A 52,897-nucleotide genomic window follows, 5' to 3' on the forward strand; every position below is an offset into this window, starting at 1 on the left:
CGTGGTGCGCCTCGTCGAGTACGTCACCCCCGACGGCGTCGCGAGATATCCGGGCATCGCGGCGATCCGCGAACGCTACTTCCCCGGCGCGCCCGCCCTCACCTCCGTGGTCTGCTCGGCCCTGCTGCGCCCGGAGTTCCTGATCGAGGTCGTCCCCACGGCGGTGTTCCCGTGAGCGACGAGGTCAGCTACACCGCCCCGGAGGAGCTCGGCCGGGCCGCCATCCGCTACTTCGCCCAGGCGGTCGGCGACGACAACCCGCTCTACACCGACGAGGACTACGCCCGCGAGCACGGCTACGCCGGCGTGATCGCCCCGCCCACCCTCATCTGCGAGACCAACCAGTACACCGGCCTGCCCAGGGACGAGGACGGCTCCACCGCCCACCGCTGGCCGCTGGACCTGCCCGGCCGCCGCCAGGTCAGGGGCGGCAACAGCTACGAGTTCCACCAGCCGGTCCGGCCCGGCGACGTGATCACCGCGACCTGGCGGATCGAGCGGGTCGAGGAGAAGGCGGGCAAGGTCTTCGTCACCTCCCGCGCCACCTACACCAACCAGCACGGCGAGCTGCTGGCCGTCAACGAGGAGGTGCTGGTGTGGATCTGATCCCGCCGCTGGAGCGCCGCATCGAGCTCCCCGACATGATCGCCTACGCCGGGGCGACCTGGGACTGGCACCGGCTGCACTACGCCCCCGAAGGCCTCGACCGCCCGGTGGTGGACGGCCAGCTCTTCGGCGCCCTGCTGGCCGAACAGCTCCAGGACTGGCTCGGCCCCGGCCACCGCCTCACCCGCCTGCACTTCCGCTTCCGCAGCATGGTCTTCGCCGGGGAGACGGTCCGCTGCACCGGCCGGGTGCTCAGCCGCGCCGGCGGGGTGATCACCGTCGAGCAGCAGGTCGTGGTGGTCGGCGCCGGAGGCGAGCCGGGCCGCGTCGCGGTCGCCCCCGCCGGAGCCACGGTGGTGCCCGCATGACGGTCGCCATCGCCGGGGCCGCCGAGTCCGACCTGGGCGTGACCGGCCGCTCCATCATGGAGCTGCAGACCCAGGCGGTCACCGGCGCCCTGGCCGACGCCGGGCTCGGCCTCGCCGACGTGGACGGCCTGGCCACCGCCGGCGTCTCCCGCTTCTCGGCCACCCAGGTGGCCGACTACCTCGGCATCCGGCCCTCCTGGAGCGACTCCACCTTCGCCGGAGGCTCGGCGTTCGAGATGTACGTGGCCAGGGCCGCGCAGGCGATCGAGGCCGGGCAGTGCACGACCGTCCTGATCTCCTATGGCTCCGACCAGCGCAGCGCGCGCTCCCGCTCGCTGGCGGGGGTGCTGGAGCCGCACACGCCGGAGGCGGAGTTCGAGGCCCCGTACGGCCCGCTCTACCCGATCTCGTACTACGCGATGGCCGCCCAGCGCTACCTGCACGTCCACGGCGCGGGGCGGGAGGACCTGGCCGAGGTCGCCGTCGCCGCCCGCGAGTGGGCGCTGCTCAACCCCAGGGCCTACCGCCACGGCGCCGGGCCGCTGACCGTCGGGGACGTGCTCGGCTCGCCCATGGTCTCCTCGCCGCTGACGGTCGCCGACTGCTGCCTGGTCACCGACGGCGGCGGCGCGATCGTGCTGACCAGCCTCGAGCGCGCGCGCGACCTGCGCCGCCCGCCCGTCGTGGTGCTCGGGTACGGCGAGGCCACCACCCACACCGGCATGGCCACCGCCGACGACCTGCTGCGCCCCGGTTCGATCGAGTCGGGCCGCCGCGCCTTCGCCATGGCGGGGCTGCGGCCCCGCGACGTGGACGTGGCGCAGCTCTACGACTCCTTCACCATCACCGTCCTGCTCACCCTGGAGGCGCTGGGCTTCTGCGGCCCGGGGGAGGCGGGTGACCTCGTGCGCAGCCGGGCCCTGCCGTACAACACCAACGGAGGCGGGCTGTCCTACTGCCACCCCGGCATGTACGGCCTGCTGCTGCTGGTCGAAGCGGTCCGCCAGCTCCGCGGCGAGTGCGGCCCGCGCCAGGTCGCCGGGGCGGAGATCGCGCTGGCCCACGGCACGGGCGGCATCTTCTCCACCCACGCCACCGTCCTGCTGGGAGCCGACCGATGACCCCCTGGTGGGCGGCCGCCGGGGAGGGCCGGCTGCTCCTTCAGCGCTGCCGGGCCTGCGGCCACCTGCAGCACTACCCCCGCGCGCTCTGCACGGCCTGCGGCGGCACGGACCTCGGCTGGCAGGAGTCGGCCGGGCGCGGCGTGGTGGACTCCTTCACCGTCGTCCACCGCGCCCCCTCGCCCGGCCACCGGCCGCCGTACGTCGTGGCCCGCGTCCGCCTGGACGAGGGGCCGATCCTGCTGACCAACCTGGTCGGCGACGCCGGCTGGCACTGCGACCAGCGGGTCCGGCTGGCCTGGCGCGCCCTGGACGACGGCCGCCGCCTGCCCGTCTTCGAGAAGGAGTGAGATGGACTTCGAGCTGGACGACGATCAGCGCGCCTTCCGCGAGACGTTGCGCGCGTTCGTCGACAAGGAGATCGTCCCGGTCGCGGGCGAGTGGGAGCGCACCGGCCGCTACCCCACCGAGATCGTCGACAAGATGAAGCTGATGGGCCTGTTCGGGCTGACCGTGCCGGAGGAGTACGGCGGGCTGGGCGCGGACCTGGTCTCCTTCGCCCTGGTCTTCGAGGAGATCGCGCGCGGCTGGATGGGCGTGGCCGGCGTGCTCGGCTCGCACACGCTGTCGTGCCGGATGATCGCCCGGTACGGCACGCCCGAGCAGAAGGCGGCCTACCTGCCCGACCTGGCCACCGGCGCGCGCCGCAGCGGCATCGCCCTCACCGAGCCCGGCGCGGGCACCGACCTGCAGGGCATCACCACCACCGCCCGCCGCGACGGCGACCACTACGTCGTGCGCGGCACCAAGACGTGGATCACCAACGCGCGCCACGCCAGCCCCCTGCCCGTCCTGGTCAAGACCTCGGTCACCGAGCCCGCCCACCGGGGCATGTCCGTCCTGCTCGTCGAGGACGGCTTCACCGTCAGCCGGGACCTGCCCAAACTCGGCTACAAGGGCACCGAGACGTGCGAGGTCGTGCTGGACGACGTGCGCGTCCCGGTCGCGAACCTGCTCGGCGGCGTCGAAGGCCGGGGGCTGCAGCAGGTGCTGTCCGGGCTGGAGAGCGGCCGGATCAACGTCGCCGCACGCGCGGTCGGCATCGCCCAGGCCGCCTACGACGCGGCGCTTGCCTACTCGCGTGAGCGCACCGCCTTCGGCCGGCCGATCGCCGGCTTCCAGGCCATCCAGCTCAAGCTCGCCGACCTGGCCACCGAGATCCAGGCGGCCCGCCTGCTCACCTACTGGGCCGCCGCCCGCGCCGACGCCGGCGGCCGGGCCGACATGGAGGCGGGGATGGCCAAGTACTTCGCCTCCGAGACCGCGATCAGGGCGTCGCTGGAGGCGATGCGCATCCACGGCGGGTACGGCTACTCGCAGGAGTACGTCGTCGAGCGGCTCTACCGCGACGCGCCGCTCATGGCCATCGGCGAGGGCACCAACGACGTGCTGCGCACGGTCATCGCCCGCTCGCTGCTGTCGGGCAAGGGCAAGGTGGGCTGGTGAGGTCGGCCCTGTACGTCCCGGGGGACCAGCCGGCCAAGCTGGCCAAAGCGCTGGAACGCGGCGCCGACGCGCTGATCGTCGACCTGGAGGACGCGGTCGCGCCCGCGGCCAAGGCCCGGGCCCGCGCGGAGGTCGCGGACTGGCTGCGCGCGTTGCCCGCCGATCCCGGCTGCGAGATCTGGGTGCGGATCAACCCCGGCGAACCCGGGCACGCCGACCTGCGGGCCGTGGCATTGCCGACGGTCACGGGCGTGTGCGTGGCCAAGACCGAATCGGCCGCCGAGCTGGTCGCGCTCGCCGCGCTGCTGGACGACGCCCCCTGGATCGGGCTCTGCCCGCTCCTGGAGAGCGGGGCCGCCGTCCTGGCCGCCGCGGAGATCGCCCGGGCGCCCCGGGTGCGCAGGCTCCAGCTCGGCGAGGCCGACCTGCGGGCCGACCTGGGCATCGAGCCGGGACCGGACGAGCGCGAGCTGCTGTGGGCGCGCTCGCAGGTGGTCGCGGCCGGCGCCGCCGCCCGGATCGGCCCGCCGCTCGGGCCGGTCAGCCCCGACTTCCGCGACCTGGATCGCCTGCGGGCCTCGACCGAGGCGCTGCGGCGCCTGGGCTTCCGCGGCCGGGCCTGCATCCATCCGGCGCAGGTCGCGGTGGTCAACGAGGTCTTCACCCCGGCCGCCGAGGAGGTCGACCGGGCCCGCGCGCTGATCGCCCGCTTCGAGGCGGCGGAAGCGGGTGTGGTGCTGGACGAGGCGGGGCGGATGGTCGACGAGGCGGTCGTCCGCCAGGCTCGGCGGCTGTTGTCGTGATCGGTCTCGACGATGGCCTGCTCGACCGGGAGTACGTCCTGCCGGGCTCCACCGTCCCGGTCCGGCTGGCCCGGTTGCGCCTGGACGGCGACGGCGGGTCGGTGTCGCTGGTGCGTTTTCCGCCCGGCTGGACCAGGCCCGGGCGCGGGCACTACCTGGCCGGGGAGGAGTTCGTGGTGTTCGAGGGCGAGCTGCGGGTCTCCGGGGTCGGCTACCTGCCCGGCGACTGGGGCTGGCTGCCCGCCGGAGCGCCCAGGTTCGAGTCCGCCACCCCCCTCAGGGGCGTTGGCGCTGGCGTGCTTCGACGGGCCGCCCAGGTGGGTGGCGGGTGACGGCCCGTCGCCTGTGCCGCCGAGGCGGGTCCGGCTGGGGTCGGTCGCGGTTCCGCCCGGCGGGCTCGAACTGCTGGCGGGCACCGTCCTGCACGAGCGTCCGCCTGCCGTACCTGACGCTGACGTCGAGGTGCTCGCGCTGACGGAACGCCGGTGGGGGCTGCTGGAGGCCGGGCGGGAGCCGCCGTCCGGGCGGCTCCTGCTCCGGCGGCGCTGAGCCCGGTCGTCGTCCTCAGCGCGGGACGACGGTGAGGCGGGCCAGGCTCGCCACGCCGTCGCGGTCCGGCAGCCGCCCGGCGGCCTCGATCAGCGCCTCGACCTGATCCGGCGCCAGCGCGCGTCCGGCGTTGGCGCGGAACTTCAGGGCCTGCTCCGCCCGCGACAGCGGGTGCTCGGGGCCGCCTCGCGAGGAGTCCACCCGGTGCTCCAGCACCGAGCCGTCGGCCAGCCGTACCCGGAGCACGGCGGCGAACGAGCGCGGGAACAGCTCGGAGGCCCGCTCGTCGGCCACGCACCGCACCCGGGCCGCCAGCGCCAGCCGGGCCGGATCGAGCTCCACGAAGTCGTCGAGCGCGAGCCCGAGCCCGCCCCCGCCGAGCAGCGCGGCGGCGACGGTGTAGGGCCCGGAGAACTTGGCGTGGTACGGCGTGCGCGGCCGGATCTTCTCCTCGTACGGCTCGGCGATGGTGCGCAGCACCGGAGCGGCCACCCCCAGCTCGACCTCCTCGATCCCGGCCGGATCGAGCCCCCGCGCGCGCAGGGCCAGCGCGCAGTCGACGCCCGGATGGGTGAAGTGGTTGGACGGGTAGGGCTTGTAGACGGTGCGCAGCAGCTCCCACCGCTCACCCAGGCCCGACAGCAGCGCGCCGGCGTCGAAGCGCCCGTCGATCCAGGCCTGGAAGAAGCCGAAGCGGCCCTCCAGGACGGTCGGCGGCCCGGTCAGCCCTTCGGCGGCCAGGACGGCGGCCGACACCCCGGCGTGGGCGGCCCAGCCGCAGTGCGCCCGCTTGACGCTGCCGCCGGTGCGGTTGGCCTCGAGCAGGCCGGAGCCCATGCTCGCGGCGATGCCGGCGGCGTGGGCGAGGCCGCCGGCGTCCAGGCCGGAGACCAGCCCGGCGGCGACGGCCGCGCCGATCGTGCCGCAGATGGAGGTGGCGTGCTGCCCCTTGTCGAAGAAGAGCGAGTTGCGGGCCTCGGGCAGGTAGGAGGCCATGCCGAGGCGGTTGCACACCTCGATGCCCGCGGCGACGGCGGCGATCAGCGTGCTCCCGCTCGCGCCTGCGGCCTCGGCGGCGGCCAGGGCGGCGGGCACCACGGGGGCGCTGGGGTGCAGGACGGAGGGCAGGTGGGTGTCGTCGAAGTCGAGGGCGTGGGCGAGGGTGCCGTTGACCAGGGCGGCCGAGGGGGCGGGCAGCCGGTCGCCGCTGCCGATCGCGGTCGCCTCCGGGCTGCCGCCCCACCGCCGGACGGCGCGCAGGACCGCCGGGGCGGCCCCCTGGCCGGGCCCGCCGGATTCGGCGTCGGGTGCGGCGTCGGGTTCGGCGTAGGCGGCCAGGCAGTTGCCCAGGACGTCGAGGATCCGGCCGATCACGTCGTCGTGCACCTCGGCGGGCACGCCGGCGTCCCGGCAGCCGGCGGCGAAGGCGGCCAGGCGCTGCACGTGCGTCGTCATGCCGGGCTCACGAAGGCGAGCGGGCGGGCGGGCGCGCCGGTGGCGCCGACGATCGGGAGCGGGGCCAGGACGAGCAGGAACTCGCGGGCGCCGCTGTCGAGCAGCTCGGCCAGGCGCATCGTCTCGACGATGTGGACGCCGGACTCCACCAGCAGGATCCGGTGCACGGGGAGGGTGGCGTGGCCGCGGCCGGGCGCGATGTGCTCGAAGGCGATGCTCTCGCCGCCGACCAGGCGCGGCGCGCGCTCGGCCAGCCAGCGGCCCGCCCGCTCGCCCGGTCCTGGCACGCCGTCCCGGTGCCCGACGAAGGCCGGCCCGTCCGCCCACAGCCGGGACCAGCCGGTGCCGATCAGGACGGCGTCGCCGGCGCGGATCTCCAGCCCGGCGGCGGCCCGTTCCAGGTCATCGGGGGTGATCTCGTAGCCGGCGGGCAGGACCGCCACCCCGTGCGCCGCGGCCACGTCCAGGAGCACGCAGCGCCCGGCGTAGGGCTCGAACTCGTCGATGCCGAGCGAGCCGAACCCCTCGTGCGAGGTGAGCTCGGCGGCCGGCCGCCCGCCGTGCAGCAGCCCGTCCTGGCTGACGTGGGCCGGCGCGTCCACGTGGGTGCCGACGTGGCCGCCGGTGACGATCACCTCGTTGGCCGCCGAGCCGCCGTCGGGGCGGACCAGGTCGCCGTGCCGCCGTTCGAGCGCCATGCGGAAGGGCGGATGGTTCGGCGACTGCGGCATGCCCTTGCGCATGGGCTGTGCCAGATCGAACATCCTGGCCGCCGCCACGGCCCTCCACAGGGTCATCGGAGCGTTCCGTTCTGCACCGCACAACTCCCAGAGCCAGTGTTCCAATTTACGGAATGGTGTTCCAAACTGTACCCATGGTGGGCGAGCCGGTCCATCAGAAGGAAACAATGTCACCGGATGGGAAACCTCGATGCTCTATCTGGTCTACCGGATGCGACTGTCGCCGCGGGCGCGCAGGGACATGAAGGCGTTCTGGGCCTGGCTGGAGGAGCGCGAACGCTGGTTCTACCGCGACCTGCCCATGGTCAGGGAGGTGCGCTGGTACTACAGCGTGGTCGGCGAGGTCTACACGCTGGAGAACTGGGCCGCCTTCGAGGACGAGGCGGCGTGGGGCGCCTACCGGGCCGCCCTGGCCACGCTGAAGGCCGACACCTCGTGGGAGTCCGAGCGCGTCACGCAGGAGGAGTGGTGGGATTTCCTCGACACGAGGATCATGACCGACCCGCCGGTCGCCGCCGGATTCCGGCGCGAGTGACGGGACCCACGAGCCTGAGGAGCCACCACCATGCCTGCCAGAGTGCCCGCCAGAGGGCCCACCGGCGTGCCCGCCGGCGCGTCTGAACGCGCCGCCACCGAGGTCGGCAGCCAGACCGTCGCCACCGTCGAGCGAGCCGCCGACGTCCTCGTCCTGTTCGCCGAGTCCGGCGCCCTCACCCTCGGCGTGACGGAGATCGCCGAGAGCCTGGGCATGTCCAAGGCGGCCGTCCACCGGGTCCTGGCCTCGCTGCGCACCAGGGGACTGGTCGAACTCGACGAGGAGAGCAGGCGCTACTCGCTGGGGCTGACCGCGATGCGGCTGGGCCTGGCCTACCTCGACCGGATCGACGTGCGGCGCCTGGCCGCCCCCGAGCTCGTCGAGCTGAGCCGGCGCACCCAGGAGACGGCGACGCTGTCCATCCGCACGGGCGGCAGCAGCCGGGTCTACCTCGACCAGGTGACACCGGAGCGCGAGGTGATCATGTCGGTCTCGCTCGGCGTGCCGTACCCCCTGCACGCCGGCGGGTCGTCCAAGGCGTTCCTGGCGTTCCTGACCGACGCCGAGATCGCCGACTACCTGGAGCAGCCGCTCACCCGGCTGACCCCCTCGACCGTCACCGACCCCGACCGGCTGCGCACCGAACTGGCGCTCATCCGGCGCCGCGGTTACGCCATGTCCATCTCGGAACGGCAGAGCGGAGCCGCCTCCGTCGCCGCCCCGATCCTCGACCACCACGGCCGGCCCGCCGCGGTCGTCAGCGTCTGCGGCCCGGCGGAACGCTTCGTCGGCGAGGCCGACGCCTGCGCCGCCGCGCTCCTCGAAGCCGCCGACCGGCTCTCCGCCCAGCTCGGCCATCGAAAGGAATCCCCTGATGCACCGCTACGACCTGCTCGTCAAGGGCGGGCTGATCGTCCTTCCCTTTCACGGTGAGATCCGCGCGGACCTGGCCGTCTCCGGCGGCCGGGTCGCCGCCCTCGCCTCGGAGATCGGCACGGCCGAGGCCGCCGAGGTCATCGACGCCACGGGCAAGATCGTGCTGCCGGGCGCCGTCGACGCGCACTTCCACATCGGCATCTACCGGGACATGGCGCTGGACGCCTTCGAGGAGACCCGCTCCTCCCTCGTCGGCGGGGCGACGACCGTCCTGTCCTACTTCCGCACCGGGCAGCACTACCTCGACCGGACCGGGCCCTACAAGCAGATCTTCCCCGAGGTGCTGGAGGCGGTGGCCGGGCGGTGCTTCACCGACTACGGCTTCCACCTGGCGCCGATGACGGTCGAGCAGATCGGCGAGATCCCGCAGCTCGTCGAGGAGCACGGGATCACCTCCTACAAGTACTACATGTTCTACAAGGGCTTCGACCTGGCCGCCAACAGCCGGGACGCCCAGGCGTTCACGATGGGCGACGAGTACGACCTCGGCCACCTCTTCCTGATCATGGAGCAGCTCGCCGCGGTGCAGGCCGCCCGTCCGGACGTCCGCCTGTCGCTCTCCCTGCACTGCGAGCAGTCGGAGCTGATGCGGGTCTTCATCGACCGGGTCCGGCGCAGCGGCGCCCCGCAGAACCTGCGGGCCTACAGCGAGGCCCGGCCGCCGCTGACCGAGCGCGTCGCGATCGCCGAGGCGACCACGCTGGCCGGCCACACCGGCACGAACCTCAACCTGCTGCACCTGTCGAGCGCCGACGCCCTGGCGGCCGCGGCCACCGCCCGGGACCTCCACCGGCACGTGGACATGCGCTTCGAGACCACCCTGCACCACCTGTGCCTGGACCACGACGAGCTCGACGCCCGCGGCGGGCTCGGCGGCAAGGTCAACCCGCCCATCCGCACCCGCGAGCACAACGAGGCGCTCTGGCGGGGCGTGCGGGACGGCGTGGTGAGCTGGGTGGCCTCCGACCACGCCTGCTGCATGGAGGAGCACAAGGGCGACCTGCTCTGGCCGGCCCGGCCCGGCTTCGGCGGCACCGCCCTGCTCTATCCCGTGCTGGTCTCCGAGGGACATCTCAAGCGCGGCATCCCGTTGACCAGGATCGCCGAGATCGCCTCGGCCAACCCGGCCAAGGCCTACAACCTGTGGGGCCGCAAGGGCAGCCTCGCGGTCGGCTTCGACGCCGACCTCACCGTGGTCGACCCGGAGCTGACCCGGACGGTCACGACCGATCTGCTGCTGTCGGCGCAGGACCACTGCCCCTTCGAGGGCGCCGTCGTGACCGGCTGGCCGGTGGCCACCGTGGTCGGCGGCCGGGTCGCCTACCGGGACGGCGAGGTGGTCGGCTCGCCGGGCGGCGCCTATCTTCCGCGCTCGTGACACGTCCGGCCCGTTGACCCGCGCCCCGGCCGCCTTCGGGTGAGATGCGTGCCGCCGGGGCGCCGGGCATTCCGCCGGTGGGCTACATGCCGTCGCCGTCCCACCGGCCGCGCGAACGGCTCCGGACCGGGATGCTGGAGACGACCGGCGCGGGGATCGGGTCCCCGGGCTTCCACGCCCTGCCCTGCCCCCAGTTGTGCGCGTTGGCGTCGGTGCGCTCGTCGGGGTGCTCCAAGGTGCTCGGGTCGGCACCCCAGTCGTGCCCGTGCCCGTGCCCGTGCCCGTGCTCATGGTCATGGTCGTGCCCGTGCTCGTGGTCGTGGTCGCGGCCGCCTTGGAGGCGGGCGGCGTCCATGGCCTTGGCGATGGCGAGGAGGCTCTTGTCCGTGCCCAGGCCGTGCTGCACGTACTCGGCGTCCGGCCGGCCCTGCTCGTGCTGGAAGCGCCAGGCGGCGGCCAGGTCGGCCAGATCGCGCTCGCTGCGCCGGGTCGGCCGGGCGGCCAGGTCGTGCGAGGACTGCGACCAGCGCATCCGCCCGCCCCGCGGCCCGTAGTTGACCGCTTCGCCGCCCCAGCGGACCCACTCGTTCTGCGTGTACCAGTTGTGCAGCTCGCCGTCGGAGCGCAGCAGCCAGGTGGCGCCGCCCTCCATGGTGGTGAAGTGGCCGTGCTTGACCCGGGCCGGGCGGAAGAAGTAGGTGCCCAGGTCGAGCGTGCCGAAGTTGTACTCCATGTGCCCCTGGACCGTGTAGGCCTCCTCGTAGCAGGGGTGGTGGGCCAGGCGGTGGTCGGCCCAGCCCTCCTGGGCGTGCACGAGGCGGGTGTAGAAGCCGGTCACCGGGTCCACGTGCAGGTATTTGATGAACAGGCCCGGCATGGGTCCGGGGTTGGGCACGGCGTCCCACCGCATGGCCTCGCTGTCGATGACGATGACCTCGTCGCGGGCGCTGTCCCAGCGCGTGGCCCCGAGGTCGAACCCGGCGTCGCCGTACTCGCGGTAGTGCAGGATCCGGGTGCCCTCGGCGAAGGTGACGGCCTCGGTGGGCACCCCCTTCGGCGCGTGCACGTAGCCGCCCTTGCCGAGGCGGCGACCGCCGTAGGTCATCGAGCCTTCGAGCACGTAGTACTCGGTGTCGGCGTGGTGCACGCCGGGCCCGCGGCCCCAGCCGGTGTGGAAGTCGATCCGCAGCGAGGAGGAGCCGTCCTCCTCGTCCACCGACAACCGGCGCTCGCTGGCGCGGCCCTCGCCGCCGACGAGCTCGGCGCCGTGCCAGACGTAGTCGTCTTCCTGGATCAGCTCAACGTGGGGGCGCATAGCTCTCCTTCAGGGTGCGCTTGAGGATCTTGCCCGCGGCGTTGCGGGGGAGCGCGCTGACGAACTCCACGCGCCGGGGCAGCTTGGGGCCGGAAAGGCTGGTACGGCAGTGCGCGTCGAGGGCGCCGGGCGGCACGGAGGCGCCGGGGAGGGTGACGACGAAGGCGGCCACCGTCTCGCCCCACCGCTCGTCCGGCAGGCCGACGACGGCCACCTCGGCGACGCCGGGGAAGGCGGCGATGACGTCCTCCACCTCGCGCGGCGCGATGTTCACCCCGCCCGAGATGATCATGTCCTTCTTGCGGTCGACGACGGAGATGTAGCCCTCCTCGTCCCGCACGACGATGTCGCCGCTGGTGAGGTAGCCGTCGCCGGTGACGCAGGCGGCGGTGGCCGCCGGGTCGTCCAGGTAGCCGTTCATCAGGTACGGCGAGCGGCTGAACAGCTCGCCGCGCTCGCCCGGCCCGACGGCGTGGCCGTCGTCGTCCACGACGCGCACCTCGGTCATGAACCACGGCCGGCCCACCGAACCGATCTTGCGGCGGGCGTCGGCCGGCCGGCAGTTGGCGACGATCCCCGCCTCGGTCGAGCCGTACAGCTCGTGCACGCCGACGCCGGGGAAGGCGTCCAGCACCCACTCCTTGAGCGGGCCGGGCAGCGCGGCGGCGTTGAAGTAGAGCGTGTCCAGCGAGGACAGGTCGTGCTTGCGCAGCGCCGCCTCGCCGAGCGCCCGGATCGCGTGGGCGTGCGTGGGGACCAGGAAGACCGACTGGGCGCGTTCGCGCTCGATCATGGCGAGCAGCCGCTCGGGGTCCCAGGAGCGGAGCATCGCCACCGTCCCGCCGGTGAAGACGGGCGCGTAGCCGAAGGCGAAGCCGGCGCCGTGGTACATCGGCGCGACCGCGATGGTGCGCCGCCCGAGGCCCAGGCCCCACTCCAGGGCCGCGGCGTAGAAGGTCAGCGCCCTGGAGCGGTGGCTGATCACCACGCCCTTGGGGCTGCCGGTGGTGCCGGAGGTGTAGGCGACGCAGAACGGGTCGCGCTCGTCGACGGGGATCCGGGGGCCGGTGCCGGAGACGGTGGAGAGCATCGCGTCGTAGGAGGGGCCGAGCCCCGTCCCGCCGATCGACAGCACGGTCCCGGGCGCGCAGGACGCGGCGACCGAGCTCAGCGCGTGATCCAGGATCAGCGCCCGGCTGCCCGAGTGCCCCATGACGTAGGCCGCCTCGGCGGCGGTGAGGCGGGGCGCGATCGGTACCATGACCAGCCCCGCCTCGGCGATGCCGCAGGCGATCTCGGGGTACTCCATGCGGTTGCCGAGCAGGACCGCGACCCGCTCACCCGGCCGCAGGCCGGCGCGGAGCAGGACGTTGGCCAGCCGTCCGGAGCGGTCGCGCAGCCCTCGGTAGCTCAGTTTCCGCTCGCCGTCGACCACGGCGATCGCGTCAGGGGTGGCGGCGCCGAACTCGCGCACGCCGCCGGCGATGGACAGCGAGGCGCCTCGGGGGAGGGGCATCGGAACACCTCTTGTTCCACTGTGTGAAACGGCATTTCAAAAATGATGTCGCGTGGTCCCGCCGCCCGTCAATGGAAAGTCTGACGTTTTCGCCTAGGATGCTCGGGTGCCCATTCCCGCCTATCACCGGCTCGCGACGAGCCTCAGGGAGCGCATCCTCGCCGGGGAGTTCCGCCCCGGCGACCGCCTGCCCGTCGAGCCCGAGCTGTCGGCCGGCTACGGCGTCAGCCGCAGCACCGTCCGCGAAGCCCTGAGGTTGCTGGCCAGCCAGAATCTCATCGCGACGCTGCGCGGCGTGAGCGGCGGCAGCTTCGTGGTGACGCCGCGCCCCGACCAGATCGGCGACTACCTGCACACCAGCTTCAACCTGCTGGCCGCCGACACCCGGATCACCGTGGACCAGTTGCTGGAGATCCGCGCGCTGCTGGAGGTGCCCGCGGCCGGGCTGGCCGCGCTACGGCGCAGCCCGGCCGACCTCGCCGAGCTGCGCGCCGCGCTCTTCGATCCGGCGACGCTGCCGGTCGAGGAGATGCACGAGCCGAACAAGCGCTTCCACACGCTGCTGCTGCGCTCGTCCGGCAATCCGGTGCTCGAGGTCGTCGCCCAGCCGGTCTTCCGGGTGCTCGACGAGCGGTTCCTGCGCGAGCGGGCGCCCGGCCGGTTCTGGCACGAGGTCGACCGGGACCACCGCGAGATCCTGGCCTTCGTCGAGGCCGGCGACGAGCGGGGCGCGAGCGAGGCCGCCGGTGCGCACCTGGAGCATCTGCGCTCCACCTACCTGGCCATCGACCGGGCGAGCTGAGCGACCACGTCCGGCTCGTCCCAGACCTCCCCGTACTTGGCCTGGATGTCGAAGAGGCCGGCCTCGTGCGGACCCGCGTCGCGGTCGCCGACGGCCTGCCGTACCACGATCGGCACGAAGCCGTGCTGGATCGCGTCCACGGCCGTCGCCCGGACGCAACCGCTGGTGGAGACCCCGGCCAGCACCACCGTGTCCACCCGCAGGGCGTGCAGGGTGGAGGCCAGCGTGGTGCCGAAGAAGGAGCTGGCGTACTGCTTGACGATCACCAGCTCGCCCTGTGCGGGCGCCACCTCCGGCATGAGCCGGCCGAGGGGCCCGTCGCCGACCAGGTGGCGCAGCGGCGCCACCTTGCGGAAGAACAGCCCGCCGTCCAGGCCGTCCGCGCCGAAGGACACCCGCGTGTGCAGGACGGGTACGGCTGCCGCCCGCGCGGCGGCCAGCACCCGCGAGGCCGACTCCAGGCAGGCGCGGGAGCCGATGAACAGCTCCTCGCCCGGCTCGAAGTAGGCCCGCATGAGGTCGACCAGGAGCAGCGCCGGACGCTCACCGAAGGGCAGCGAGCGGCCGTACACCTCCTCGTGGGGCCGGATCACCGTGACACCGGGAAGGGCGAGGCGGCCGGTCCGTTCTGCGCGCGGAGGAGCCGATGGAGCATGGGGGAGTCCTTTCAGATGACCCTGGCGGACCTCAGGGCGGCCAGTTCCGCTGCGGAGAGGCCCAGCAGGCCGCCGTAGACCTCGTCGTTGTGCTGCCCGAGCGCGGGACCGGCGCTGCGCACCCGCCCCGGGGTGTCCGACAGCCTGGGCGCCACGTTCTGCATGGCCAGCTCGCCGAAGTCCGGGTGCGGGACCCGGACGATGGCCTCCCGGGCGGCGAAGTGCGGGTCGGCGAACATGTCCTTCGCGGTGTAGATGCGTCCGGCGGGCACGCCGCTGTCGTTCAGCGTGCGCAGCAGCTCATCAGCCGGCCGGCCGGCGGTCCAGGCGGCGATGATCTCGTCGAGCTCGGCCATGTGCTCGCCGCGCGAGCTGTGGGTGGCGTACCGGGGGTCCTTCGCGAGCTCGGGGGCCCGCATCGCGGCGGTCAGGCGCTGGAAGACGCTGTCCTGGTTGGCCGCGATGAGGATCTCCTCGCCGTCCTGGGTGGGGTAGACGTTGCTCGGCGAGACGTTGGGCAGCACAGGACCGGTGCGTTCGCGCTGGTAGGAGGCCTGCTGCCACTCGGGCAGCAGCGACTCCATCATGGCCAGGACGGCCTCGTAGATCGCCGAGTCGACCACCTGGCCCCGGCCGCTGCGCTCGCGCTGGTGCAGGGCGACGAGGGTGCCGACGCAGGCGTGGGTGGCGGCCAGCGAGTCGCCCAGGGAGATGCCGGTGCGCGACGGCGGCCGGTCGGGATCGCCGGTGACGTGGCGCAGGCCGCCCATCGCCTCGCCGATCGACCCGTAGCCCGCCCGGGGGGCGTAGGGGCCGCTCTGGCCGAAGCCGGTGACCCGCGTGATCACCAGCCGCGGGTTGATCTCGTGCAGGTCCGCCGGCGCCAGGCCCCAGCGCTCCAGCGTTCCGGGCCGGAAGTTCTCCAGGAGCACGTCCGACTCGGCCACCAGCCGCCGGACGAGGTCCTGGCCCTCGGCGGTGCGCAGGTCGCAGGTGACCGACTTCTTGTTGCGCGCCACCACCGGCCACCACAGGGACTTGCCGTACGGCTTCTCCCTGCCCCACTGCCGCATCGGGTCGCCCGCGGCCGGGTCCTCGACCTTGATGACCTCGGCGCCGAAGTCGCCGAGCAACTGGCCGCAGAACGGCCCGGCCAGCAGTTGTCCGAGCTCGACGACGCGGAGGTCGTCCAGGGGGAGCGGGCTCATGTCTGCTTCCTCGGTTTCCTCGGTCCGAGCAGCGACGCGCGCGCGGAGAACAGGTGGGCGCGCATGACCGCCTCGGCCCAGTCCGGATCTCCGGCGCGAACGGCCGCCGCGACCTCGATGTGGTGGTTGACGCTGCGCCGCATGGCTTCGGCGTCGAAGCTGGAGTAGGTGCGCAGCAGGACGGGCGAATGGATCAGGGAGCTGATCGACTGGGCGAGGACCGTGCTGCCGCCGAGCCGTACCAGACCCTGGTGGAACTCGGCGTTGAGCCGGTAGACCAGGTCCAGCTCGTCCCGCTCCGCGTGCTCCTTCACCGCGACGGCGACCTCGTGCAGCCGCTCCGCTTCCTCGGCGGAGGCCGTGGCCGCCGCCTGCCGGGCGGCCAGGCCCTCGATCCGCGCCCGCAGCTCGAAGACGGTCTCCAGATCCTCGGCCGGGTACTCCACCACCCGGGCGCCGCGGTTGGCCACGATCTCGACCAGGCCCTCGGACTGCAGGCGCCGCAGAGCCTCGCGCACGGGGGTGCGGCTGACCCCCAGCGACTCGGCGAGCTCGACCTCTCCGAGCCGGTCCCCGGGGGTGTAGTGGCCGTCAAGGATCAGGTTCCTGAGATCGTCGACGATCGACATGTGTACATTCCTCCGATCGGAATGGCACCATGATGGAGAAATGGCGGCGGCTGGGCAAGGGGTTGTATGCAATCCATCGACTTGGAGATCGTCGAGGTCGGCCCGCGCGACGGTCTGCAGAACGAGAGGGTGATCGTCCCCACCGCGGCGAAGGTCGCCTACATCGAGGCGCTGGTCGCCGCCGGGCTGCGGCGGATCGAGGCGGTGAGCTTCGTCCATCCGCGCCTGGTGCCGGCCATGGCCGACGCGGAGCAGGTGATGGCGCGCGTGCCGCGCGTGCCCGGCGTGCGCTACGCGGGCCTGGTGCTGAACGAGCGCGGCCTGGAGCGCGCGCTGGGGGCGGGAGTCGACGAGGTCAACGTGGTCGTGGTCGCCACCGAGACCTTCTCGCGGCGCAACCAGGGCATGTCCGTGGACGAGGCGGTCCGGGGCTTCGGCACGATCGCCGGGCGGGCACGCGGGGCCGGGCTCGGGGTGACGCTCACCGTGGCGGCGAGCTTCGGCTGCCCGTTCGAGGGCGAGGTGAGCCCGGCGTGGGTCGCCGAGCTCGTCCGGCGGTGCCCGGGCGCGCAGGAGGTCGCGCTGGCCGACACGATCGGCGTCGGCGTGCCCGCCGACGTGCGCCGGCTGGCCGCCGCGGTCGGCGAGGCGACCACCGCGCCGCTGCGCTTCCACTTCCACAACACCCGCAACACCGGCTACGCCAACGCGCTCGCCGCGCTGGAGGCGGGCGCCGCGGCTCTGGACGCCAGCGCGGGCGGCATCGGCGGCTGCCCCTTCGCCCCCGCCGCGACCGGCAACATCGCCACCGAGGACCTGCTCTACCTGCTGCACCGCTCCGGCCTGCGCACCGGCGTCGACCTGCCCGCGACCCTCGCCGCCGCGGCTCTCATCGAACGGCGCCTCGGCGCCGCGGTCCCGGCGCAGCTCGGCCGTGCCGGGACGTGGCCGGTGAGCCCGGGGACCTGAACCCGCTAGCTTGTCCTGATGGCCGAACGCAAGCACGGACGCCCCGCGCCGCCCACCGAGACGACGATCATCTCCGCCGACTGGGACGGCCGTACGGTCACCGGCGAGCGTCACACGCGGGTGCTGTTCCGCGACGTGGACATGACCGAGCTGGTCAACCACCGCTCGGTCTTCGAGGAGTGCACCTTCAGCAACGTGCGCTTCAACGTCTCCACGCACGAGGACGCCGCCTTCATCAACTGCACCTTCCGCCGCTGCTCCTTCTTCGAGGCCGCCTTCATCGGCTGCAAGCTGACCGGCAGCATGTTCGACGGCTGCAGTTTCGGCCTGCTGAAGGCCGAGGGCGGCGACTGGTCCTACGTCGGCCTGCCCGGTGCCGACCTGCGGGGCAGTACCTTCTCGGAGGTACGGCTGCGCGAAGCCGACCTGACCGGGGCCCGTCTGGCAGGTGCCCAGGTGCGGCGCTGTGACCTGTCGGGGGCCTGGCTGCACAGCGCCGACCTGTCCGGGTGCGACCTGCGCGGCAGTGACCTGAGCGCGCTCGACCCGCAGGTGACCACGGTCAAGGGTGCGATCATCGACTCGGTCCAGGCCACGACGGTGGCCACGGCCCTCGGCTTCGACGTGCAGTGGTGAACTGACAGATCTACAATGTAAAGGCGCGGGGCTGTTCAGGTTCCACGGAAGAGACGAAAGGGAAGAGCACCGGCGTGACCTTCCTCGGAACGATCAGGATCACGGGAGCACCCGCCCTGGCGGAGCTGACGGCCGCTCTCGAAGCGGCGGCCGAATCCGGCTGGGAGGCGCCCGGTGGCGTCATCCGCATCCGTGACCACCGCGTGCTCGGCCACCCGGCCGGCGCGACGGTTGAGCTGGTTCTCGCCGGCCAGCACCTGGAACTGGATCAGGCCGCAGTCGCCCTGGCCGCCCTGGGCCGTCATCTGCTTTCCCAGAGCCCCGGCCTGCTGGCGTGCACGATCAGCGCCTTGGAGATCACCACCCACGCCGGCATCGGACGGCCACGCCGCTCCGTGCCCTCCCTCCTGGACGAGGAACTCCTCGCCCTGTCAGCCCAGTACCTGCTCGCCGCGGCGGCGCACTCCCTGCGAAGGCGCGCCGCGACCCCCGCCGTCACCGCGGACGACGTGGTCGCAGCAGCGACCGACCACCCCTGGGCCCGGGAGCTGACCGCAGCGCTGGGCCCGCTGCTGATCAGCGCCGCCCGCCTGGAGGCCACGACCCAGGCCCGGGCGAACCTGACAGCCGGAGGCGGCGACACGGCCCTGGCCGAGGAACTCCTGCGCCGAGCCCGCGCGACAGCAGTCACCCACGCTGCCGAGGACTCCGCCGCGCAAGGCCGCCGCCTCGTCGAAGACTTCGTCCGCGACCACGACCTCCGATGGAACCCCGACGTCCCGCCTTCCGGACCGGACGAGCTGCTGTGGCCGGGGATCCGGGCCCTGGCCACGCTGACCTCCTCCCTCTCGGGAGCCGCCAGCCCGTGGACGCTCCTCACCCGCTTGACCGACGACGAACTCGTCAGCGAGCTGGCCGAGAGGGAGGCCGAGCGGGTCGAGATGTCCCTCGACGGCGAAGGGGAAGAAGTGGCCGGCGCCGCGCTCGCCCACGCCGCCGTCTGGCTGGCCATCCAGCGTCCGGACCTGCTGGACACCTCCGAAGGCGAACGCCTCGTGTCCGGCCTCGCCGAGGACGTCGCCCCCTTCCACCACCTCGCCTACTCAGCGCTGCTCATGGCGGGCGCCGCCCCCGTCACCGCCGCCATCGAGGCCACCGACGCCCAGACGACCTTCAAGGAGGTCACACAAGCCCTCGGCCAGGAGCAGCCGGACGGTGACGCTTACAACGCCCTGCACCACGCACTGGAGACCGTCCTGCAGCTGGGGGAGGACCTGCCCGCCCGGTTGCGCCAGCTCTTGACGATCATCACCCTGTCAGCGGACCTCACCGCCACCGAGCTCAACCCGCGCCGTGGCCAGGGCGGCTACGTCTCCTCACCCGCCGAACTCGCCGCCGCACTGCTGCGGCACCCTTCCGAGTACGCCGCCCTCATCCTGTTCGACGGGTTGAGCTCCGACGCCCGCCTACGCCTCCACGCCCTGGCCACCATCGCCGCCTTGGACCCGTCCGCCGCCGGGTCGATGGCCGCCGCCCTTCCCGACCTGACCGGCGACGCCCCGCACACCGAGCCGACCGCCCGCGCCCGCCGCTGGGTCGAAACGGCCCTGCTCACCTGGGACGGCCCCCTTCCCGACCTCGACGACGCCCCCGACGCAGGGGTGATCCTGAACGCCGTATCCGCCGGCACCGCCGTACCCACCGACTGGCCTCTGCGCCGCGTGGTCGCCGCCTCCGCCCAGGCCGCCGCCCTCCTCGCCCACGCCGCAGGCCGAACCGATCTCCTGCGCGAGATCTTCACAGCTACCTGAGCAGCGAACCGGTCATCCGCCTCGACCGACTCTCGCCTGCGCCTGCGCCGCCACGTCGGGGTCAGGATCGTCAAGGAGAAAACGCGCAATGACCGGGGGCGTCGTGGGCCAGGTGGCCAGCCACCATCGCACATTGACCGATCGATCATGGGCAAGGCGCTCCATGGCGTCATGAGGGAGCCGCCCCGACTGCACCGCGGCCGCACGGACGGCTGCGAGCCTGTCGTCGGCCAGCAGGCGAAGGTGCGCTGGTGTGGCGCGCACGTTCTGGGCCGCGCCGACGCGAACCTCGGGCTCGGGGGCGGCTATCAGCGCGGCGAGGAGGTCCGCGTCGTCGGTGTACGCGGCCAGTCCCGCACGGACGGCCGGAGCAGGGTCGGCGGCGAGGGTCGCACTCGTCTCCCGATCCAGTCCGCTGCGCTCGGCGAGCAGCCGACGCAGCACGTCATCTGCGGATCGGCAGATGGCTCGGCGGACCTCGACGCCGGCGCCCGGATGGTCGGGGAGCGACCACCGGACCGACCAGTGAGGGTCGTCCACCAGGGTGAGCAGCGCGTCAGGCGGGCAGGCCGGGTTCTCGGCAAGCGTCTGGCGCGTCTTCAGGTCCGGGTCCCGGGCCAGTTCACGCAGCAGCTCGGCCGGTGCGTCGGTTCGAGCGGCCAGGGCGCGCCTGACCGCGCGGGACGGATCTGCCGTCATGGTGTGAAGGATCTCCGGGGGAGTGGCGGGGTCGCTCGCCACGGTCACCCGGACACCCACCCGCTTGGCGCGGGCGCGGGCGGCCAGGTGAGCCGCTTCCGTGCTGCCGTTGGTTTCGGAGGTCTCTGGTTCTTGCTGCACGTGCCGGTCCTTTGTCGATCGGGTGCCTGGCTTCTTCGGCGGAAGGGCTCCCGACACTCGGTCGGTGGAGACTACTGGTCTGGCAACGCCGGGTGCCCGGCGGGCGTCCTACCCGGAGAGGTGAGGCGGCCGGGGCTGAGGGTAGCGTCGCACCCGCGCCGAGAAGGGCTGGTCAGGACCTGCGCGAAGAGGGGGCCGAGGTGAGGACGCATGGCGGAACCGTACGGACAGCGGGCCGGGCCGCGTCCGCCGGAGCCGCTTGCCGATCAAGGCCGGATCACTATTCTTGGGCGGTCGATGAAGCGGACGGCAGTGGGAATGGTGGCGTGACGACGTTGGACGCTGATGCTCAGATCACGGACCTGGGACTGAACGAACACGCCTGCCTCACCTTCGGTGAACCGGAGGAACTGCTGGACCTCACCGCCGCCTACGTCCGCGACGGCCTGTCCGAGGGCTTGCGGGTGGTGTGGTTGAGCGAGGCGCCGCAGGACGCCACGATCGCTCTCAAACTGCGCGGCGTCTCGATGCATCCGGCCGGCCGGATGGACGTCGGCGCCTGCCAGGACGAGTTGCTGACCGGGCAGGCCTTCGCGCTCGAGCAGGCGACGAGCTGGCTGCACCGCCAGATCGAGCAGGCGGAGCGGGACGGGTGCGCGGGCTTGCGGGTGGCCCTGGACATGAGCTGGGCCCTGCGGCCGATCAGCGGCATCGAGCAGTTGCCCGCCTTCGAGCGGGAGATCGCCGCCGTGCTGGCCGGCACGACCGCCTCGGTGTTGTGCCAGTACGATCGGGAACGGTTCGACCCGGTGACGCTCGCCTCGGTGTCGGCCTTTCACACTCGCTCGGTGGCCGCGGCGACCTACCACCACGACCCGTTGCTGCGGATCTGCCGGCAGTACGCGCCGCCGGGCATCCGCCTGGCCGGGCAGATCGACAAGACGGCCGAGGACGCGCTGGCCCTGGCGCTGGCCGAGGCCATTCGCGCGGAGGGTGAGGTGACCGTCAACATGGCCGAGCTCTCCTTCATCGACCTGGCCTGCACCCGCATGATCCTCGACGCGGCGCGCAGCCTCGCCCCCACCCGGAAGGTCGTCATCCGTGGCCAAGCCGCCATCCTGGCCCGTTTCGTCCTCCTCGGCGCCGCTACGGTGCCGGGTCTCGATCTGGTGACCGTCCATGACCGGTAACGAGCCCATCGACGTTCCGCGCGCCCGGGAGCACGGCCCCGGCGATCCGCTGCCGGGCGGCCGGCTCCTGGTCGATCAGCCCTTCGACCGCGGCACGCTGTACGCGATGCGGGCCACCTTGGAAGCACATCTCGCCCACGCCGGGCTGCCTGAGGGTCGCGTGGCGGACGTGGTCATCACGATGCACGAGCTGGCCACCAACGCCGTGCTGCACGGGGCCGGCTCCGGACGGCTCCGGATCTGGCGGACGGACGGAGCCCTGCACTGCGAGGTGCACGACGCGGGCCGTCCCAAGCCCGCCGGACCGGCCGAGGCCTGGCCCTTCGAGCACGGGCACGGGCTGTGGATCGCCCGGTACCTGGCCACGCACCTCGACGTGCGGACCGGGCCGGGGGGTTCGACCGTGACGGTCGTCTTCCCTCTACCCGAGCGTGACCACCGCCTGCCGTTCAGCCTGAGCCGCCGCCGGCTCGGCGGCCACACCGTCCTGGCGCTGACCGGCGACCTCGACCAGCACGCGGCGCGCGAGCTCGGCGCGGCGGTGGAGGCTCTGCTCGCCGGGGAGCGCACGGCGCGGCTGGTGCTCGATCTGAGCGGCATCGGCGACTGGGACGCGACCGGCGTCGCCGCGTTGATCACCGTCCAGCACCGCGTCACCGGCACGCCGGACGGCTTCCTGCTCCTGGCCGGGGTGGCGCCGGAGTTCCGTGAGCGGCTCGACGCGCTCGGCACGACCGCCTTCGCCTTCTGTGACAACGTCGATCAGGCGCGGGGCCTGATGCCGCGCCCGGCCGCCGGCGAGGCAGGCGGCCCGGCCTGAGACCCGCCTCATGGCGTTCCGGGCCGGTCAGCGCCCGGGTCTCGTGGCACCTCGCGCCGGGAGTCGGGACAATACGGTCATGTCGTTGTGGAAGAAGCTCGGTATCGGCCTGCTGGTGCTGTTCGGGACGCTGCTGGTCTGCCTGATTCTGGTGATCTTCGTGCCTGGCGGGTGGAAGATCGCCCTTCCCATCCTGGCGGTGCCGGTCGTCGCCGGCTTCGGCGTGTGGGCCTGGTTCGACGGATACCATCCGCCCTCTCGGCGCGACGAGGCCCGCTGGGACGACCGGAACGAGCGGTTCCGCTGATCCAGCAGGAAAGCCGCGTCACGCCGGGGGCGGGGAATCGGTGTGGCAGGCGCCGGAGGCTCGAAAGGGTTCGGCGAGCTGGGCGAGGTAGGCCGTGGGGTAGTCCGGCTTGGCGGCCATGCCGAGCTGGTCGGAGGTGAAGCGGCGGGCCGGGTCGTAGGAGAAGGTGCCGAGCAGGTGGTCCCAGAGCAGGGTGAACAGGCCGAAGTTGACGTCGCCGACCCCGGCCCACTTGAGGTGGTGGAAGCGGTGGCCCTCGTTCAGCGCGAGCACGTACTTGAGGACGCCGACGCGGTAGTCGGCGTTGGAGTGCTGTAGCAGGAGCTGGACGGCGACGGCAATGGCCAGCGCGCCGGCGACGTCGACCGGGAGCCCGATGAGGATGAGCGGAGCGACGCCGGCGCTCATCTCCAGGGTCTGGTGCAGCGGGTGCTTCATCAGGCCGTTGAAGCCGTAGAAGCGCTTGATGGAGTGGTGGACGGCGTGGAACCGCCACAGCACGCCGATCTTGTGGCTGGCGTAGTGGGTCAGGGTGATCCCGAGGTCGGCGACCACGACGGCGGCCAGCACCTGCAGGGCGAAAGGCCACGCGTGCGGCCACACGTCGGCGACCGTGACGGTGGTGGCCAGCAGCGGGATGACGCCGACGCTGACGAGCAGCAGCAGTTCGTTGACGCCGGCGTGGGCGACGTCGCGGGTGCCGTCGCCGGCCGGGGTGTTCCAGTCGCTCTCGTACGGCAGGGCACGTTCGGCCAGGAAGGAGCAGCCGACGGCGGCCGGCAGCAGGCCGACCAGCCAGAGCTTGGACGCGCCGGAGGCGGCCAGGGCGATGGCGGCCCCGTTGACGCCGAGCAGCATGAACGGGACGTAGCCGTAGCGGATGAGGGTGCGGTGCATGCCGTACAGCCTCGTGGCCTACGGCCCGCGGGGACTTGGACGGATCCGCTGCCTGTCACGCCCGCACGACGTGGACGAGCCGGGAGGGCGCCAGGCCGAACATCTCGTGGCAGGCGCGGGTCAGGTGGGAGCTGTCGGCGAAGCCCGCGCCGTGCGCGGCCTCGGTCAGGCCGGCGCCCTGGCGGGCCAGTTCCATGGCGCGGCGCAGGCGGAGCCAGCGCACGTAGACCGGGTAGGGCAGGCCGAGCTCGGCGGTGAACAGGTGGCCGAGGCGGCTGGCCGACAGGTGCACGGCGGCGGCCAGGTCGGTGAGCCGGACGGGCCCAGCCAGCAGGTCCGGCAGCAGGGCCAGGGCCCTCAGCAGGGCCGGGTGGCGCGGGCCGTGGGCCGGTGCGCTCCAGCCCCGCACGAGCGCACCCGGATCGCGGAGGCCGCCCACGGTCACGTCCCGGTCGGGCCTGCCGGGGTCGCCTGCGGTCACGTCCGGGCCGAGCCTGCCGGGGGCGCCCGCGGTCTCCTCCCCAGCTGGCAGGAGGGTGTCGGCCGCGGCCACCCAGTCGGCGACCCGGTCGTGGCGCGGCCAGGTGACGGCGGTGAGCAGGTGACGGCTTGCGCTGCCGGCCGGGTCGAGGTACAGCATCTCGGCGCGGGCGCCGGGACCCCCGCGCACGGCGTGCCGGGCACGCGGCGGGATGATCGCCGCCCGCACCCGGAGGCAGGTGCGGTGGGCGTCGGTCACGTCCACCGTCCCGGCGGTCACGACGAGGACCTGCAGCGCGGCGTGCGCGTGCGGTCCGGTGACGCCGACCTCGCCGCTGAAGGCCAGCCAGCCCGGCCGCAGCGTGGTCGTCCCCTGCCATCCGGGGGGTGCGGGCGTGGGAATCACACGCTCATCCAACAGGCTCGCACCCCCGGCTCACCGAGCGGGCAGGCCGGACTGGGACATCTCCCAGAAGGCGGCGTAGCGGCCGCCCCGGCTCAGCAGCTCGTCGTGGCTGCCCTCCTCCACGACCCGGCCGCCGTCCAGGAAGGCGATACGGTCGGCGCGCCGGACGGTCCGGATGCGGTGCGCGACCATCACGACCGTCCGCCCGGCCATCAGGCGTTCGATGCCTTCGTGGACGGCGGCCTCGTTCACCGGGTCCAGGGCGGAGGTCACCTCGTCCAGCAGCACGACGGGCGCGTCCTTGAGCAGCGCCCGGGCGATCGAGACCCGCTGGCGCTCGCCCCCGGACAACCGCGCGCCGCCCTCGCCGACGTTCGCCGCCCAGCCGCCGGGCAGGCGCTCGATCACCTCGTCCAGCCGCGCCGCGCTCGCCGCCGCTCGTACCTCGGCGTCGGAAGCGCCGGGGCGGCCGAGCCGTACGTTCTCCTCGATGGTCCCGTCGAAGAGGTAGACGTCCTGGAAGACGACGGCGAACCGCGCCATCAGGGCCTCGCTGCCGACGTCGCGCACGTCCACGCCGCCGAGGCGCACCGCGCCGGAGTCCACGTCGTGGAAGCGCGCGAGCAGTTGCAGCAGCGTGCTCTTGCCCGCTCCCGACGGCCCGACGACGGCGAGCCGCTGCCCCTCGGGCACCGACAGCGACACCTTGTCGATCACCGTACGGTCACCCTGCCGGAAGGTGACGGACTCCAGCTCCAGGCCGTGGCCGGCCGGCTGGAGCGGCTGCGGCGCCTCCGGCAGCGGCTCGGCGCGCAGGAGCTCGTCGAGCCTGGCCAGCCCGGAGCGCGCGCTGCGGAGCTTGCCGCCGAGGTCGGCCAGCGAGAGCAGCGGATCGGCGCAGCGCGCGGCCAGCACCAGGATCGTCAGCACCTCCGCGACGCCGACGCTCCCGCCGAGCGCGAGGAAAGTGCCCAGCACCAGCAACCCGGTGAACACCGCCTGCACCACCAGCGTCAGGCCGATCATGCCGGGAACCACCGACACCACGGTACGGCGGGACGCGCGCCGCAGTTCCCGCAGCGAGTCGTCGAGCGAGGTGAAGTGCCGGCCGCTCCGGCCGCCGGCGCGCAACACCGGCTGGGCCTGGAGGTATTCGATGACCCGCCCGGTCGCCTCGGTGTCACGCCGGTGGCGCTCGGCGTCGCCGGCGGCCAGCGACCGGCCGGTCCAGACCTGGATCGCCACCACGAGCGGTACGGCGATCAGCGCGGCCAGACCCAGGTGCCAGTCGTAGGCGAGCATCACGCCGACGATCGTCAGGGGCGTGACGACCGCGCCGAGATAGGGCGACAGCAGGTGCGCGAGCACGCCCATCGTCTCCAGCACGCCCTGGCCGGCCAGGACCGACACCTCGCCGACCCGGCCGGCGCCGTACCACCCGAGGGGCAGCCGGGCCAGATGCTCCCCGAGGCGGTGGTACATGCCGCCCAGCAGGGTCGTCCCCGCACGGAAGCCGAACAGGTCGCTGACGTAGCGCAGCACCGCGTAGGCCGCGACCGCGCCGCCGAAGGCGACCAGCCAGGGGACGGCCTCCCCGGGGTCGCCGCCGAACAGGCCGCGCAGCACGGGGACCAGCAGGGCGTAGGACAGACCCTCGACGACCGCGGTCAGCGTCATCAAGGCCACGGTGCGGCGCACCGGCCGGCCGTACTCCTGGCCCAGGACGCGCAGCAGCAGGCGAATCATCGGTACTCCTTGGATTGCCAGAAGGCGGCGAACCTGCGGTCGCCGGCCAGGAGGTCGGCAGGTCTGCCCCGCGCGACGATCGACCCGTTCTCCAGCAGCACGGCGGTGTCGGCGCCGGCGACCGTCTCCAGGCGGTGGGCGATGACCAGGATCGTGCGATCGCCTCCCAGCGTCGCCAGCGCCTGCCGTACCGCCTGCTCGGTGTGCGGGTCGGCGAACGCGGTCGCCTCGTCCAGCACCAGCACCGGGGTGGCCGCGAGCAGGGCACGGGCGAGCGCGATCCGCTGCGCCTCACCGCCCGACAGGCCGCTCTCCTCGCCGAGCACCGTGTCGTAGCCGCGCGGCAGTTCGAGGATCCGGTCGTGGATGTGCGCCATCCGGGCGGCGCGAACCACGTCTTCCACGTCGGCATGCGGTACGGCAAGCGCGATGTTCTCCGTGACCGAGGCGCGCAGCAGGCGCACGTCCTGGAAGACGAAGGACACCAGCCGGTGGAGCGTGTCACCGCCGATCTCGCGCAGGTCGGCGCCGCCCAGGGTGACGGATCCGTGGCTCGGGTCGAAGAAGCGCGGCAGCAACTGGACCAGCGTGGACTTGCCGCTGCCCGAGGGCCCGACGATCGCGGTGACCGTGCCCGGTTCGAGCGTGAGGTCGATGCCGCGCAGCACCTCATGATCCTCGTCGTAGCCGAAGCGGACGCCGCGCAGCTCCACCCGGTGACCGCGCGGGGTGACGGGGCGGGTGGGCTCGGGAAGCGGCCGCACGTCGAGGACGTCCCGGATCCGGCCGAGCGCCCGGCGGGCGTTCTGCAGATCGTCGAAGCTGTGCGCGATGAGCGCCGCCACCGGAGCGGTCAGGCCCAGGCCCAGCAGCAGGAAGGGCAGCAGGTCGGCCGGGGCCAGACCGCCGGTCATGATCAGGGCCGTCCCGCCGATCAGCACGACCAGCAGCACGAACGGCGGCGACAACACCACCTGCATCCCGGCGGCGACCAAGGAGAGGCCGCGCACGAAGCGGTGGTAGATGCCGACGAAGTCGTCGGTGGCCGTGCGGAACCTGCGGTGGGTACGGCCGGCGCCGCCGAACGCCTTGACCACCGAGATGCCCTGGACGAACTCGACGACGGCACTGGCGATCCGCCCCATGGCCGCGTCGAACTGCTTCTCCTCGCGCAGCCGGGCCGGGGTCATCATCAGCGGGACGTGCGCGAGGGCCAGCGCCACCGGGATCAGCGTGATCAGCGTCAGCCGCCGGTCGACGGTGAGCAGGTAGACCAGCGAGACGAGCGGCACCACGAACGCGGCGACGAGCTCGCCGGGCGCGTGCGCGATGAACGGGTGCACGGCGCTGACGTCGTCGCCGACGACCTTGGTCAGCTCGCCGGTCCGGCGCCGGGACAGCCAGCCGATCGGCACCCGCCCCAGCCGCGCGGCCAGCAGCCGGCGCAGGGCCAGTTGCACGTGGCCGTCGAGCAGGTGCCCGATCGCGGTGGATGCGGCGGTGCACAGCAGCCGGACGAGCAGGCCGGCCGCACCGGCGATCACGACAAGCCAGACCTGATCGTGATCGATCGGGCCGGGCGCCAGCAGGCGGCGCCCCAGCTCGACGACCGCCAGCAGCGGCGCCAGACCCGCGACGGCGCCGACCACCTGCAGGAGGACGACGGCCGCGAAGCTCCACCGGTGGGGGCGCAGCAGCTCGGCCACGGATCGCCCGCCGGTGTCGTCGGTCGTGGTCATCGTTCCCCTGCCGGGGCGGTGCCCGCCGCCAGGCCGTACAGGGCCGCGAGCGCGTCGTCGATGGGATGGGGCTGCGGCCGGCCCGAAGGGTCGAGCCGGTTCCACCGCTGCATGGTCACCGCGACGGCCATCTGCCGCCGGCCGTCGGCGCTGACCATGGCCAGGGTGCCGCCGCCCCAGACGGTGCCGCCGTGTCCCCAGAAGGTGCCGCCGGGCGTCTCCATCGGGTACAGGCCCAGCCCATAGTCGATGATCTTGCTCTCCTGGGAGATGACACGGACGGTGCGCCGCATCTGCGCCAGCGTCGCCGGGCTGACGATCTCACCGGCGAACAGCAGGGCGTAGAACCGGTTGAGATCGGCGACCGTCGAGATCAGTGAAGCCGACGGCCCCGCGTAGGACATGTCGAAGACGCTGAAGTCGCGCGGGGGATCGATCATGCCGAACCACGACTCGTAGATCCGCGCGTGCGGCCCGTCGACCTGCGGCCCGTCGGGGAACCCGGTGTCACGCAGCCCGGCGCGTTCGATCACGTCCTGGGCGATGTACTGCTCGGCGGTCGTCCCGGTCACCTGCTCCAGCAGTTGGGCGAGGAGCAGGTAGTTGGTGTTGGAGTACAGCCCCGGCATGCCGCCCGGGGCGCCGGCGGCAGGGGCGGCGACCCCGATCTCGATCAGCTCGACGGGGTCGAACCGGGTGAACCGGTGCTCGTCCATGCTCTCCGGCCCGGTGCCGGCGAGGTCGGGGAACGTCTTGAAGGAGGAGTAGACGTAGGGGAGGTACTCGGCCAGGCCGCTGGTGTGGTTGATCAGCATCCGGACGGTGATCGCGTCGCCTCGATCCCCGGGGACCAGCTTCGGGAGATAGCGGCCGATCGGCGCGTCCAGCCCGATCTGACCGCTCTCGACCTGGCGCAGGACCGCGGCGGCGGTGAAGGTCTTGGTGACGCTGCCGACCCGGTGCCGCAGGCCGGGGGTGATCGGGCGGCCGGTGGCGAGGTCGGCGACCCCGGCGGCGCCGCGCCAGACCTGGTCGCCGTCCCGCACCTCGGCGAACACGCCCGGCATCCCGGCGCGGTGGATGTTCTCCAGGGCGGCGTCGAGCTTCTCGATGTCCAAGGGGTTGGTCACGACAGGTGTCCTTTCGTAGTCCCAGGACGAGCACGCGGGGTGGCGGGCTCATGTCCTCATTATGCACGCACTGCGTGCAACACCAAGTGCATGGGCTAGGCTGGGACCGTCGAGAGGAGCACGATGGCGGGCCGAAGGCGCTGGTCGACCGAGGAGATCCTGGACGCGGCGGCGGAGATGCTGCGCACGAGCGACACCGAGTCGTTCAGCGTGCGCAAGCTCGCCGCGGTGCTCGGGACCGACTCCTCCAGCCTGTACCGGCACTTCCGCAACAAGACCGAGCTGCTGCGGGCGGTCGCCGACCGGATCCTGCTGTCCGCCATGGACGGCTACCGCCCCGAGGGCGACTGGAAGCAGCGCATCCTGACCATGGCCCGGCGGGTGCGAGAGGCCTTCGGCCAGCACCCCCAGCTCGCCGCGGTCTGGGCACGCTACGCCTCGGGCGGGACCGGCTCCCGGCTGATCGTCGACGAGACGCTGCAGGCGCTACGCGCTTCCGGGCTGCCCGAGGAGCAGATCCCCTTGTGCTACCACCGGATCGCGGTGCTCATCGCCGCGCTGGTCGCCTCCGAGGCCGGGTTCGCCACCGTTCCGCCCGAGGAGCACGAGCAGGGGATGGAGCAGTTCCGCGTCGCCGTCCTGGGCGCCGACCCCGAACGCTTCCCGGCCCTGGCCCACTTCGCCCGCGACATCCGCCCCCTCGGAGGGGACCGCGAGGCGGCGTTCGAGGAGATCCTCGCCGTCCAGCTCGCCCACGTCGAGGCTTTGGCAGGCACGCGCTAGCCGGCGGGCTTTGAGGACCCGCGTTGGGCGCGATCCGTCATCTACGATCTTCAGGTGCAGCCTGTGGCGCAGCTTCTCCCCGGGTTGGTGGCGTGCGTGCTCCTGGCCGCGTGCGCCCCGGAGGGCTGCTCTGCGGACCATGCGCAAGCACCAACGAGGTGCTGATCCTCGAGCCCGCCGAATCGCGCCTACTTCAGTCCCTCGAGGCTTCGCTCGAGGGCCTCGAACGGTGGGCCGGGACGGGCGCGCGCGTCACCTTGTGGAACGCCACCGGCTCCGTCATCGCCCGCAGTAGGGCTATCTTCGAACACGTCGAGTCGCCACCTGGATCATGCGGGTGCCCCAAGAACCGGGCACTTATCGAGCTCGTTCGTATGTGACGAATGTGGGACGGCTCCGCCCCTCTTGGATCTGCCCTCGCCGATCGGCTCGGAGGGTGCGGGGCGGGTGCTGGCGCTGGGTGCGGGGGTCGCCGGGCTCGCGGTGGGCGACCGGGTGGCGTGGGCGACCTGGTTGGGGTCCTATGCCGAGAAGGCGGTGATCCCGGCGGACCGCTTGGTGAAGGTGCCGGACGACGTGGGCACCGACCTGGCCGCGGCGGCGCTGTTGCAGGGGATGACGGCGCACTACCTGACCAGGTCCACCTATGAGGTCAAGCCGGGTGATCGGGTGCTGGTCCACGCGGCGGCGGGCGGGATGGGGCTGCTGCTGACCCGGGTCGCCAAGGCCAGGGGAGCGACGGTGTTCGGGACGACGAGCACCTTGGAGAAGGAGAAGCCGGCCCGCCAGGCCGGGGCGGACGAGGTGTTCCGCTACGACACCTTCGCCGACGCGCTGCGAGACACGATCGACGTGGTCTATGACGGCGTGGGCGCCACCACCTTCCAGGGCAGCCATCGCCCTGCGCAAGCGTGGACTGCTGGCGCTGTACGGCGCGGCCAGCGGCCCGGTCCCGCCGATCGAGGTCCAGGAGCTCAACCGGAACGGCTCGCTCTTCCTGACCAGGCCGAACCTGGACCACCACGTCGAGACCCGCGAGGAGCTGGAGTGGCGGGCTCGCGAGCTGTTCGAGTGGCTGGCTCGGGGCGAGCTGACGATCGATGTCTCTCGTCGCTATCGGCTGTCGGAGGCACGGCAGGCGCACGAGGACCTGGCGGCTCGCCGTACCAGCGGAAAGCTGTTGCTCATCCCTTGACGGCACCCTCCTTCTTCGGACTCACGCGGGGACGGCCGGGGTGAGTCCCGACGCCGTCTCGCGAGGTGCGGGTGAGCTGGAGCAGGGACGGGCGTGGGCTGGCCCTCGGTCGACGGCAAGGACTCCGAAGCGGTCGTGGCGCTGGAGTGCTTGGAGGGGTCTTCGAACCCTTCGCTGACCTATGTCGGGAGATGCTCGGCATCATCCTCATCGGCACCCGATTCCTGCTCCAGCCCATCGCCTCCGCGGCGTGCTACGGAACCCTCGCTCCCGTGCACGCCTTACTGCCCGCACAGCCGCCTTCGATCTCGGGCAGGTACGACCTCGTCAGCCCGCCCTCGACGTCCTCCGCCTGGCCGTCGACCATGGCGTCAACCACATCGACACCGCCGCCTTCTACTTCTCCCCGCTCCGCTCCGCCAACGAGCTCATCAACCGCGCGCTCGCGCCGTACCCAGACGATCTGGTCATCGCCACCAAAGTCGGCCCAGGCCGCGACCCGGCGGGGGACTGGTGGTGGGCCACCCCCGAGCAACTGCGCGGCCAGGTCGAGGAGAACATCCGCCAGCTCGGCACCGACCACCTCGACCTGGTCAACCTGCGCGCCGCCAACACCCGCGACTCCATCTCGGAGCTCTTCGGCGCCCTGGCCGACCTGCGGCAGGAAGGCCTGATCAGGGAACTGGGCGTCTCCCAGGTCAGCCCTGCGCAGCTCGCCGAAGCCGAAGCCATCGCCCCCGTGGTCTGCGTGCAGAACTCCTTCGGCGTAGACGCTCCCGAACGACAACGCGAGTTCGTCCGCGCCTGCGGAGAGCGCGGAATCGCCTTCGTCCCCTTCTTCGCCATGGCGGGCGCGGGCCGCGAACAGGGCCCGGGCACCGAGCAGAACGACGCAGTGACCAAGCTGGCCGCGGCCCGCGGCGTCTCACCCGCCCAGATCCGCCTGGCTTGGACCCTTCACCAGGGCCCCAACGTCCTGGCCATCCCCGGCACAGGGAACCCGGCCCATCTCCTGGAAAACCTGGCCGCCGCCGACCTCCGTCTCACCCAGGACGAACTCGCCCTCCTGTGACCTCCAGGCCACTGCTGCGCTGGAAGGGCCGGCTCCTGGCCGACTGACCGCCCTGGCCGCTGCGCCGTCGATACCGGACTCGCCTGGCTCTTCCAGTCGCCGGTCGGAGGCACAAGGTCACCGGACCTCAGGTGACCGACCCGCCGTCCGTGGGCACGTTGGGCACCGTCGCGCCTGGTCCGGTGGGCGGCTTACGTGGCCAGTGCGGGTGCCGTGGTGTACGGCTTGCCGCACCTGTGGGGGGATAGGCCTGCCGGCGATGTTCCCAGGCGACTTCGGAGCCGCCGGGCAGACGGGCAGCGCGGCCGTCGGCTAATGAGGGTTCGGCGTGCTCTCTCGGTCGCGGCGGCCGGTCCGCTCGCTCTCGTCCATCGGCGGCTGCGACCTTCGCCGCCAAGCACGCGCACCCACAAGCCGCCCGGGGCCTGCTGTGGTACGCCGACTTCCTGGTCCTCGGCGTGGCCACCTGGCACTACCGGCGCCGGAGGCGCACCCCCCGAGCGCGAGCGGGTCAGTCGAGCAGGGCCGTTGCCTCGACCTCCACCAGCACGTCCGGCTCGAAGAGGTAGTCGACGCCGATGAGGGAGGCCGGCGGCATGGGGAGCTGGAGGCCGATCTCGTCGGCGACGGCCTCGACGCCGGCCATGAGGTCGCTGATCTTCTCCGGGCTCCACCGGGTGACGTAGAAGGTCAGGCGCAGGACGTCGGCGAACGAGGCGCCCGCGCCGGTCAGGCCGAGGGCGGTGTTCCGCAGGGCCTGCGCGACCTGGCCGGCGAGGTCGCCGGGTGCGACCGGGGTCCCGTCGGCCAGGCGGGCGACCTGCCCGCTGACGTGCACCTGCGTCGTGCCGGTGCCGACGGCCACGTGGTGGTAGGGGGTGGGCTGCGGCAGGCCGGCGGGGGTGAAGTGCTTGACGCTCATGGGTGTTTCTCCTCGTCGAAGTAGGTATCTGTAAGCTACCTAGTAGGCCAAGGACACTTCAACGAGACCAGGTTTCACCATGGATACCGACGGCGAACTGCGGATCGACGCCCCGCACCGCGAACTCCTCGATCAGGTGCTGGACAAGTGGTCCCTCGGCGTGCTCAACGAACTGTGTGAACGCCCCTGCCGCTTCAACGAGCTGCGACGGGCCGTTCCCGCGGTCACCCAGAAGTCGCTGACCGCGACCCTGCGCCGCCTCGAGCGCAACGGGGTGGTCGAACGCGAGGTCATCTCCACGCGCCCGGTCGCGGTCAGGTACCGGATCACGCCTCTGGGCAAGACCTTGCGGCCACCCGTCGAGGTGCTGCTGGCATGGGCCTCCGAGCACATGCCGGCCGTCGAACGTGCCCGCGAAGCCTTCGACACCCGAGACGACCAGGGCTGAGCCTCGATCGGCAGGCGGTCAAGGGAGGGACCTCCCGGCTCACCTCGGCCGGGTCAGGAGCGGAAGCGCGGTCAGGCCGTGCCGCCTGAGCCGTGGCCGCACGAAGCCATGGAAGCTGGGACGAGTGAGCTGACCGAGCAGGAACGGCAGCGGCCCGCCCGGGATACGGGCGTAGTTGATCAGCGCGAACGGCGCCTCACCCACCGGTCGCAGCGGGAGCGAGTTGTCGACGCCGATCACGTCGGTGTACCACCCGGCGACCGACTTCCACCCGGCGACCGCCGCGTCACCGGACGGGGCGAGGAAGTGGTTGAACAGGTAGAACCCGGTCGACGGGTGCTCGGTGTCGCCCAGCGTGACCGGGTTGACCGCCGGAACCACCAGGCTCGCCCCGATCTCGGCGAACGGCGTCGAGGCGCGGACCGCTTCGACGGTGTCCGGCGAGGTGGTCTCCACCAGCATCGTCACGTCGAAGCGCGGCATGCCCTTCAGCGGTGGGATCAGCACCGCCTCGAAGACCCGCGCCCGGACCACGTCCGGCCGTGCGGCGAGCTGCTGCGCCAGCACGCGGCACCGCTCGACCACCCCCTCCCGCTCGGCGCTGCGCCCGGCCCGCGGCAGCGCGGGCGGATCGACCGACAGGCCCAGATAGAGGTATCCCGAGCTGGTGGGCGGGCCGAACGCCGGCTCCGGGTGGGTGTCGTCTCTGGCGGTCATCTCGGCCGTCTCCTCTCTTGGCTTCCGGTTCTCATCCAACCGACGAGACACCCCGGCGAAAGGTGAGCCGCGATCGCCGCTGCCCGGCCGTGTCGCGTAGCGGTCAAGAGGCAGGCCGGAAGCGGGAGTGCTGGGCGAGGAACCAGTCGGTGGCGAGGTCGGTTTCCGTGATGCGCCCGATCAGCGCCAGGGCCGAGCTGATGCTCTCCGGATCCTCCACGCGATCGTCGAGGCCGTCGCCCTCGTTGAGCTGGAAGCGCAGTCCCGCCATCAGGTGATCGAGCGCGTGCGGGTCGTCGCCGGACAGCCTCCAGCTCTCGGGCCAGAGAGGGTCGAAGGAGACGACGGTCCGGCCGTCGCGGGCGTAGTCGAAGTAGGCGTTGAAGGTGATGTCCATGTGGAGGCCGACGGCCTGGCGGCCGCCCTCGGTGAGGGCGCGCAGGAACTCACCGTCGCCGTGTCCCGGGATGACGCCGATCCAGCCGTTGACCTCGGCCACCCAGCGGGATCCGTCGTCGATGGCGTGATCGAGGATCTCGCTCAGGTGACACGGCGTCCGGGTGGCGAGGTCGAAGTGGAAGTCACGGGCGAGGGCGTCGAGGTCCGCACCCTTGATCCACATGGCGCTGAAGCCCAGCGCCCACAGATCCATCTCGGCGTCCAGGTCCTCGGTGAAGAGGGTCGAGACCAGCAGGTCGTGCAGGTAGGTCGGTGGCTGCATGGCCGCCTCTCTCACAGGAAGGTGTGCCCAGCGCGGCGGGCGGCCAGTTCGCCGCGGATGACCACGAGGAGGGTCGAGGTGAGGTGCGGGGTCAGCGGCTCGTGCAGCCAGCCGTCGGCGTGCCGCTCCGCGTGGAAAGGCCCGCCCACCCCCATGCTCACCAGCCGCTCGGCCAGGTCGGGGTGCTGCTCGAACTTGGCGCGCATCAGGGCGGCGAGGACGCCTGCCGACTCGAACTGCCACGTGTCGCGAACATGGACGAAGGAGACCAGCTCCTTGACCTCCCGCGGGCCGGGCGCGGCGCGGATCGCCTCGCGCAGGCCCTCGTCCGTCACGGCGAGGGCCCAGTAGGCGTGGACGACGCTCGGATAGACCTGCCCGCCGTACGAGATGGGCGCCGGGTACTCGTTCCGGAGGACGGCGAAGACGTCGTGCCGGGGTGGCCGCGGTTCTTCCCCCTGCACGGGGAGGAAGACGTCGCGATCTTCGATCGGCCACAGGGCGGCTCTGTGGGGTTGCGCGGGCAGGTTGCCGAGGGCCTGACCGCGTAACCAGGTGGTCAGCCCGCGGGCGGCCTCGCCGACCGCCAGCCCCTCCGCGTCGTCGTCACACTCGTCCGGCGACGGCGTGTTGTACTCGTAGCAGTCGATCGCGGTGAGTACGGCCAGCGGAGTCCACAGGGCGCGCCCGGCGAGGTCGGCGGTGGCCTCGGTGAGCGCCGTCCGCTGCCCGTACGTGGGACTCTCGGGGAAGGGGTCGACGAACTCGTAGCGCTGGAACCGGTCGTATCCGACCGAGTGCTCCGACCAGGCCAGCGCCGCGGTCACCAGCGCGTCGACGTGCGTCTTGCCCAGCTCCATCTCACTCACCCGGCGAAGGTTAGCCCTCGCCACCGACATTCTCCTGCCGCTCTGCGGACGTCAGGGCAAGCTGGCCGTACAGCGCCTCCTCCGACAAGGCTCCGCCGTTCAGCGCGGGCTTGCGGTTGAAGCGGACCACCGGCACCGCGGTAACGTCCCGTGCCCAGCGCACGGCGACCGCGGGGTCCCACCGTACGCCGGTCTCGGCGGCCAGCCCGCGCAGGACGTCGAGGTCGCCGACGGCGGCGCCGTCCACGAAGTGGGCCTGGAAGAGGCGGGCGGTCATCGGCTCGGCCAGTCCCTGGGCGGCGGCCATGGCGATCAGGTGGTGGGCGTGGGCAGTGTCGGCCGTCACCGCCTGGGCGAAGTTCAGCGGGATGCCTTCGGCGGCGGCCAGGGCGTCGACCCGCGCCACCCCGCGCTCGCCGAACCTGGCCAGGCTCTGCTGGAGCTTGGACTCGCCGCCCACCGCCCCGGGCTCCACCTGCCACGAGCGGATGGTGAGGTCGATGTGCCCGCCCTCCGCGCGGAACCGGGCGGCGGCTCGCCGGTAGCGGGTGAAGGCCAGGTAGGACCAGATGCAGATGACGTCGAGGGTGATGTCCACCTGTGCGGTGTTCTTCATGGTCTTCAGCCTGGCCGCCGCCTTGACCTGCGACAACGACGGATTCCGCAACGATCGCTAACCTGCGGGTTATGGAACGGCGTGACATCGAGATCTTCCTGACCCTGGCCGAGGAGCTGCACTTTGGTCGTACGGCGGAGCGGCTGGGCGTCAGTGGCGCCCGGGTGAGCCAGACGATCAAGCAGTTGGAGCGCCGGTTCGGCGTCGCCCTGTTCCAGCGGACCAGCCGGCAGGTGGCGCTCACCCCGGTCGGCGGCCAACTGCGCGAGGACGTGCAGGCGGGCTACCAGCGCATCCAGGAGGGCATCGCCAAGGCGGTCGCCGCCGGGCGAGGGTTCGCCGGGACGTTGCGAGTCGGCTTCTCCAGCCCCCTGGTGGGCGAGGCGATCATGGCCGCCGCCCAGAAGTTCCGCACCCGCCACCCGGACTGCGAGGTGCGCATCCGCGAGGTGCACCTGTCGGATGCGTTCGGCGCGCTGCGCTCCGACGAGCTCGACCTGCAGATCACCGAGCTGCCCGTCCAGGAGCCGGACCTGGCCGGTGGGCCGGCCGTGCTGCGCGACCCCCGCCTGCTGGCCGTGTCCGCCAAGCATCCTTTCGCCCGCCGCGACCACGTCACCGTCGAGGATCTCGCCCGGGACGTCGTGCTGGTGCCCGCCGACGCCCCCGCCTACCTCCTGGACGCGATCATCCCGGCGATGACGCCCGGCGGGCAGGCCATCCGGCGTGAGACCGTGCTGACCTCGCGGCAGGAACTGCTCACGCTGGTCAGCGGCGGCGCGGGAATGGCCGTGGTCGGGAGCCAGGCCACCCGGTACCACGCCCGGCCGGACATCGCCTACGTCCCCATCGCCGGCCTGCCGCCCCTCGAGTACGGCCCGGTCTGGCCGGTCGGCGGGCAGACCAGCAGGGTCCGTTCCTTCCTCGCGCTCCTTCAGGCCGAGCTCGATCGCTAACCCAGAGGTTGTCGATCGTTTCGGTTTCCGTCGTTGTTGCTGGTAGGCGCGGTGCGGAGGATGGAGGCATGACAACGACGAAGCAGACCACCGTGACCAACCCCATCCCCGAGGAGTACAAGGGCGGCGTCCCCTACCTCAACGTGCACGACGCCAAGGCGGCCCTCGCCTTCTACCGCGAGGCCTTCGGCGCGGACGTGCGCATCGAGATCCCCCGCCAGGGCGACAAGATCGCGCATGCCGAGTTCCGGATCGGCGCCGCGGTGTTCATGCTGCGTGACGAGTACCCCGAGTACCGCTTCCGCAGCCCGAGGACGATCGGCGGCACGCCGGTCAACCTGATGGTCTTCGTGCCGGACGTGGAGGCGTTCGCCGAGCGGGCCATCGCCGCGGGGGCGAGCGTCATCCGGCCGGTCGAGATGCAGTTCCACGGTGACCTGCAGGTCGAGCTGGAGGACCCGTTCGGGCACTCGTGGTTCTTCACCAGCCGGGTGGCGCACATGGATGAGACGGAGCTGAAGGAGACCGCCGCCGCGGTGAACCTCTGAACCCTAGGGCCCGACCGGCGTCCGGGAGAATGCCTGCCGTACGAGACCCATCCGCGTCGGTGGTGGCTCCGAACTCCTCGTGTGACCGGCAAGAAGCGATTCCCAGCAGCGGCGATCTTCGGCATGGTGATCGGGGCGCTGGGTTTCGCGGTGGCCGAGCTCGCGGCTGCCCTGATCGGGCGGCCGCAGGCCGGTCCGCTGGTGGCGGCCGGGTCGGCCTTCATCGACCTGACGCCGCAGTGGCTCAAGGACTTCGCCATCCGGACCTTCGGAACGGCCGACAAGCTCGTCCTGCTCCTGTCCCTGGCTGTCGGCGCCCTGCTCGTCGCCGCCCTCATGGGATGGGCCGGGACGCGGCGGCGGCCGTGGCCGGCGGTCGCGGTCCTGTTCGGGCTCGTGGCGGTCGCCGGAGCCGCGGCGCTGACCCGGCCCACGGCGCTGCTCACAGACATCGTGCCGTCAGCCGCCGCGGCCGCCGCGGGCCTGGCCGCCCTGACCCTGGTCCGCCGCCGTCTCCTGCCTCACAGCACCAGTACGGCAGGCGACCCGGCCCAGGACCACCCCGACCAGCGGGAGAACCGGGAGGTCGACCGGCGGGCGCTGCTGATCACGGGCGCCGGCCTGCTGGGGGTGGCCGCACTGGCCGGCGGCAGCAGCCGCGCCATCACGGCTCTGCGCCCCACGGGAGCGACGATGAGCGTGCTCCCACGCCCGGCCTACCCCGCGCCGCCCCTCCCGCCCGGCACCGACCTGCAGATCCCCGGCATGGCCCGCTTCATCACCCCGGCCACCGGCTTCTACCGGGTCGACACCGCCCTCGTCATCCCCCGCGTCCCCGCCCAGGAGTGGACCCTGCGTGTGCACGGCCTGGTGGACCGCCCGTTCGAGCTCACCATGGGCGAACTGCTGCCCAGCCCCTGACCGAGCGCGACATCACCCTGACCTGCGTTTCCAACGAGGTCGGCGGCCCCTACGCGGGCAACGCCCGCTGGCTGGGCCTGGACCTGCGCACCCTCCTCCGCCAGGCGGGCGTCCAGCGCGACGCCGGGCTCCTCCTGTCGCGCTCGGCGGACGGCTGGAGCGCCACCACCCCGCTGGAGACCGTCCTGGACGGGCGCGACGCACTGCTGGCCGTCGCCATGAACGGCCAGCCCCTGTCGCCCGAGCACGGCTTCCCCGCCCGCCTCATCGTCCCCGGTCTGTACGGCTACGCCTCGGCCACCAAGTGGGTCACCGACCTCGAGCTGGTCGCGAACGCCACCGGCCTGTCCTACTGGACCACCCGCGGCTGGGCCGAACGCGCCCCGATCAAGACCGCCTCCCGCATCGAGGTCCCCAAGCCGTTCGCCACCGTCCCCGCAGGCCGCAGCGTCATCGCCGGAACCGCCTGGGCCCAGCACCGCGGCATCGCCGCCGTCGAGGTCAGCGTCGACGACGGCCCCTGGCAGCAGGCCCAGCTCGCCGCCACCCCGGGCCCCGACACCTGGCGGCAGTGGAAGCTGCCCTGGCAGGCCACCCCGGGCCAGCACCGGCTGCAGGTGCGGGCCGTCGACGCCGGCGGCGCCCTGCAGACCAGCCGGCGCGCGCCCACCTTTCCCGACGGCGCCACCGGCTGGCACTCGGTCTTGGTGACCGTCATCTGAACGTCCCTCAACACCTCCCATTCACCGCATATCGCAAGGAGTCCTCATGAACGTCCGCCGAATCGCCCGCACGCTGACGGTTCTGGCCGTGGCCCTGGCCGCCACCGCCTTCGGGAGCAGCGCGCCCGCCTCCGCCGCCGCGGATCCCTTCGGACCGGCGTGCGCCGGAGTGCCCGCCTCGGGCAAGGGCAGCTTCACCGGCATGGCCGCCGACCCCGTGGCGACCGCCGCCTCCAACAATCCGGCCCTGTCCACCCTGGTCGCCGCGGTCCGCAAGGCCGGGCTGGTCGACACGCTCAACGGCGCGGACGGCATCACCGTCTTCGCGCCCACCAACCAGGCGTTCGCCAAGATCCCGAAGAAGACCCTGAAGCGCGTGCTGGCCGACCGGAAGAAGCTGACCGGCATCCTCGCCCACCACGTCGTCCAGGGCCGCAAGAGCCCCGCCGACCTGCGGATGGGGAGCTTCACGACGCTCCAGGGGAGCAAGGTCCGCACCAGCGGCTCCGGCTCCACCTACAAGATCGGCCGGGCGAAGGTGGTCTGCGGCAACGTCGCCACGCGCAACGCCACCGTGTACCTCATCGACACGGTCCTCATGCCCGGCAAGTAGCCCAGGGCGTATCGCGCCTTGGCCCACCTTCACGACCGAACCATCCAGGAGAGACCCATGAACACCCGCCTCGCGATCCTGCCGCTGCTGGCTCTGGCCGCCTCCCTGGCCGCCTGCGGCTCGGACGGCGGCGACTCGGCCACCGGTGCCGCCATGGCCACCAGTTCCGCGCCGAGCCCCACAGCCTCCGGCACCGCTGCCGGTGAGCCGTTCGGGCCGGGCTGCTCCGCCGTACCCGCTTCGGGCAAGGGCAGCTTCACCGGCATGGCCGCCGACCCGGTGGCCACCGCCGCCTCCAACAACCCGGTCCTGTCCACCCTGGTCGCCGCGGTGCAGAAGGCCGGGCTCGTCGACACGCTCAACACGGCCGACGGCATCACCGTCTTCGCGCCGACCAACGACGCCTTCGCCAAGATCCCCAAGGAGACCCTGGACAAGGTGCTGGCCGACAAGAAGACGCTGACCGACCTCCTCACCTACCACGTCGTCCAGGGCCGCAAGAGCCCCGCCGACCTGCGGCAGGCGAACCTCACCACCCTCCAGGGCGGGCAGATCGCCACGTCGGGCTCGGGCGAGGAGTACACGGCCGGCAAGGCCAAGGTCGTCTGCGGCAACGTCGACACCCGCAACGCCACCGTGTACCTCATCGACACCGTCCTGATGCCGAGCTAGTGACGGGCGACGGGCCGGTCCCGTCGCCCGACCGAAGGGGGCGCCCAGGCGCACCGGGTGCCCCTTCAAGGCAATCGAGTACGGCAGCCGGTCGGCCAGCTCGAGCGTGAGATACCGGCCCGTCACGCCGGGAGAGGCCGCCGCCGGCCGTACGCCCTGGCGATCGCCGCCGGGGCGGCGGCTCGTCCCTTGTCGGTGATCGTGTAGTACCGGCGCCGGGGACGGCCAGGCGGTTCGTGCTCCGTGGTCTGCTCCAAGGCGCTCTCGACCCAGCCGCAGCGTTCCAGCCGGGCGAGGATCGCGTAGATCGTGCCGGAGGGCAGCGCCGTCGTGGTGCACAGCTCCAGCCCGTAGCGAGGCCGCGCCGGATCGGCGAGGAACACCTGCAGGACCGCCTGGAGCTGCAGGGTCATCCGGGGCCCGCCCATGCTCGAACTCTACGTCGCCCGGCCGCGACCCGGATCTGCCGTGGACGGTGTGCTTCAGTCGAGTGCGTCGGCCGGTTCGGGGGCGGTGCGGCGGTTGGCGTACAGGCTGGTCAGGGTGACGGTGGTCAGGACGGCGATGATGACGCCCAAAGAGGCGAGCGTGGGGATCTCGGGCACGGCCGGCCAGATGCCGTGCGCCCAGTGCAGGACCAGCTTGACGCCGATGAAGGCCAGGATGACGGCCAGGCCGTAGTCGAGGTGCCGCAGCTTGTCCAGGGCGCCCTTCAGCACGAAGTACAGGGCACGCAGGCCCAGCAGCGCGAAGGCGTTGGTGGTGAAGACGAGGAAGGGATCCTCGGTCACGCCGTACACCGCGGGCACGGAGTCGACCGCGAAGACGATGTCGGTGGCGAACACGGCCACGGTGGCCAGGGCGAGCGGGGTGAGCGCCAGCCGGCCGTGCTCGCGCACCGCCAGCCGGAAGCCGCGGTAGTCGGGGGTGACGGGGACGATGCGGCGCAGCAGCCGGACGCTGCGCATCTGGTGGATGTCGATCTTGTGCTCGTCGCCGGCGCGGGCCTGCTTGAACACCTTGGCCGCGGTCACCACGAGGACGGCGCCGAACAGCAGGAAGACCCACGTGCCCGTCTGCAGGGCGGCGGCGCCCAGCGCGATGAAGACCGCTCGCAGCACCAGCGCCCCGATGATCCCGTACAGCAGCACCCGCTGGGTCAGTTCCGCTGGTACGGCGAAGGCCGCCAGCAGCAGCATGAAGACGAACAGGTTGTCCACCGACAACGACTTCTCCACCACGTACCCGGTGAAGAACTCCGCCGCCGCCGTGCCGCCGAAGGCGCCCCACAGGTAGCCGCCGAAGGCCACCGGCAACACCAGGTAGAACACCGACCAGCCGACGGCTTCGCGCATCCCTACCTCGTGGGGCCGCCGGGTCAGGGCGATGTCCACCGCCAGCAGAATCAGCAGGACCACCACCGCGATGACCCACAGGCGGGGTGAGGCGACAGAACCTGGGGCGGACGTGTTCAGCGCAGCGAAAGTCGTCCCCACGGCCATGAAATCCTCCTCGAACGTACTTAGCCGTTCGAGGTCTCCTTCACCCGGGGGTGGCGGGCGGCCGTCCGGGGGCGCTCGGTACGCCCGTACTGACCGGATCGACGCTTGGGAAGTACTCCCCTCGCTACCGTCAGAGTAGACAAGACCGCCCGATGCTTCCACTCGTTCGGCGCGCGGAGTGAGTTCAGCACGCTGGGGTCAGGCCAGCGCTGACCGCTTGTCGGTCTCTCGGTCGTCGGCCGGTGCCGGCGTCTCGGACGTCGTGCGCTCGGCCTTGACGCGGGTGAGCAGCGGCTGGGCGAACCACGCCCAGCAGATGAACGCCACCAGCGCGGCGACGAAGCCGGCCGCGATCCAGTCGGCGATCAGGAGACGGAAGATGAACAACGTGACGCTGCCCAGCGCCACCATGAGCGCCACGGTCCCGGCCAGGCCGTACAGGTTGGAGCGCCGGACCAGGAGCCCCTTCGCCCCCGCTCCGGCCCTGAACAGCACCCGGTGTTGCGCGGCCGGGGTGATGAAGCAGGCCGACGCCACCGCGGCGGCGCCGAGGGCGAGATAGAGCAGCCAGCGCTCGCCCTCGGGCACGCTCTGGAATCCGGTGGAGAAGGGGACGGTCAGGAGGAAGGCGAACAGGACCTGGATTCCGGTGGTCGCCACCCGCAGGCCTTGCATCAGTTCGCCCAGCTCCCGGTCGATGCGCTCCTTGGGCGACTCGTCGGTGTGGGGATCGTCGGGGGGAAGGTGCTCGTTCACGGCTGCTCCACGAATCACGCCCGGCGAAGGGGAGGGGTTCTCACGATGGGTCGCGTCAGGGGTTGAAGATGCTGACGCCGCCCGGCCCGACCAGCAGCCCGAGCACGATGAGGACGGCGCCCCAGAGAATGTCGCGGCGGGCGATGAGCACGTAGACGCCGGCGATGACGAGAACGACGGCGATGATCCACAGAAGAGTTGTCATGACGGGAGAACTGACCTCAGCCGGGGCGGATAAACGGCCCCGGCGCAGGCCCTCGGCAACGATCCGATCACACCGCGCCCGCGCGGCCGTCGGCCTGGTGATCCACGCGACCTGCCAGGTCGCCGCCGGCACGCCCGTCGTCGGCCGGCCGCTGACCGGGCGACGTGAGTGCCACACTGGTGCCATGGGCAGGCCGCAGACGATCGACGAGTACATCGAGGGCCGCACCGGGCCGGGCCGCGAGCTGCTGGAAGAGCTCCGCGCGCTGGCCCGCGAGGCGGTCCCGGAGGCGAGCGAGGCGATCAAATGGGGAGATCCCGCGTGGGTGCACCCGTCCGGGACGATCCTGTTCGTCGTCAGCGCCCACACGAAGCACGCGAACGTCACGTTCACCCCCAGCACCCGGGAGGCGTTCGACGCCGAGCTCACCGGCTTCGCCACCGGCAAGGGCTCGGTCAAGCTCCCGTACGGCGAGCCCGTGCCGGGCGAGCTGCTGCGCCGGATGATGGCCTTCCGGGTGCGCGAGCACGAGGACGACGGCGTGCTGTGGATGTGACAGCTCAGGACAGGCCGTGCGGGGTCTTCTCCCAGTGGTGGGGCCGGCGGAACAGCTGCCAGACGGCCCGGTAGGCCGCGACGGCGGAGAGCATGACGTAGGCGGGCCCGGTCAGCACCGCTGTCGCCAGGCCGGGCCGCCGGACGATCGCCCCGGTGCAGACGGCCAGGAGATGGGTTCCGGCGGTGACCGCCAGCGCGGCGATCGCCAGGGGGAGCGACAGGAAGGAGCCGCCGGTGACGAGCGCGGCCAGCACCCCCACCCACAGGACGGTCGAGGGCACGATCAGCGCGGCGAGGACGGGCTCGCCGGCGATCAGCGCGCGGAAGGCCATGCGCGCCTTCCAGGACAACGTCCTGAACGCCGGTGATCGGGAGTGCACGAGCCAGGTCTGCAGGTACCCCTTCATCCAGCGGGTCCGCTGCCGGATCCAGGCCGGCGTCCGCGAGCAGGCCTCCTCGTAGGTGGTCGAATCGAGCAGGGCGGTCTGCGCGCCGTCCAGGTAGATCCGCAGGGCGAGATCGACGTCCTCGGTCACGTTGTAGGGATCCCAGCCGCCGAGCTCCTTCAGCCGGGCGACGGGAAAGTGGTTCGAGGTGCCGCCGAGCGGGACGACCAGCCCGAGCGAGGACAGGCCCGGCAGGAAGCCCTCGAACCAGGCGGCGTAGTCGATGGTGAAGCACCGGGTCAGCCAGTTGTGGTCCTGGTTGTAGAAGTCCAGGCGAGCCTGGAGGCAGATGGTCGCGGGCTCGCTCACCGCGAACAGGTGCGCGGCCTTGCGCAGTTGGTCGAGCTCCGGGCGATCCTCGGCGTCGTAGATGACGCAGAGGTCGCTGCGCGTCTGGGCGAGGGCAACGTTGCAGGCGCGCGGCTTGGTCTGCGGCAGGCCGTCCGGCGGCGGGACGACCACCAGGCGGAAGCGGGGGTCGGGGAGGCTGCTCCGGACGGAGGAGATCGTGGTCTCGTCCCGCGCCTCGCAGATGAGCATGACGTCCAGCTTGTCCGCGGGGTAGTCCAGCCTCGACAGGTGCTCGATCAGCGGCGGAACGACGTTGGCCTCCTGGTGGAGGGGCACGAAGACCGTGTAGGTCGGCAGCCGGTCTTCAGGGAGGTCGGGCGGCGGGCCGGGCGCAGGCCGCTTCCGGACGCCGAGGGCCACCAGCACGGCGCGGAAGATCGAGACCGCCAGGATGATGAGGAGCATGGCGGCGACGAGGACCTCGATCGTCAGCGCCGGAGCCAGCACCAGCCCGGCGACGAGCAGCACCGCTGCTACGAGTGACTGACGCCGGCGCAGCGGGACCAGCCGGGCCGCGGGGCTGGGCCGCCCGAAACCGATGAGATCGTTGTTCAGGCCGGCATCGGGATCTCCGCTGGGGATCATCCGGGCGGCTCTCCTTCGGCTTCTTCGATCTCGATCTGGAACGAGCCGTTGTCCGTCACGTGGTTCGCGGACAGCTCGGGGGAGGAGTCCGCGGAGACGAAGATCCCGCCGTCGCGGTTGGCCGTGATCGTGTTGTCGTGCACGTGGCCGCGCCCGCGGTCGAGGATGTGCAGGCCGTACTCCCGGTTCGCGCTGATGACGTTGCCCACCAGCCGCGGGTTCCCGCCCTCCAGGATGTAGACGCCGGAGTAGCGGTTTTCAGTCACGCGGTTGCCCTCCAACCGGCCGAGTCCGTCTTCGTCCACCCAGACGCCGTGATCGCGGTTGTGGTGGATCCGGTTGCCGGTGACCGTGGGGTCGCTCTGCTGCAGGATCACCAGCCCGGGGTACTTGTTGTGGTGGATGTCGTTGTCGGCGATCGTGCCGGACGCCTGTTCCGAGACGTAGACGCCGTGCTGGCGCCCGTCGTGGATGTGGTTGCGTCTCAGGATCGTCTCGCTGCCCTGGATGATGGCCACCCCCGGGAACCCGTTGTCGTGGATGTCGTTGTCCTCCAGGGTCCCCGCGCTGGCTTCGAGCACGTAGACGCCGTGGTGCTTGTTGTGGGCGATCCGGTTCCGCCGCAGGACCGGATCGCTGCCCTCTCTGATCACCACGCCGGCCATCGTGTTGTCGTGGACGTGGTTGTCCTCGAAGGTCCCGAAACTGTCCTCCATGATCACGATCCCGTGGACCTTGGAGCCGTGGATGGTGTTACGGCGAAGCCGCGGGTCGGAGCCGCCGCGCACCAGCACGGCCGACAGCGACTCGCTCCTGATGTCGCAGTCCTCGAGGTCGAGCCGGCCCTGGGCGATGTCGACGGCCACGTAGTCGCCCTGGCCGGCGAGCTGATGGATGGAGATGTTCGCGACGCGGCCCATGGTGGTGGCGAACACCACGGCGTCCGATCCGCTGACGCGCAGGCTCACCGCGCTCGGGTCGCTGCCCTCACCGATGATCTCCAGCGGCTTGTCGATGACGACGCCTTCCCGGTAGACGCCCGGCAGGACCAGGATGCGCAGACCGGCCGGAACCTCCCTGACGGCCGCCGCCAGGCTGCGGAAGTGGGCCCGAGCGCCCTCGCCGACGATGACGACTGAGCTCTCCGACCGGATGTCGACCCTGCTGGAGCGGGAGCTGCCGCCTCGGTCCCGCCTGACGTGTCCCAGGGCGCGGCTCGAAGCGACGGTCGCGGTCGCCGAGGGGAGCAGGGTCACGATCTCCTGGGCGAGCTTGGCGATCCGCCGCTGGATCGCGGGGGTGCTGATCGACTCGTGGCGCAGCTCGCGCCAGTCGTCCACCTGGCGGCTCGCGATGGTGCGGAGGAGGGGGTCGGTCGCCTGCCGCAGCGGATCATAGAGCGGGTCGTAGGTCTCGTAGTAGATGGGCAGGATGAGGTCGGTCCGGCCGAGCGCGCGTTCCCGGATGAGGAACTGCTCCAGCTCTCCCCGGCACAGCGGACTTTCGAAATAGCCGGGCGTGATGATGGGGATCAGAAAGGTCGAGCGCTCCAGTGACGTCCTGATCTGCGCCCGCCAGTCGGATCCCCACCGGATATCGACCCGGTCCTGGAAGATGACGAAAGGGAATCCGGTGAGTCGTTCCACCTCGGCGCTCAGCGCCTCACGGAAACGGCTGAGCCAGCTGCTCTCGATCTGCCCTTCGGTCTCGCCCTCGTCCCGGCTGTCGTCGGCCCGGGCGTAGCTGAGAAATCCGACGCCGTCGGACACTTTCGTTCGCGCCTCCCGCCGTGCCCCGATGACAACAGTGCCCGTGGATAGGATGCCGGAGTGCCTGAATCGGATGATAGCGGCCAGGTGTGTTCTCCGCATCAGGAGTGGGACCCGTTAGTTCTCGACGCGTTGGCGGCGGATGACTTCTACGCCTCTTACAAGAAGCGGATCCGCGAATTGCTCAGGCCGCGAAGCGGCGGCCGATATCTCGACGTCGGTTCCGGATCCGGCGAGGCGGCCATTCGCTTCCTCGCCGGCCATCCGGTGGAATTAGTGGCCCTCGATCGGTCACTGCGCATGAGCCGCCTGGCGAAATCCCGTGGAGTTCCGAATGCGCTGGCAGCGGATGCGCACCTGCTGCCTTTCGCGTCGGCATCCTTTGACGGGGTTTATGCGGACCGCGTTTTTCAGCACCTGGACCAACCCGATATCGCCCTGGCCGAATCGGCGCGGGTCCTGCGGCCGGGCGGCAGGCTGGTTCTCGCCGACCCGGACTACGATCTTCAGGCCTTGGAGATAGAGGACCAGGAGCTGGCGCGCCGAATTCTGCGTTATCGCGCGGACGAAATGGTGCGCAACGGGGCTCTCGCCCACCGGCAGGCCGCCCGCCTGGTCGATCTCGGCTTCGACGACATCGGGGTGGAGGCGCGGACGGTGGTCGTCCGGCGGCCGGATGTGCTGGACAACGTGCTGAACCTGCGGGACTGGGCGCACCACGCGGTGGGCCGGGGCCGGCTCCCGGTCGGCGACGCCGAACGCTTCGTCCGCCAGTTCGACCGGGCGGCCCGGGACGGGAAGCTGACCTATGTCCTGACGTTCTTGCTGACCTCGGGGACGAAGGCGCGCTAGACCGGCGGGCCGGTGAGCCGGTCGTAGGCGCGTTCGAGGCTGGCCTCGAAGGCGTGCGAGGTGTCGACGAACGGCAGACCCCGGGAGCGGCACGACTCCGCGAGCGCCTGGCCGGCCCTCTTCATCTCCTCGACGTGCGCGAGTCGCCCGGCCCGATCGAGGTCCCGGTTGACCCAGTCGTTCGGCCCGCCGGCGAAGGAGGCCAGTTGCTTCACCTTCTCCTCGGCGGCGACCGTGGGGAAGCCGAGAAAGCAGGCGCGGATCCGCCCCGGCAGGTCCCGGGACAATTCGGTGACGTGATCCGGGGTGACGAGGTCGCCTTCGAGGCAGTAGGGGAGTCCCTGCGTGACCGAGTGGAGGCCGATGGCCCGCAGCACGGGCCAGAGGGCGTCGGCGAGTTCAGATGGGGCGCGGTCGGGGCCGGGGAATATCGCGGGCACGGTGTCGTGCAGCGCCATTTTGAGCACGTCCACGGAGAGAAAGGGAATGTGCCGGCGGCGGAGCACCATCTGAGCGAGCAGGGTCTTTCCCGACCGTGACGTGCCACCGATCAGATACAGCACGCCGGCCCCGTGGTCACGGCGGGGACATGTGAGGCCGGGAGGAGCCGGGGGAATTCGCGGCTCACGTCAACCGCGGAGGCGGGAATCGGTTCGCACGCGATGTGCCGGCCCAGCAGGGCTTTGAGCCGCTCACGCACTGAGGCACTCCCGGGAAAGCGTGGTCTTCGTCCATTAGAGAGCACCTGCGCACGGAGGGAAAGCCCGGCAAAGGTGAGAGGAAGCGGACGACGGGCGCCGAGCGGCATGGTTTGGCCATCGGACGGCACGGAGAGGCTCCGCTCCCGGTTGGCGCTCCGGGCGCCGGGTAGCCACGGGCGGGAGGAAGGGAGCCGACCCATGGCAGACGGCCACACCAAGCCGGAGACGATGCAGGAAACGGACGTCATCGAGCTGCTGCTGGCGCAGCACGGCATGATCCGGAACCTGTTCGACGAGGTCGAGCAGGCGCCGGCGGACCGGCGGCAGGAGGCGTTCACGCGGCTCGTACGGCTGCTGGCCGTACACGAGACCGCGGAGGAGGAGATCGTGCACCCGTTCGCCCGCGCCGAGATCGACGGCGGCGAGGGCGTGGTGGACGACCGCCTGGCCGAGGAGCGCGAGGCCAAGGAACTCCTGCAGCACATGGACGAGGCGGGCACGGAGGATCGCGACTTCACCAAGAATCTGCTCATGCTGCGGGCGGCCGTCGAGGCGCACGCGCGCAGCGAGGAACGCTACGAGTTCAACAAGATCATCCAGCACACCACCGCCGCGCAGCGACGCGCGATGGGCGCGGGCGTGAAGGCCGCGGAGGCCATGGCGCCCACCCACCCGCACCCGGGCACGGAGTCGGCGAGCAAGAACCTCCTCGTCGGCACCCCGGTGGCCATGATGGACCGAGCGCGGGACGCCATCCGTCAGGCCCTCGGCAAGCGGTCCTGACCTGCCGTGACGCGGTGCGAGGCCGGAGTTACGGCACGCGGGCCGCCGGGCCGGACATCCATGACGAAGACGTGCGAAGGAGCACCAAGCAGATGACCTTCAATCCTTTGCGCGAGCGGGGCATCCCGCTCGACAAGCAGCTACGGAACTGGCGTGAGCTGAACGTCGCGCCCATCGACGCCGACCACGCCGACCCGTACACGCGGTGCCGGATCATCACCATGAACGGCATCGAGGTCGAGTCGATCCTGTTCAGCCACCAGCTCGCCCGGCACTGCCCGGACCTGGAGCTCAAGCAGCAACTGGCCCGGGTCCGCTACATCGAGGCGCAGCAGCAGAAGGTGGTCAACTGGCTGCTTCCCGGTCTGGCTTCAGTGCTGGAGACCACGATCGCCTACGAGCAGGTGGCCGTCGACCTGACGGCATGGGTGGCCCGGATGGAGCCGGACGAGTATCTCCGGCAGGCCTACCAGTTCGGCGTGCTGGAGGACTTCGACCACCTGTACCGCTACGCCAACCTGTACGAGATGATCGAGCACCGCAAGGCGGAGAAGATCGTCGATCAGCTCACCGAGGTCATGCCCGGCCGGCCGACCATTCGCCACCACCGCGATCCCGTGGACAACGTGCGCGAGCCGTACGACCGGAGCAGTGCCGCGCCGATCTCCAAGCTGCACGCCCTGACGATCATGTCGGCCGAGCAGCAGACCATGAACTTCTACATGAACGTGGGCCCGACCTACATGGAGCCCATCGCGCGCCAGCTCTACCAGGAGATCGGGCTGATCGAGGAGGAGCACGTCACCCACTACGAGTCGCTCGTCGACCCGGGTGAGAGCTGGTGGGAGATGTTGCTCAACCACGAGTACAACGAGTGCTACCTGTACCACTCCTTCATGGAGACCGAGTCGGATCCCAAGGTGAAGAACATCTGGGAGCTCCATCTGAACATGGAGCTGGAGCACCTGCGGCTGGCCGCCGAGCTCTTCAAGAAGCACGACGGACGCGACCCCGAGCAGGTCTGCGCCCCGGAACTGCCCGCGCCGGTCACCTTCGAGCCGAACAAGGCCTACCTGCGCGAGCTGATCGCCACCCAGATCGACTACACCACGCTGGGCACCGGATACGTCCAGGACGCCCATGAGCGGTTCGAGAAGATGCAGGAGGCGCTGATGGGCGGCGAGCAGCCTCCGTCGGAGCGGGTCATCGAGGAGAACCGTGCCAAGTCCGGCGAGGACTACCGGCTGGAGACCGAGGGCAAGCACCCCGTCCGCGATCTGCGCCGCTGAGCTTTTCCGGGGATGTCTGTGCGGGTACGGCAAGCGGTCACCATGACCGCATGCCGTACCCGCCCCCGCCACCCCCGGCGGGGGCGTGTTCCCAGAGGTTCGGTCGCCCTTGGCCGCACCGGCAACCGCGGCTGCGGGCGTGGACCAGCGGGTGCGGGGTAGGGGCGGAGCATGGCAGACGACGTCATCACCCTGATCATGGCCGACCACCGCAAGGTGGAGGAGCTCTTCACCCGGCTGGAGGCCGGCAAGGGCGACGCCCGTGCCATCGTGGCAGAGCTGTTCGCCCTGCTCACCGCCCACGCTCGCGCCGAAGAGGACATCGTCTACCCCGGCCTCGACGCCCACCACGGCCTGGTGGAGCACAAGGAGGCAGAGGTCCTGCTCAACACCCTCAAGCGGGCCGAGCCCGGCAGCGCCGCCTTCGTCAACGCCCACAAGCTGCTCGCCGCCTCGGTCGGCCACCATGTGCAGGAGGAGGAGAGCACCCTCCTGCCCCTGCTGGCCCGCACCACCGACGCCAAGCGCCTCCGGAGTCTGGCCACGGCCTTCCGGCAACGCCGCGAGCAGGAGCTGCGAGCCCTGACCACGCCCACCGACGGCCGGCTCACCAAGGCGGAGCTCTACGAGCGAGCGCAGCAGGCCGGGATCTCCGGCCGGTCGCGCATGACCAAGAAGGAACTAGTCAAGGCCTTGGCAGACGCTCGCCCCTGACGGGACGCCCCCCGCCCGACGAAGCGGGCGAGCCTCCACGGCGCCCGTCCACATCAGAGCCGGCATCGGTCAGCAGTGCGCGTTTACCGCGGGAAGGTCAACGCCGGTGAGCTGGACGGAGCGTGACCACAGGCGGGCGGCGAGGTCGGGGTCGATGGCCGGCCCGGTGAGCGTCTCGAAGGTCGGCCGGGCCCTGCGCAGGGGGCGTCCCGGGCCGATGTGCAGGCCGGTGGGAGCGCCCGGCTCGGTGGCGGCGTAGAGGATCGGCGTGACGGCGTCGTCGATCGGACGGCTGTAGAGCAGGCCCATCACCGCTCCCGCCAGGCGGGCCGACGCTGGTGACCCCGGCACAACGCGCCGACGCGGCCCGCAACCGCGAGCGGCTCCTGGACACCGCACGGCTCGCGGTGGACGCGGGCGACCTGTCGTTGCAGCTCAACGAGATCGCCCGCCAGGCCGGCGTGGGCGTCGGCACCGCCTACCGGCACTTCCCCACCCGCCGGGCGCTCGTGGAGGCCCTCGCCGATCCCACGTTCACCGCGCTCCTCGACGACGCCCGGGCCGCCGCCCGGCACCCCGACGCGGGCCGTGGCGTGGCCCACTTCCTGCGCTCGCTGCTGGAGCGGCAGCTGGCCGACCCGGCCTTCTTCGAAGTCGTCTCGACCGGCCCCGAACACGACGCCGCCCCGCGCACCACCGGGCACCGCGAGGAGTTCGCCGAGCTGGCCCGGACCGTCGTCGAACGCGCCAGGGACGCCGGAGCCGTGCGTGCCGGCCTCACCGACGACGATCTGCACCACCTCGTCTGCGGCACCGCCTTCGCCCTGCGCATCAGCGGGGACCCTCAGGGCCGGCTCGACGCCTACCTGAAGGTCATCCTCGACGGCATCCGCGCGTAGGACGCGGGCACCAAGAGTCGTGGTCACCTACCGCGCCCCGTCCTGGCTTCGCCGGGGGAGGCTCCCGCGCTGCGAGTCGGTGCTCGACAGCAGGCCGGGCCTCGGGATGTCATCGTGACTCCCCGGCGGCGGGAGTCCCGCCCGCCTGCCGTACCCCTTGGCCCGGTCACGAGGCCACGGCCTCGTGACCCGCCCTACGACGATCGGATGTGACCGCGATGTACGCGATCCCGCAACTGCTGGCCGAGTACGACCGCGCCCGCGCCTACACCGACGAGCTCTGGCGTGACCTGACCACCGAAGAACTGCACTGGCGCCCCGAGCAGGACTTCAGCCCCATCGGCTGGCACCTCGGCCACCAGGCCCACGTCGCGCACTTCATGGTCCGCAACCTCACCGCGGCCGAGCCGAGCCCCGCGCCCGACCTGGACGGTCTCATGGACTCCGCCAACCCCGAGGCGAACCGGCTGCCCCTGCCCGACCCCCGGCGACTGGCCGGCTTGCGTGCCACCGTCGCCGAGCGGGTGCACGCCCGGATGCACGCCATCGGGGCCGGAGACGTCGGCGCTCCGGCGCAGCTCAAGATCGTGGCACAGTCGCTGCTCATGATGATCATCA

62 protein-coding genes and 1 pseudogene (2 of these 63 only partly in view) are annotated in these 52,897 nt (G+C 71.9%); 37 read left to right on the top strand and 26 right to left on the bottom strand.

Translation table 11 applies throughout. From position 1 onward, the window contains the following. The 9 genes in view from ACIBG7_RS34380 to ACIBG7_RS34420 are tightly spaced (at most 13 nt apart) and all read left to right on the top strand, a layout consistent with a single transcriptional unit that may run on beyond the window. Positions 1-175, top strand: the 3' end of a protein-coding gene (locus ACIBG7_RS34380) for a Rid family hydrolase (RefSeq protein WP_397338906.1). 812 nt of this gene lie to the left of the window's left edge; the window shows 175 of its 987 coding nt (coding positions 813-987); its start codon lies beyond the left edge, outside the window; the stop codon is at positions 173-175. Further along, positions 172-606 carry a MaoC family dehydratase N-terminal domain-containing protein gene (locus ACIBG7_RS34385; protein WP_357925880.1) on the top strand — a complete coding sequence of 145 codons (435 nt, stop codon included), beginning with the start codon at positions 172-174 and terminating at the stop codon, positions 604-606. The genes ACIBG7_RS34380 and ACIBG7_RS34385 overlap by 4 nt, the downstream gene beginning before the upstream one ends. Then, on the top strand, positions 597-974 hold the full coding sequence (locus tag ACIBG7_RS34390; RefSeq protein ID WP_357925883.1) for a MaoC/PaaZ C-terminal domain-containing protein: 378 nt from the start codon (positions 597-599) through the stop codon (positions 972-974). The genes ACIBG7_RS34385 and ACIBG7_RS34390 overlap by 10 nt, the downstream gene beginning before the upstream one ends. Beyond that, positions 971-2,095 carry an acetyl-CoA acetyltransferase gene (locus ACIBG7_RS34395; RefSeq protein ID WP_397338907.1) on the top strand — a complete coding sequence of 375 codons (1,125 nt, stop codon included), beginning with the start codon at positions 971-973 and terminating at the stop codon, positions 2,093-2,095. The genes ACIBG7_RS34390 and ACIBG7_RS34395 overlap by 4 nt, the downstream gene beginning before the upstream one ends. After that, entirely contained in the window at positions 2,092-2,445 is a 354-nt protein-coding gene (locus tag ACIBG7_RS34400; RefSeq protein ID WP_357925887.1) for a Zn-ribbon domain-containing OB-fold protein, read from the top strand. The genes ACIBG7_RS34395 and ACIBG7_RS34400 overlap by 4 nt, the downstream gene beginning before the upstream one ends. Before the next feature lies 1 nt (position 2,446). Further along, positions 2,447-3,601: an acyl-CoA dehydrogenase family protein gene (locus ACIBG7_RS34405; RefSeq protein ID WP_397338908.1), complete on the top strand. Its 1,155-nt coding sequence runs from the start codon at positions 2,447-2,449 to the stop codon at positions 3,599-3,601. Next, positions 3,598-4,404 (top strand): HpcH/HpaI aldolase/citrate lyase family protein, encoded by an 807-nt coding sequence (locus ACIBG7_RS34410; protein ID WP_397338909.1) that lies wholly within the window; start codon positions 3,598-3,600, stop codon positions 4,402-4,404. The genes ACIBG7_RS34405 and ACIBG7_RS34410 overlap by 4 nt, the downstream gene beginning before the upstream one ends. Then, positions 4,401-4,736, top strand: a complete 336-nt coding sequence (locus tag ACIBG7_RS34415) for a hypothetical protein (protein WP_397338910.1) — start codon at positions 4,401-4,403, stop codon at positions 4,734-4,736. Before ACIBG7_RS34410 ends, ACIBG7_RS34415 begins: the two co-directional genes overlap by 4 nt. A gap of 13 nt (positions 4,737-4,749) precedes the next feature. Beyond that, the gene (locus tag ACIBG7_RS34420; RefSeq protein ID WP_397338911.1) at positions 4,750-4,953 is read left to right on the top strand and encodes a hypothetical protein; all 204 of its coding nucleotides are present in this window, start codon (positions 4,750-4,752) and stop codon (positions 4,951-4,953) included. A 15-nt stretch (positions 4,954-4,968) separates the two neighbouring features. Here ACIBG7_RS34420 and ACIBG7_RS34425 read toward each other — a convergent pair whose 3' ends face one another. Both ACIBG7_RS34425 and ACIBG7_RS34430 read right to left on the bottom strand, forming a co-directional pair. Continuing rightward, entirely contained in the window at positions 4,969-6,408 is a 1,440-nt protein-coding gene (locus tag ACIBG7_RS34425) for an MmgE/PrpD family protein (RefSeq protein WP_397338912.1), read from the bottom strand. After that, positions 6,405-7,205, bottom strand: a complete 801-nt coding sequence (locus ACIBG7_RS34430; protein ID WP_357925900.1) for a cyclase family protein — start codon at positions 7,203-7,205, stop codon at positions 6,405-6,407. Before ACIBG7_RS34430 ends, ACIBG7_RS34425 begins: the two co-directional genes overlap by 4 nt. A gap of 133 nt (positions 7,206-7,338) precedes the next feature. Here ACIBG7_RS34430 and ACIBG7_RS34435 point away from each other — a divergent pair, with 133 nt between their 5' ends. From ACIBG7_RS34435 to ACIBG7_RS34445, 3 genes are read left to right on the top strand one after another with little or no spacing between them, the layout of a single operon-like run. Further along, positions 7,339-7,683 (top strand): hypothetical protein, encoded by a 345-nt coding sequence (locus tag ACIBG7_RS34435; protein WP_397338913.1) that lies wholly within the window; start codon positions 7,339-7,341, stop codon positions 7,681-7,683. Positions 7,684-7,713: 30 nt separating this feature from the next. Beyond that, entirely contained in the window at positions 7,714-8,616 is a 903-nt protein-coding gene (locus ACIBG7_RS34440) for an IclR family transcriptional regulator (RefSeq protein WP_397338914.1), read from the top strand. Then, a complete protein-coding gene (locus tag ACIBG7_RS34445) occupies positions 8,558-9,997 on the top strand; it encodes a dihydroorotase family protein (protein WP_397338915.1) in 1,440 nt (479 codons plus the stop codon). Before ACIBG7_RS34440 ends, ACIBG7_RS34445 begins: the two co-directional genes overlap by 59 nt. Before the next feature lie 82 nt (positions 9,998-10,079). Here the strand turns inward: ACIBG7_RS34445 and ACIBG7_RS34450 are convergent, their stop codons facing one another. Together ACIBG7_RS34450 and ACIBG7_RS34455 are read right to left on the bottom strand one after the other, a co-directional pair. After that, positions 10,080-11,312, bottom strand: a complete 1,233-nt coding sequence (locus ACIBG7_RS34450; RefSeq protein WP_397338916.1) for a DUF4437 domain-containing protein — start codon at positions 11,310-11,312, stop codon at positions 10,080-10,082. Then, positions 11,296-12,828 (bottom strand): AMP-binding protein, encoded by a 1,533-nt coding sequence (locus tag ACIBG7_RS34455; RefSeq protein ID WP_357925915.1) that lies wholly within the window; start codon positions 12,826-12,828, stop codon positions 11,296-11,298. The genes ACIBG7_RS34450 and ACIBG7_RS34455 overlap by 17 nt, the downstream gene beginning before the upstream one ends. Positions 12,829-12,934: 106 nt before the next feature. On the opposite strand from ACIBG7_RS34455, the gene ACIBG7_RS34460 reads away from it, so the two are divergent. Further along, positions 12,935-13,630, top strand: coding sequence for an FCD domain-containing protein (locus tag ACIBG7_RS34460; RefSeq protein ID WP_357925918.1), 696 nt, complete (start codon positions 12,935-12,937; stop codon positions 13,628-13,630). On the opposite strand, the gene ACIBG7_RS34465 is transcribed toward ACIBG7_RS34460, so the two are convergent. The 3 genes from ACIBG7_RS34465 to ACIBG7_RS34475 all read right to left on the bottom strand — a co-directional run bounded on the left by ACIBG7_RS34465 (position 13,603) and on the right by ACIBG7_RS34475 (position 16,123). Further along, positions 13,603-14,223, bottom strand: coding sequence for an isochorismatase family protein (locus ACIBG7_RS34465; RefSeq protein ID WP_397338917.1), 621 nt, complete (start codon positions 14,221-14,223; stop codon positions 13,603-13,605). The genes ACIBG7_RS34460 and ACIBG7_RS34465 overlap by 28 nt on opposite strands. 74 nt (positions 14,224-14,297) lie before the next feature. Beyond that, positions 14,298-15,494 (bottom strand): CaiB/BaiF CoA transferase family protein, encoded by a 1,197-nt coding sequence (locus tag ACIBG7_RS34470; protein WP_397338918.1) that lies wholly within the window; start codon positions 15,492-15,494, stop codon positions 14,298-14,300. Then, entirely contained in the window at positions 15,491-16,123 is a 633-nt protein-coding gene (locus ACIBG7_RS34475) for a GntR family transcriptional regulator (RefSeq protein WP_397338919.1), read from the bottom strand. Before ACIBG7_RS34475 ends, ACIBG7_RS34470 begins: the two co-directional genes overlap by 4 nt. Positions 16,124-16,189: 66 nt before the next feature. On the opposite strand from ACIBG7_RS34475, the gene ACIBG7_RS34480 reads away from it, so the two are divergent. The 3 genes from ACIBG7_RS34480 (at position 16,190) to ACIBG7_RS34490 (ending at position 19,539) form a co-directional block, all read left to right on the top strand. Beyond that, positions 16,190-17,092, top strand: a complete 903-nt coding sequence (locus ACIBG7_RS34480; protein ID WP_397338920.1) for a hydroxymethylglutaryl-CoA lyase — start codon at positions 16,190-16,192, stop codon at positions 17,090-17,092. Between the two features lie 18 nt (positions 17,093-17,110). Then, positions 17,111-17,728: a pentapeptide repeat-containing protein gene (locus ACIBG7_RS34485; RefSeq protein ID WP_397338921.1), complete on the top strand. Its 618-nt coding sequence runs from the start codon at positions 17,111-17,113 to the stop codon at positions 17,726-17,728. Positions 17,729-17,802: 74 nt separating this feature from the next. Further along, the gene (locus tag ACIBG7_RS34490) at positions 17,803-19,539 is read left to right on the top strand and encodes a hypothetical protein (protein ID WP_397338922.1); all 1,737 of its coding nucleotides are present in this window, start codon (positions 17,803-17,805) and stop codon (positions 19,537-19,539) included. A 12-nt stretch (positions 19,540-19,551) separates the two neighbouring features. Here the strand turns inward: ACIBG7_RS34490 and ACIBG7_RS34495 are convergent, their stop codons facing one another. Then, on the bottom strand, positions 19,552-20,379 hold the full coding sequence (locus tag ACIBG7_RS34495; RefSeq protein WP_397338923.1) for a hypothetical protein: 828 nt from the start codon (positions 20,377-20,379) through the stop codon (positions 19,552-19,554). Between the two features lie 326 nt (positions 20,380-20,705). Between ACIBG7_RS34495 and ACIBG7_RS34500 the strand changes: the two genes are divergently transcribed. The 3 genes from ACIBG7_RS34500 (at position 20,706) to ACIBG7_RS34510 (ending at position 22,696) form a co-directional block, all read left to right on the top strand. Continuing rightward, positions 20,706-21,569 carry an MEDS domain-containing protein gene (locus ACIBG7_RS34500; RefSeq protein WP_357925936.1) on the top strand — a complete coding sequence of 288 codons (864 nt, stop codon included), beginning with the start codon at positions 20,706-20,708 and terminating at the stop codon, positions 21,567-21,569. Then, positions 21,559-22,389, top strand: a complete 831-nt coding sequence (locus ACIBG7_RS34505) for an ATP-binding protein (RefSeq protein WP_397338924.1) — start codon at positions 21,559-21,561, stop codon at positions 22,387-22,389. The genes ACIBG7_RS34500 and ACIBG7_RS34505 overlap by 11 nt, the downstream gene beginning before the upstream one ends. A 79-nt stretch (positions 22,390-22,468) precedes the next feature. Next, positions 22,469-22,696, top strand: coding sequence for a hypothetical protein (locus ACIBG7_RS34510; protein ID WP_357925941.1), 228 nt, complete (start codon positions 22,469-22,471; stop codon positions 22,694-22,696). 18 nt (positions 22,697-22,714) lie between these two features. Here the strand turns inward: ACIBG7_RS34510 and ACIBG7_RS34515 are convergent, their stop codons facing one another. From ACIBG7_RS34515 to ACIBG7_RS34535, 5 genes are read right to left on the bottom strand one after another with little or no spacing between them, the layout of a single operon-like run. Then, positions 22,715-23,593 (bottom strand): sterol desaturase family protein, encoded by an 879-nt coding sequence (locus ACIBG7_RS34515; protein ID WP_397338925.1) that lies wholly within the window; start codon positions 23,591-23,593, stop codon positions 22,715-22,717. Between the two features lie 55 nt (positions 23,594-23,648). Beyond that, positions 23,649-24,491 carry a helix-turn-helix transcriptional regulator gene (locus tag ACIBG7_RS34520; protein ID WP_397338927.1) on the bottom strand — a complete coding sequence of 281 codons (843 nt, stop codon included), beginning with the start codon at positions 24,489-24,491 and terminating at the stop codon, positions 23,649-23,651. A gap of 18 nt (positions 24,492-24,509) precedes the next feature. Then, positions 24,510-26,225 carry an ABC transporter ATP-binding protein gene (locus ACIBG7_RS34525; RefSeq protein ID WP_397338928.1) on the bottom strand — a complete coding sequence of 572 codons (1,716 nt, stop codon included), beginning with the start codon at positions 26,223-26,225 and terminating at the stop codon, positions 24,510-24,512. Then, the gene (locus ACIBG7_RS34530) at positions 26,222-27,964 is read right to left on the bottom strand and encodes an ABC transporter ATP-binding protein (protein ID WP_397338929.1); all 1,743 of its coding nucleotides are present in this window, start codon (positions 27,962-27,964) and stop codon (positions 26,222-26,224) included. Before ACIBG7_RS34530 ends, ACIBG7_RS34525 begins: the two co-directional genes overlap by 4 nt. After that, positions 27,961-29,094, bottom strand: a complete 1,134-nt coding sequence (locus tag ACIBG7_RS34535; protein ID WP_357925955.1) for a serine hydrolase domain-containing protein — start codon at positions 29,092-29,094, stop codon at positions 27,961-27,963. The genes ACIBG7_RS34530 and ACIBG7_RS34535 overlap by 4 nt, the downstream gene beginning before the upstream one ends. 123 nt (positions 29,095-29,217) lie before the next feature. Here ACIBG7_RS34535 and ACIBG7_RS34540 point away from each other — a divergent pair, with 123 nt between their 5' ends. The 4 genes and pseudogenes from ACIBG7_RS34540 to ACIBG7_RS34555 all read left to right on the top strand — a co-directional run bounded on the left by ACIBG7_RS34540 (position 29,218) and on the right by ACIBG7_RS34555 (position 32,144). Continuing rightward, positions 29,218-29,877: a TetR/AcrR family transcriptional regulator gene (locus ACIBG7_RS34540; protein WP_397338930.1), complete on the top strand. Its 660-nt coding sequence runs from the start codon at positions 29,218-29,220 to the stop codon at positions 29,875-29,877. Between the two features lie 447 nt (positions 29,878-30,324). Next, a pseudogene (locus ACIBG7_RS34545) lies at positions 30,325-30,705 on the top strand (quinone oxidoreductase); the annotation flags it as partial. Between the two features lie 31 nt (positions 30,706-30,736). Continuing rightward, positions 30,737-31,072: a zinc-binding dehydrogenase gene (locus ACIBG7_RS34550; protein ID WP_397338931.1), complete on the top strand. Its 336-nt coding sequence runs from the start codon at positions 30,737-30,739 to the stop codon at positions 31,070-31,072. Between the two features lie 250 nt (positions 31,073-31,322). Further along, positions 31,323-32,144, top strand: a complete 822-nt coding sequence (locus tag ACIBG7_RS34555; RefSeq protein ID WP_397338932.1) for an aldo/keto reductase — start codon at positions 31,323-31,325, stop codon at positions 32,142-32,144. Between the two features lie 511 nt (positions 32,145-32,655). Here ACIBG7_RS34555 and ACIBG7_RS34560 read toward each other — a convergent pair. Then, positions 32,656-33,066 carry a RidA family protein gene (locus tag ACIBG7_RS34560; protein WP_397338933.1) on the bottom strand — a complete coding sequence of 137 codons (411 nt, stop codon included), beginning with the start codon at positions 33,064-33,066 and terminating at the stop codon, positions 32,656-32,658. Between the two features lie 79 nt (positions 33,067-33,145). On the opposite strand from ACIBG7_RS34560, the gene ACIBG7_RS34565 reads away from it, so the two are divergent. Further along, positions 33,146-33,514, top strand: a complete 369-nt coding sequence (locus tag ACIBG7_RS34565) for a winged helix-turn-helix transcriptional regulator (RefSeq protein ID WP_397338934.1) — start codon at positions 33,146-33,148, stop codon at positions 33,512-33,514. 39 nt (positions 33,515-33,553) lie between these two features. Here the strand turns inward: ACIBG7_RS34565 and ACIBG7_RS34570 are convergent, their stop codons facing one another. From ACIBG7_RS34570 to ACIBG7_RS34585, 4 genes are all read right to left on the bottom strand, one after another. Then, a complete protein-coding gene (locus ACIBG7_RS34570; RefSeq protein WP_397338935.1) occupies positions 33,554-34,231 on the bottom strand; it encodes a hypothetical protein in 678 nt (225 codons plus the stop codon). A 103-nt stretch (positions 34,232-34,334) separates the two neighbouring features. Beyond that, entirely contained in the window at positions 34,335-34,952 is a 618-nt protein-coding gene (locus ACIBG7_RS34575) for a DUF6461 domain-containing protein (protein WP_397338936.1), read from the bottom strand. A gap of 11 nt (positions 34,953-34,963) precedes the next feature. After that, complete coding sequence (locus ACIBG7_RS34580; protein WP_357925979.1) at positions 34,964-35,821, bottom strand: NADAR family protein; 858 nt, start codon at positions 35,819-35,821, stop codon at positions 34,964-34,966. A gap of 10 nt (positions 35,822-35,831) precedes the next feature. Next, the gene (locus ACIBG7_RS34585) at positions 35,832-36,437 is read right to left on the bottom strand and encodes a DsbA family protein (RefSeq protein ID WP_397338937.1); all 606 of its coding nucleotides are present in this window, start codon (positions 36,435-36,437) and stop codon (positions 35,832-35,834) included. A 71-nt stretch (positions 36,438-36,508) separates the two neighbouring features. Here ACIBG7_RS34585 and ACIBG7_RS34590 point away from each other — a divergent pair, with 71 nt between their 5' ends. The 6 genes from ACIBG7_RS34590 to ACIBG7_RS34615 all read left to right on the top strand — a co-directional run bounded on the left by ACIBG7_RS34590 (position 36,509) and on the right by ACIBG7_RS34615 (position 40,869). Next, positions 36,509-37,393 (top strand): LysR family transcriptional regulator, encoded by an 885-nt coding sequence (locus ACIBG7_RS34590; protein ID WP_397338938.1) that lies wholly within the window; start codon positions 36,509-36,511, stop codon positions 37,391-37,393. Between the two features lie 68 nt (positions 37,394-37,461). Beyond that, a complete protein-coding gene (locus ACIBG7_RS34595; RefSeq protein ID WP_397338939.1) occupies positions 37,462-37,941 on the top strand; it encodes a VOC family protein in 480 nt (159 codons plus the stop codon). 81 nt (positions 37,942-38,022) lie between these two features. After that, positions 38,023-38,862, top strand: coding sequence for a hypothetical protein (locus tag ACIBG7_RS34600; protein ID WP_397338940.1), 840 nt, complete (start codon positions 38,023-38,025; stop codon positions 38,860-38,862). Further along, positions 38,787-39,584, top strand: a complete 798-nt coding sequence (locus ACIBG7_RS34605; RefSeq protein WP_397338941.1) for a molybdopterin-dependent oxidoreductase — start codon at positions 38,787-38,789, stop codon at positions 39,582-39,584. The genes ACIBG7_RS34600 and ACIBG7_RS34605 overlap by 76 nt, the downstream gene beginning before the upstream one ends. Before the next feature lie 46 nt (positions 39,585-39,630). Continuing rightward, positions 39,631-40,197: a fasciclin domain-containing protein gene (locus ACIBG7_RS34610; protein ID WP_357925992.1), complete on the top strand. Its 567-nt coding sequence runs from the start codon at positions 39,631-39,633 to the stop codon at positions 40,195-40,197. Between the two features lie 57 nt (positions 40,198-40,254). After that, entirely contained in the window at positions 40,255-40,869 is a 615-nt protein-coding gene (locus ACIBG7_RS34615) for a fasciclin domain-containing protein (protein ID WP_357925994.1), read from the top strand. Positions 40,870-40,991: 122 nt separating this feature from the next. Here the strand turns inward: ACIBG7_RS34615 and ACIBG7_RS34620 are convergent, their stop codons facing one another. From ACIBG7_RS34620 to ACIBG7_RS34635, 4 genes are all read right to left on the bottom strand, one after another. Continuing rightward, positions 40,992-41,297 carry a PadR family transcriptional regulator gene (locus tag ACIBG7_RS34620; protein WP_357925996.1) on the bottom strand — a complete coding sequence of 102 codons (306 nt, stop codon included), beginning with the start codon at positions 41,295-41,297 and terminating at the stop codon, positions 40,992-40,994. A 54-nt stretch (positions 41,298-41,351) separates the two neighbouring features. Further along, positions 41,352-42,371, bottom strand: coding sequence for a TerC family protein (locus tag ACIBG7_RS34625; RefSeq protein WP_357925999.1), 1,020 nt, complete (start codon positions 42,369-42,371; stop codon positions 41,352-41,354). Between the two features lie 198 nt (positions 42,372-42,569). Next, positions 42,570-43,127 (bottom strand): DUF6328 family protein, encoded by a 558-nt coding sequence (locus ACIBG7_RS34630; RefSeq protein ID WP_357926001.1) that lies wholly within the window; start codon positions 43,125-43,127, stop codon positions 42,570-42,572. Between the two features lie 55 nt (positions 43,128-43,182). Then, entirely contained in the window at positions 43,183-43,332 is a 150-nt protein-coding gene (locus tag ACIBG7_RS34635) for a GPGG-motif small membrane protein (RefSeq protein WP_357926003.1), read from the bottom strand. A 184-nt stretch (positions 43,333-43,516) separates the two neighbouring features. Here ACIBG7_RS34635 and ACIBG7_RS34640 point away from each other — a divergent pair, with 184 nt between their 5' ends. Continuing rightward, positions 43,517-43,888: an iron chaperone gene (locus ACIBG7_RS34640; RefSeq protein WP_397338942.1), complete on the top strand. Its 372-nt coding sequence runs from the start codon at positions 43,517-43,519 to the stop codon at positions 43,886-43,888. Between the two features lie 4 nt (positions 43,889-43,892). On the opposite strand, the gene ACIBG7_RS34645 is transcribed toward ACIBG7_RS34640, so the two are convergent. Then, on the bottom strand, positions 43,893-45,272 hold the full coding sequence (locus tag ACIBG7_RS34645) for a glycosyltransferase family 2 protein (protein ID WP_397338943.1): 1,380 nt from the start codon (positions 45,270-45,272) through the stop codon (positions 43,893-43,895). Continuing rightward, positions 45,269-47,041 (bottom strand): right-handed parallel beta-helix repeat-containing protein, encoded by a 1,773-nt coding sequence (locus tag ACIBG7_RS34650; RefSeq protein WP_397338944.1) that lies wholly within the window; start codon positions 47,039-47,041, stop codon positions 45,269-45,271. The genes ACIBG7_RS34645 and ACIBG7_RS34650 overlap by 4 nt, the downstream gene beginning before the upstream one ends. 60 nt (positions 47,042-47,101) lie before the next feature. Here ACIBG7_RS34650 and ACIBG7_RS34655 point away from each other — a divergent pair, with 60 nt between their 5' ends. Then, positions 47,102-47,893 carry a methyltransferase domain-containing protein gene (locus tag ACIBG7_RS34655; RefSeq protein ID WP_397338945.1) on the top strand — a complete coding sequence of 264 codons (792 nt, stop codon included), beginning with the start codon at positions 47,102-47,104 and terminating at the stop codon, positions 47,891-47,893. Here the strand turns inward: ACIBG7_RS34655 and ACIBG7_RS34660 are convergent. Further along, on the bottom strand, positions 47,890-48,366 hold the full coding sequence (locus ACIBG7_RS34660; protein ID WP_397338946.1) for a hypothetical protein: 477 nt from the start codon (positions 48,364-48,366) through the stop codon (positions 47,890-47,892). The two genes, ACIBG7_RS34655 and ACIBG7_RS34660, sit on opposite strands and share 4 nt — an antisense overlap. Before the next feature lie 426 nt (positions 48,367-48,792). Between ACIBG7_RS34660 and ACIBG7_RS34665 the strand changes: the two genes are divergently transcribed. The 3 genes from ACIBG7_RS34665 (at position 48,793) to ACIBG7_RS34675 (ending at position 51,380) form a co-directional block, all read left to right on the top strand. After that, positions 48,793-49,377 (top strand): hemerythrin domain-containing protein, encoded by a 585-nt coding sequence (locus ACIBG7_RS34665; protein ID WP_397338947.1) that lies wholly within the window; start codon positions 48,793-48,795, stop codon positions 49,375-49,377. Between the two features lie 92 nt (positions 49,378-49,469). Further along, entirely contained in the window at positions 49,470-50,666 is a 1,197-nt protein-coding gene (locus ACIBG7_RS34670; RefSeq protein ID WP_357926022.1) for a hypothetical protein, read from the top strand. A 171-nt stretch (positions 50,667-50,837) separates the two neighbouring features. Further along, entirely contained in the window at positions 50,838-51,380 is a 543-nt protein-coding gene (locus ACIBG7_RS34675) for a hemerythrin domain-containing protein (RefSeq protein ID WP_357926025.1), read from the top strand. 69 nt (positions 51,381-51,449) lie between these two features. Here the strand turns inward: ACIBG7_RS34675 and ACIBG7_RS34680 are convergent, their stop codons facing one another. After that, positions 51,450-51,689 carry a hypothetical protein gene (locus ACIBG7_RS34680; protein WP_397338948.1) on the bottom strand — a complete coding sequence of 80 codons (240 nt, stop codon included), beginning with the start codon at positions 51,687-51,689 and terminating at the stop codon, positions 51,450-51,452. A gap of 29 nt (positions 51,690-51,718) precedes the next feature. On the opposite strand from ACIBG7_RS34680, the gene ACIBG7_RS34685 reads away from it, so the two are divergent. Together ACIBG7_RS34685 and ACIBG7_RS34690 are read left to right on the top strand one after the other, a co-directional pair. Next, a complete protein-coding gene (locus ACIBG7_RS34685) occupies positions 51,719-52,279 on the top strand; it encodes a TetR/AcrR family transcriptional regulator (RefSeq protein ID WP_397338949.1) in 561 nt (186 codons plus the stop codon). Between the two features lie 218 nt (positions 52,280-52,497). Then, positions 52,498-52,897, top strand: the 5' portion of a protein-coding gene (locus ACIBG7_RS34690; protein ID WP_397339063.1) for a DinB family protein. The gene runs 137 nt beyond the window's last position; 400 of the gene's 537 nt are visible here — the first part of the coding sequence; it begins with the start codon at positions 52,498-52,500; its stop codon lies beyond the right edge, outside the window.

This window comes from Nonomuraea sp. NPDC050328, assembly GCF_044459405.1.
Taxonomy (GTDB): domain Bacteria; phylum Actinomycetota; class Actinomycetes; order Streptosporangiales; family Streptosporangiaceae; genus Nonomuraea.

Coding starts and splice junctions, on each gene's coding strand:
- ACIBG7_RS34395 (WP_397338907.1), top strand. CDS start 971: ATGACGGTCGCCATCGCCGGGGCCGCCGAGTCCGACCTGGGCGTGACC.
- ACIBG7_RS34400 (WP_357925887.1), top strand. CDS start 2,092: ATGACCCCCTGGTGGGCGGCCGCCGGGGAGGGCCGGCTGCTCCTTCAG.
- ACIBG7_RS34405 (WP_397338908.1), top strand. CDS start 2,447: ATGGACTTCGAGCTGGACGACGATCAGCGCGCCTTCCGCGAGACGTTG.
- ACIBG7_RS34425 (WP_397338912.1), bottom strand. CDS start 6,408: ATGACGACGCACGTGCAGCGCCTGGCCGCCTTCGCCGCCGGCTGCCGG.
- ACIBG7_RS34430 (WP_357925900.1), bottom strand. CDS start 7,205: ATGACCCTGTGGAGGGCCGTGGCGGCGGCCAGGATGTTCGATCTGGCA.
- ACIBG7_RS34435 (WP_397338913.1), top strand. CDS start 7,339: ATGCTCTATCTGGTCTACCGGATGCGACTGTCGCCGCGGGCGCGCAGG.
- ACIBG7_RS34440 (WP_397338914.1), top strand. CDS start 7,714: ATGCCTGCCAGAGTGCCCGCCAGAGGGCCCACCGGCGTGCCCGCCGGC.
- ACIBG7_RS34445 (WP_397338915.1), top strand. CDS start 8,558: ATGCACCGCTACGACCTGCTCGTCAAGGGCGGGCTGATCGTCCTTCCC.
- ACIBG7_RS34450 (WP_397338916.1), bottom strand. CDS start 11,312: ATGCGCCCCCACGTTGAGCTGATCCAGGAAGACGACTACGTCTGGCAC.
- ACIBG7_RS34455 (WP_357925915.1), bottom strand. CDS start 12,828: ATGCCCCTCCCCCGAGGCGCCTCGCTGTCCATCGCCGGCGGCGTGCGC.
- ACIBG7_RS34470 (WP_397338918.1), bottom strand. CDS start 15,494: ATGAGCCCGCTCCCCCTGGACGACCTCCGCGTCGTCGAGCTCGGACAA.
- ACIBG7_RS34475 (WP_397338919.1), bottom strand. CDS start 16,123: ATGTCGATCGTCGACGATCTCAGGAACCTGATCCTTGACGGCCACTAC.
- ACIBG7_RS34480 (WP_397338920.1), top strand. CDS start 16,190: ATGCAATCCATCGACTTGGAGATCGTCGAGGTCGGCCCGCGCGACGGT.
- ACIBG7_RS34485 (WP_397338921.1), top strand. CDS start 17,111: ATGGCCGAACGCAAGCACGGACGCCCCGCGCCGCCCACCGAGACGACG.
- ACIBG7_RS34505 (WP_397338924.1), top strand. CDS start 21,559: ATGACCGGTAACGAGCCCATCGACGTTCCGCGCGCCCGGGAGCACGGC.
- ACIBG7_RS34510 (WP_357925941.1), top strand. CDS start 22,469: ATGTCGTTGTGGAAGAAGCTCGGTATCGGCCTGCTGGTGCTGTTCGGG.
- ACIBG7_RS34515 (WP_397338925.1), bottom strand. CDS start 23,593: ATGCACCGCACCCTCATCCGCTACGGCTACGTCCCGTTCATGCTGCTC.
- ACIBG7_RS34525 (WP_397338928.1), bottom strand. CDS start 26,225: ATGATTCGCCTGCTGCTGCGCGTCCTGGGCCAGGAGTACGGCCGGCCG.
- ACIBG7_RS34530 (WP_397338929.1), bottom strand. CDS start 27,964: ATGACCACGACCGACGACACCGGCGGGCGATCCGTGGCCGAGCTGCTG.
- ACIBG7_RS34540 (WP_397338930.1), top strand. CDS start 29,218: ATGGCGGGCCGAAGGCGCTGGTCGACCGAGGAGATCCTGGACGCGGCG.
- ACIBG7_RS34550 (WP_397338931.1), top strand. CDS start 30,737: ATGACGGCGTGGGCGCCACCACCTTCCAGGGCAGCCATCGCCCTGCGC.
- ACIBG7_RS34560 (WP_397338933.1), bottom strand. CDS start 33,066: ATGAGCGTCAAGCACTTCACCCCCGCCGGCCTGCCGCAGCCCACCCCC.
- ACIBG7_RS34565 (WP_397338934.1), top strand. CDS start 33,146: ATGGATACCGACGGCGAACTGCGGATCGACGCCCCGCACCGCGAACTC.
- ACIBG7_RS34570 (WP_397338935.1), bottom strand. CDS start 34,231: ATGACCGCCAGAGACGACACCCACCCGGAGCCGGCGTTCGGCCCGCCC.
- ACIBG7_RS34575 (WP_397338936.1), bottom strand. CDS start 34,952: ATGCAGCCACCGACCTACCTGCACGACCTGCTGGTCTCGACCCTCTTC.
- ACIBG7_RS34585 (WP_397338937.1), bottom strand. CDS start 36,437: ATGAAGAACACCGCACAGGTGGACATCACCCTCGACGTCATCTGCATC.
- ACIBG7_RS34590 (WP_397338938.1), top strand. CDS start 36,509: ATGGAACGGCGTGACATCGAGATCTTCCTGACCCTGGCCGAGGAGCTG.
- ACIBG7_RS34595 (WP_397338939.1), top strand. CDS start 37,462: ATGACAACGACGAAGCAGACCACCGTGACCAACCCCATCCCCGAGGAG.
- ACIBG7_RS34610 (WP_357925992.1), top strand. CDS start 39,631: ATGAACGTCCGCCGAATCGCCCGCACGCTGACGGTTCTGGCCGTGGCC.
- ACIBG7_RS34615 (WP_357925994.1), top strand. CDS start 40,255: ATGAACACCCGCCTCGCGATCCTGCCGCTGCTGGCTCTGGCCGCCTCC.
- ACIBG7_RS34620 (WP_357925996.1), bottom strand. CDS start 41,297: ATGGGCGGGCCCCGGATGACCCTGCAGCTCCAGGCGGTCCTGCAGGTG.
- ACIBG7_RS34625 (WP_357925999.1), bottom strand. CDS start 42,371: ATGGCCGTGGGGACGACTTTCGCTGCGCTGAACACGTCCGCCCCAGGT.
- ACIBG7_RS34635 (WP_357926003.1), bottom strand. CDS start 43,332: ATGACAACTCTTCTGTGGATCATCGCCGTCGTTCTCGTCATCGCCGGC.
- ACIBG7_RS34640 (WP_397338942.1), top strand. CDS start 43,517: ATGGGCAGGCCGCAGACGATCGACGAGTACATCGAGGGCCGCACCGGG.
- ACIBG7_RS34645 (WP_397338943.1), bottom strand. CDS start 45,272: ATGATCCCCAGCGGAGATCCCGATGCCGGCCTGAACAACGATCTCATC.
- ACIBG7_RS34665 (WP_397338947.1), top strand. CDS start 48,793: ATGGCAGACGGCCACACCAAGCCGGAGACGATGCAGGAAACGGACGTC.
- ACIBG7_RS34670 (WP_357926022.1), top strand. CDS start 49,470: ATGACCTTCAATCCTTTGCGCGAGCGGGGCATCCCGCTCGACAAGCAG.
- ACIBG7_RS34675 (WP_357926025.1), top strand. CDS start 50,838: ATGGCAGACGACGTCATCACCCTGATCATGGCCGACCACCGCAAGGTG.
- ACIBG7_RS34680 (WP_397338948.1), bottom strand. CDS start 51,689: ATGGGCCTGCTCTACAGCCGTCCGATCGACGACGCCGTCACGCCGATC.